At 41.3% G+C, this 56,479-nt stretch carries 55 protein-coding genes and 1 riboswitch; of the genes, 22 read left to right on the forward strand and 33 right to left on the reverse strand.

Annotation, left to right across the window (positions count from 1 at the left end; translation table 11 throughout):
- Positions 1–317 precede the first annotated feature (317 nt).
- On the reverse strand, positions 318–1,193 hold the full coding sequence (locus N9I19_RS13815; protein WP_061461755.1) for a nucleotidyltransferase-like protein: 876 nt from the start codon (positions 1,191–1,193) through the stop codon (positions 318–320).
- 176 nt (positions 1,194–1,369) lie between these two features.
- Here N9I19_RS13815 and N9I19_RS13820 point away from each other — a divergent pair, with 176 nt between their 5' ends.
- Positions 1,370–1,723 (forward strand): YgzB family protein, encoded by a 354-nt coding sequence (locus N9I19_RS13820; RefSeq protein WP_061461754.1) that lies wholly within the window; start codon positions 1,370–1,372, stop codon positions 1,721–1,723.
- Positions 1,724–1,816: 93 nt separating this feature from the next.
- Here the strand turns inward: N9I19_RS13820 and perR are convergent, their stop codons facing one another.
- From perR to N9I19_RS13845, 5 genes are all read right to left on the reverse strand, one after another.
- Positions 1,817–2,260: a peroxide-responsive transcriptional repressor PerR gene (gene perR, locus N9I19_RS13825; RefSeq protein ID WP_411730445.1), complete on the reverse strand. Its 444-nt coding sequence runs from the start codon at positions 2,258–2,260 to the stop codon at positions 1,817–1,819.
- Between the two features lie 155 nt (positions 2,261–2,415).
- Positions 2,416–3,360, reverse strand: coding sequence for a D-2-hydroxyacid dehydrogenase (locus tag N9I19_RS13830; protein ID WP_317778114.1), 945 nt, complete (start codon positions 3,358–3,360; stop codon positions 2,416–2,418).
- Between the two features lie 148 nt (positions 3,361–3,508).
- Entirely contained in the window at positions 3,509–4,618 is a 1,110-nt protein-coding gene (locus N9I19_RS13835; RefSeq protein ID WP_317778115.1) for an aminopeptidase, read from the reverse strand.
- A 12-nt stretch (positions 4,619–4,630) separates the two neighbouring features.
- Entirely contained in the window at positions 4,631–5,101 is a 471-nt protein-coding gene (gene bcp / locus N9I19_RS13840; protein WP_317778116.1) for a thioredoxin-dependent thiol peroxidase, read from the reverse strand.
- A gap of 62 nt (positions 5,102–5,163) precedes the next feature.
- Positions 5,164–5,580: a potassium channel family protein gene (locus tag N9I19_RS13845; RefSeq protein ID WP_089362909.1), complete on the reverse strand. Its 417-nt coding sequence runs from the start codon at positions 5,578–5,580 to the stop codon at positions 5,164–5,166.
- Between the two features lie 259 nt (positions 5,581–5,839).
- Positions 5,840–6,031, forward strand: a riboswitch (cobalamin riboswitch).
- A gap of 145 nt (positions 6,032–6,176) precedes the next feature.
- Here N9I19_RS13845 and metE point away from each other — a divergent pair.
- Both metE and N9I19_RS13855 read left to right on the forward strand, forming a co-directional pair.
- Complete coding sequence (gene metE, locus N9I19_RS13850; RefSeq protein WP_176431923.1) at positions 6,177–8,486, forward strand: 5-methyltetrahydropteroyltriglutamate--homocysteine S-methyltransferase; 2,310 nt, start codon at positions 6,177–6,179, stop codon at positions 8,484–8,486.
- Entirely contained in the window at positions 8,479–8,955 is a 477-nt protein-coding gene (locus N9I19_RS13855; protein ID WP_089362907.1) for an acyl-CoA thioesterase, read from the forward strand. Before metE ends, N9I19_RS13855 begins: the two co-directional genes overlap by 8 nt.
- 42 nt (positions 8,956–8,997) lie before the next feature.
- Here the strand turns inward: N9I19_RS13855 and N9I19_RS13860 are convergent, their stop codons facing one another.
- Genes N9I19_RS13860 through N9I19_RS13870 form a run of 3 tightly spaced genes read right to left on the reverse strand, consistent with a single transcriptional unit; the run spans position 8,998 to position 11,635 of the window.
- Positions 8,998–9,783, reverse strand: a complete 786-nt coding sequence (locus N9I19_RS13860) for an ABC transporter permease (RefSeq protein ID WP_317778117.1) — start codon at positions 9,781–9,783, stop codon at positions 8,998–9,000.
- A 4-nt stretch (positions 9,784–9,787) separates the two neighbouring features.
- Positions 9,788–10,579 carry an ABC transporter permease gene (locus N9I19_RS13865; RefSeq protein WP_317778118.1) on the reverse strand — a complete coding sequence of 264 codons (792 nt, stop codon included), beginning with the start codon at positions 10,577–10,579 and terminating at the stop codon, positions 9,788–9,790.
- Positions 10,580–10,627: 48 nt separating this feature from the next.
- Complete coding sequence (locus N9I19_RS13870) at positions 10,628–11,635, reverse strand: ABC transporter ATP-binding protein (protein WP_061461747.1); 1,008 nt, start codon at positions 11,633–11,635, stop codon at positions 10,628–10,630.
- Positions 11,636–11,786: 151 nt separating this feature from the next.
- Here N9I19_RS13870 and N9I19_RS13875 point away from each other — a divergent pair, with 151 nt between their 5' ends.
- From N9I19_RS13875 to N9I19_RS13890, 4 genes are all read left to right on the forward strand, one after another.
- Positions 11,787–12,107: a hypothetical protein gene (locus tag N9I19_RS13875; RefSeq protein ID WP_061461746.1), complete on the forward strand. Its 321-nt coding sequence runs from the start codon at positions 11,787–11,789 to the stop codon at positions 12,105–12,107.
- A 139-nt stretch (positions 12,108–12,246) separates the two neighbouring features.
- Complete coding sequence (locus tag N9I19_RS13880) at positions 12,247–13,536, forward strand: glutamate-1-semialdehyde 2,1-aminomutase (RefSeq protein ID WP_089362905.1); 1,290 nt, start codon at positions 12,247–12,249, stop codon at positions 13,534–13,536.
- 338 nt (positions 13,537–13,874) lie between these two features.
- A complete protein-coding gene (locus N9I19_RS13885; RefSeq protein ID WP_317778119.1) occupies positions 13,875–18,347 on the forward strand; it encodes a glutamate synthase-related protein in 4,473 nt (1,490 codons plus the stop codon).
- Between the two features lie 345 nt (positions 18,348–18,692).
- Positions 18,693–19,784, forward strand: coding sequence for an FUSC family protein (locus N9I19_RS13890; RefSeq protein WP_284471723.1), 1,092 nt, complete (start codon positions 18,693–18,695; stop codon positions 19,782–19,784).
- A 58-nt stretch (positions 19,785–19,842) separates the two neighbouring features.
- Here the strand turns inward: N9I19_RS13890 and N9I19_RS13895 are convergent, their stop codons facing one another.
- Positions 19,843–20,301, reverse strand: coding sequence for a MarR family winged helix-turn-helix transcriptional regulator (locus N9I19_RS13895; protein ID WP_317778120.1), 459 nt, complete (start codon positions 20,299–20,301; stop codon positions 19,843–19,845).
- A gap of 344 nt (positions 20,302–20,645) precedes the next feature.
- On the opposite strand from N9I19_RS13895, the gene N9I19_RS13900 reads away from it, so the two are divergent.
- From N9I19_RS13900 to N9I19_RS13920, 5 genes are all read left to right on the forward strand, one after another.
- The gene (locus N9I19_RS13900; RefSeq protein ID WP_061461741.1) at positions 20,646–21,284 is read left to right on the forward strand and encodes a biotin/lipoyl-containing protein; all 639 of its coding nucleotides are present in this window, start codon (positions 20,646–20,648) and stop codon (positions 21,282–21,284) included.
- A gap of 55 nt (positions 21,285–21,339) precedes the next feature.
- Positions 21,340–22,944, forward strand: a complete 1,605-nt coding sequence (locus tag N9I19_RS13905; protein ID WP_411730446.1) for a DHA2 family efflux MFS transporter permease subunit — start codon at positions 21,340–21,342, stop codon at positions 22,942–22,944.
- A gap of 18 nt (positions 22,945–22,962) precedes the next feature.
- Complete coding sequence (locus tag N9I19_RS13910; protein WP_061461739.1) at positions 22,963–23,493, forward strand: NAD(P)H-dependent oxidoreductase; 531 nt, start codon at positions 22,963–22,965, stop codon at positions 23,491–23,493.
- A 13-nt stretch (positions 23,494–23,506) separates the two neighbouring features.
- Positions 23,507–23,848, forward strand: a complete 342-nt coding sequence (locus N9I19_RS13915) for a hypothetical protein (RefSeq protein ID WP_061461738.1) — start codon at positions 23,507–23,509, stop codon at positions 23,846–23,848.
- 294 nt (positions 23,849–24,142) lie between these two features.
- Positions 24,143–25,063, forward strand: a complete 921-nt coding sequence (locus N9I19_RS13920) for an EamA family transporter (RefSeq protein ID WP_317778122.1) — start codon at positions 24,143–24,145, stop codon at positions 25,061–25,063.
- A 119-nt stretch (positions 25,064–25,182) separates the two neighbouring features.
- On the opposite strand, the gene N9I19_RS13925 is transcribed toward N9I19_RS13920, so the two are convergent.
- The 5 genes from N9I19_RS13925 to fabL all read right to left on the reverse strand — a co-directional run bounded on the left by N9I19_RS13925 (position 25,183) and on the right by fabL (position 29,513).
- Positions 25,183–26,931: an ABC transporter ATP-binding protein gene (locus N9I19_RS13925; protein WP_317778123.1), complete on the reverse strand. Its 1,749-nt coding sequence runs from the start codon at positions 26,929–26,931 to the stop codon at positions 25,183–25,185.
- 284 nt (positions 26,932–27,215) lie between these two features.
- Positions 27,216–27,746, reverse strand: a complete 531-nt coding sequence (gene ntdP / locus N9I19_RS13930; RefSeq protein ID WP_048685440.1) for a nucleoside tri-diphosphate phosphatase — start codon at positions 27,744–27,746, stop codon at positions 27,216–27,218.
- Between the two features lie 233 nt (positions 27,747–27,979).
- Positions 27,980–28,234, reverse strand: coding sequence for a YgaB family protein (locus N9I19_RS13935; protein ID WP_089362897.1), 255 nt, complete (start codon positions 28,232–28,234; stop codon positions 27,980–27,982).
- Positions 28,235–28,405: 171 nt separating this feature from the next.
- Positions 28,406–28,681: a gamma-type small acid-soluble spore protein gene (locus N9I19_RS13940; protein WP_061461734.1), complete on the reverse strand. Its 276-nt coding sequence runs from the start codon at positions 28,679–28,681 to the stop codon at positions 28,406–28,408.
- A gap of 82 nt (positions 28,682–28,763) precedes the next feature.
- Positions 28,764–29,513 carry an enoyl-[acyl-carrier-protein] reductase FabL gene (gene fabL / locus N9I19_RS13945; RefSeq protein ID WP_061461733.1) on the reverse strand — a complete coding sequence of 250 codons (750 nt, stop codon included), beginning with the start codon at positions 29,511–29,513 and terminating at the stop codon, positions 28,764–28,766.
- 68 nt (positions 29,514–29,581) lie between these two features.
- On the opposite strand from fabL, the gene N9I19_RS13950 reads away from it, so the two are divergent.
- Positions 29,582–29,806, forward strand: a complete 225-nt coding sequence (locus tag N9I19_RS13950) for a hypothetical protein (protein WP_061461732.1) — start codon at positions 29,582–29,584, stop codon at positions 29,804–29,806.
- A 105-nt stretch (positions 29,807–29,911) separates the two neighbouring features.
- Here N9I19_RS13950 and mutY read toward each other — a convergent pair whose 3' ends face one another.
- Positions 29,912–31,030, reverse strand: a complete 1,119-nt coding sequence (gene mutY, locus N9I19_RS13955; protein WP_317778124.1) for an A/G-specific adenine glycosylase — start codon at positions 31,028–31,030, stop codon at positions 29,912–29,914.
- Between the two features lie 205 nt (positions 31,031–31,235).
- On the opposite strand from mutY, the gene N9I19_RS13960 reads away from it, so the two are divergent.
- A complete protein-coding gene (locus N9I19_RS13960; RefSeq protein WP_317778125.1) occupies positions 31,236–32,213 on the forward strand; it encodes a metal-dependent hydrolase in 978 nt (325 codons plus the stop codon).
- 56 nt (positions 32,214–32,269) lie between these two features.
- Here N9I19_RS13960 and N9I19_RS13965 read toward each other — a convergent pair whose 3' ends face one another.
- Entirely contained in the window at positions 32,270–32,536 is a 267-nt protein-coding gene (locus N9I19_RS13965) for a YfhJ family protein (protein WP_061461729.1), read from the reverse strand.
- A gap of 113 nt (positions 32,537–32,649) precedes the next feature.
- Between N9I19_RS13965 and N9I19_RS13970 the strand changes: the two genes are divergently transcribed.
- On the forward strand, positions 32,650–32,805 hold the full coding sequence (locus N9I19_RS13970) for a small, acid-soluble spore protein K (RefSeq protein ID WP_034305387.1): 156 nt from the start codon (positions 32,650–32,652) through the stop codon (positions 32,803–32,805).
- Positions 32,806–32,843: 38 nt separating this feature from the next.
- On the opposite strand, the gene N9I19_RS13975 is transcribed toward N9I19_RS13970, so the two are convergent.
- Positions 32,844–33,155, reverse strand: coding sequence for a YfhH family protein (locus tag N9I19_RS13975; protein WP_061461728.1), 312 nt, complete (start codon positions 33,153–33,155; stop codon positions 32,844–32,846).
- A 75-nt stretch (positions 33,156–33,230) separates the two neighbouring features.
- A complete protein-coding gene (recX, locus tag N9I19_RS13980) occupies positions 33,231–34,028 on the reverse strand; it encodes a recombination regulator RecX (RefSeq protein WP_061461727.1) in 798 nt (265 codons plus the stop codon).
- Positions 34,029–34,155: 127 nt separating this feature from the next.
- Here recX and N9I19_RS13985 point away from each other — a divergent pair, with 127 nt between their 5' ends.
- The 3 genes from N9I19_RS13985 to N9I19_RS13995 all read left to right on the forward strand — a co-directional run bounded on the left by N9I19_RS13985 (position 34,156) and on the right by N9I19_RS13995 (position 35,548).
- A complete protein-coding gene (locus N9I19_RS13985) occupies positions 34,156–35,076 on the forward strand; it encodes a TIGR01777 family oxidoreductase (protein ID WP_317778126.1) in 921 nt (306 codons plus the stop codon).
- 53 nt (positions 35,077–35,129) lie between these two features.
- Entirely contained in the window at positions 35,130–35,252 is a 123-nt protein-coding gene (locus tag N9I19_RS13990; RefSeq protein WP_081088510.1) for a YfhE family protein, read from the forward strand.
- A gap of 110 nt (positions 35,253–35,362) precedes the next feature.
- Positions 35,363–35,548: a YfhD family protein gene (locus tag N9I19_RS13995; protein WP_061461725.1), complete on the forward strand. Its 186-nt coding sequence runs from the start codon at positions 35,363–35,365 to the stop codon at positions 35,546–35,548.
- Between the two features lie 380 nt (positions 35,549–35,928).
- Here the strand turns inward: N9I19_RS13995 and N9I19_RS14000 are convergent, their stop codons facing one another.
- The 5 genes from N9I19_RS14000 to N9I19_RS14020 all read right to left on the reverse strand — a co-directional run bounded on the left by N9I19_RS14000 (position 35,929) and on the right by N9I19_RS14020 (position 41,309).
- Complete coding sequence (locus N9I19_RS14000) at positions 35,929–37,509, reverse strand: fatty acid--CoA ligase (protein ID WP_061461724.1); 1,581 nt, start codon at positions 37,507–37,509, stop codon at positions 35,929–35,931.
- Between the two features lie 131 nt (positions 37,510–37,640).
- Positions 37,641–38,792, reverse strand: coding sequence for a thiolase family protein (locus N9I19_RS14005; RefSeq protein ID WP_317778127.1), 1,152 nt, complete (start codon positions 38,790–38,792; stop codon positions 37,641–37,643).
- Positions 38,793–38,819: 27 nt separating this feature from the next.
- Positions 38,820–39,968, reverse strand: coding sequence for an acyl-CoA dehydrogenase family protein (locus N9I19_RS14010; protein ID WP_317778128.1), 1,149 nt, complete (start codon positions 39,966–39,968; stop codon positions 38,820–38,822).
- A 109-nt stretch (positions 39,969–40,077) separates the two neighbouring features.
- Complete coding sequence (locus tag N9I19_RS14015) at positions 40,078–40,845, reverse strand: 3-hydroxyacyl-CoA dehydrogenase (RefSeq protein ID WP_317778129.1); 768 nt, start codon at positions 40,843–40,845, stop codon at positions 40,078–40,080.
- A gap of 35 nt (positions 40,846–40,880) precedes the next feature.
- Positions 40,881–41,309, reverse strand: coding sequence for a MerR family transcriptional regulator (locus N9I19_RS14020; protein WP_089362888.1), 429 nt, complete (start codon positions 41,307–41,309; stop codon positions 40,881–40,883).
- Positions 41,310–41,473: 164 nt separating this feature from the next.
- On the opposite strand from N9I19_RS14020, the gene N9I19_RS14025 reads away from it, so the two are divergent.
- From N9I19_RS14025 to N9I19_RS14035, 3 genes are all read left to right on the forward strand, one after another.
- On the forward strand, positions 41,474–41,899 hold the full coding sequence (locus N9I19_RS14025; RefSeq protein ID WP_317778130.1) for a universal stress protein: 426 nt from the start codon (positions 41,474–41,476) through the stop codon (positions 41,897–41,899).
- Between the two features lie 173 nt (positions 41,900–42,072).
- Positions 42,073–42,957, forward strand: coding sequence for a cidABC operon transcriptional activator CidR (gene cidR / locus N9I19_RS14030; protein WP_317778131.1), 885 nt, complete (start codon positions 42,073–42,075; stop codon positions 42,955–42,957).
- Positions 42,958–43,107: 150 nt separating this feature from the next.
- On the forward strand, positions 43,108–43,479 hold the full coding sequence (locus N9I19_RS14035; RefSeq protein ID WP_317778132.1) for a hypothetical protein: 372 nt from the start codon (positions 43,108–43,110) through the stop codon (positions 43,477–43,479).
- A gap of 63 nt (positions 43,480–43,542) precedes the next feature.
- On the opposite strand, the gene N9I19_RS14040 is transcribed toward N9I19_RS14035, so the two are convergent.
- The 5 genes from N9I19_RS14040 to N9I19_RS14060 all read right to left on the reverse strand — a co-directional run bounded on the left by N9I19_RS14040 (position 43,543) and on the right by N9I19_RS14060 (position 47,628).
- A complete protein-coding gene (locus tag N9I19_RS14040; RefSeq protein ID WP_317778133.1) occupies positions 43,543–44,265 on the reverse strand; it encodes an amino acid ABC transporter ATP-binding protein in 723 nt (240 codons plus the stop codon).
- Positions 44,262–44,918 (reverse strand): amino acid ABC transporter permease, encoded by a 657-nt coding sequence (locus N9I19_RS14045; protein WP_061461716.1) that lies wholly within the window; start codon positions 44,916–44,918, stop codon positions 44,262–44,264. The genes N9I19_RS14040 and N9I19_RS14045 overlap by 4 nt, the downstream gene beginning before the upstream one ends.
- A 79-nt stretch (positions 44,919–44,997) precedes the next feature.
- A complete protein-coding gene (locus N9I19_RS14050; protein WP_089362885.1) occupies positions 44,998–45,819 on the reverse strand; it encodes a basic amino acid ABC transporter substrate-binding protein in 822 nt (273 codons plus the stop codon).
- Between the two features lie 344 nt (positions 45,820–46,163).
- Positions 46,164–47,183 carry an AI-2E family transporter gene (locus N9I19_RS14055; RefSeq protein WP_317778134.1) on the reverse strand — a complete coding sequence of 340 codons (1,020 nt, stop codon included), beginning with the start codon at positions 47,181–47,183 and terminating at the stop codon, positions 46,164–46,166.
- A gap of 214 nt (positions 47,184–47,397) precedes the next feature.
- Positions 47,398–47,628 carry an excisionase family DNA-binding protein gene (locus tag N9I19_RS14060; RefSeq protein WP_144478943.1) on the reverse strand — a complete coding sequence of 77 codons (231 nt, stop codon included), beginning with the start codon at positions 47,626–47,628 and terminating at the stop codon, positions 47,398–47,400.
- 208 nt (positions 47,629–47,836) lie between these two features.
- On the opposite strand from N9I19_RS14060, the gene N9I19_RS14065 reads away from it, so the two are divergent.
- On the forward strand, positions 47,837–48,766 hold the full coding sequence (locus N9I19_RS14065; protein WP_317778135.1) for a glycine-rich domain-containing protein: 930 nt from the start codon (positions 47,837–47,839) through the stop codon (positions 48,764–48,766).
- A 112-nt stretch (positions 48,767–48,878) separates the two neighbouring features.
- On the opposite strand, the gene N9I19_RS14070 is transcribed toward N9I19_RS14065, so the two are convergent.
- The 4 genes from N9I19_RS14070 to N9I19_RS14085 form a co-directional block, all read right to left on the reverse strand.
- Positions 48,879–53,543, reverse strand: coding sequence for a hypothetical protein (locus N9I19_RS14070; protein ID WP_317778136.1), 4,665 nt, complete (start codon positions 53,541–53,543; stop codon positions 48,879–48,881).
- A 193-nt stretch (positions 53,544–53,736) separates the two neighbouring features.
- Positions 53,737–54,921 (reverse strand): MFS transporter, encoded by a 1,185-nt coding sequence (locus N9I19_RS14075; protein ID WP_317778137.1) that lies wholly within the window; start codon positions 54,919–54,921, stop codon positions 53,737–53,739.
- Between the two features lie 575 nt (positions 54,922–55,496).
- Complete coding sequence (locus tag N9I19_RS14080; protein ID WP_317778139.1) at positions 55,497–55,934, reverse strand: GGDEF domain-containing protein; 438 nt, start codon at positions 55,932–55,934, stop codon at positions 55,497–55,499.
- A gap of 93 nt (positions 55,935–56,027) precedes the next feature.
- A complete protein-coding gene (locus tag N9I19_RS14085; RefSeq protein ID WP_317778138.1) occupies positions 56,028–56,234 on the reverse strand; it encodes a hypothetical protein in 207 nt (68 codons plus the stop codon).
- Between the last annotated feature and the right edge of the window lie 245 nt (positions 56,235–56,479).

A 56,479-nucleotide genomic window follows, 5' to 3' on the forward strand; every position in this document is an offset into this window, starting at 1 on the left:
GGCACGCCGCCAGCGTTCGTCCTGAGCCAGGATCAAACTCTCCGAAGAAATGTTTGACTTGCTCATTTTGCTTTTTTAATAGTGTGTGCTCACTTAAAATTTAACGTTGGCGCTTTGTTTTGTTCAGTTTTCAAAGAGCAATTTCGTTGTCGTTACTTCGTAAGCGACTTTTACATCTTATCATGTTATCAACCATGTTGTCAACATGTTTTTTTATTTTTTTTGTTTTAATGAAGCTGCGAAAGCTGATGTCCCGCAGCGACATGTATTAATATAACACCTATATTATTATTGGTCAACAATAAAAACACATTTTTTTAAAAGTTTTTTGACACTCGATAAAACCGATGATAAACCTCGTGTCCTTTGGTCTCCGATTTGATGACATCGATTACCTTCTTCTCTATCAAATATTCCAGTAGAACACCTAGATCGACTGAATAAAACTTAACTTCCGGATGCTCCATAAGCTCCGCAATCGTCCACGGATCTTCTTTCGTCCCCATTATTTCAACCAAATGCTGTGAACCAGCATTCGTCCTCGAATAAATAAGAAATTCACTCGCAAGGAATAGAAGCTCCAATCTTTTTTCGAGAGTTTCCTCACTGCTGATCAATTCCTTATACAACTTGTAGATTTCAGGCTCCATATGCTTCACTTGGTTCCATACCGTAACCTCTGGATAAAAGCCTTGTTCTATTATTTCCAAACGGGCCAAGTGATGCAGGGAATGAACGATATGGTTGTATGCCTCAAGATAATGGCCTTTTTCAAAGAAGCTTTTCCCATCCATGTACCTGCGAATTAACTTCGCGAACTCCATCCCCATCTTTAACTTCCTTCCATAGAAGGGGAACTCTCGAATTTCGGTTTTCAAACGGTCCAAATATTCATTCCGGTCAAAAAGGACCTTCCCGTTATAAATCCAGTCAACCACTTTGCGGTTCGTCCCTAATAGGAGCCATTCTTTTAACTGGTCTTCCTTAACGATATGCAAGGCCGCTTTTTTATCCTGGTAAGTGTAATGTTTTAAAAACACGGCCTCTTGGGCATCGTCTGCAATCACAAAAAGGATGTAGTCAAACGTATCGGTATTCGGGCTATTATCATCTCTTTTTTCAATTAACAAGATTCCAAGTGTAGATTTTAAACTTGCTCGCTCTTGATAAATCGGGCGAAGGATATCTTCCATCATAAATTCCTCCAAAACCTTTTTTTTTATAACTTTCGACAAAACTCTTCATATTCCTGCTTAAGTCCATTACCCTAAACCATTTCAATTCAAAAGTAATATGTATCCTTTATTTCTTTTTTGTTCCATCCTTAGTTTATGTTATAGTTAAAGTTATATTTTAGGAGGGACAATCCATGGCTAAACATTCTAGCAAAATCAATAAAATACGTACATTTGCCTTGAGTTTGATTTTCATCGGCTTTATCGTAATGTATATTGGACTTTTCTTCAAAACACATCCTGTTATCATGACACTTTTCATGGGACTTGGCCTTTTATTCATAATCGCAAGCACCGGGGTTTATTTTTGGATTGGAATGCTTTCTACAAAAACGATCCAGGTTGTCTGTCCTAACTGCGGCAAACCCACAAAAATATTAGGGCGTGTAGATATTTGCATGCATTGTGAAGAACCCTTGACCCTTGACAAAAAGTTGGAAGGCGAAGAATTCAACGAAAAATATAATCGCAAAAGCCTGCATGACTAGAAGAATTCCAGCTAGCTGAACTTCTTAACATAAAGACCTTTTGATTTCTTCATAACCATGAAAAAAAGTTCCAACCAAGTGGAGGAACTTTTTTTAATGCGTTTCTTTTTCTGCACAATCCGTGCAGTCGCCGTAGATTTCCATCCGATGGTGACTAACATTGAAACCAGTGACTTGTGCTGCGAAATGCTCGACTTCATCCAATGCAGGATAATCGAAATCCACAATTTTCCCGCAGATTTGGCAGATTACATGATAATGATTCGTCGTCACGAAATCAAACCTTGCAGAAGAATCACCATACGTAAGTTCTTTTACCAAACCTACCTCACGAAAAACACGCAGGTTGTTATAAACTGTCGCCACGCTCATATTCGGAAACTTGCCTTCCAGCGCTTTATATATATCATCAGCGGTAGGGTGGGACATGGAGCTAATCAAATACTCTAGTATCGCATGGCGTTGAGGAGTTATTCTCACACCGGTATCTTTTAGGGAATCCAACGCTTCTTTTAACTGAACTTCAGACACCGTCATCCACCCCTTTTTCTTATTAAGTATGAATTCTTAAATTATAATATTTATAAATAGTGTACCTTTTATACGTTGAATTTGTCAATAATTCAATGGTTTTACCGTCCTTTTTTAGTTTATTCACAAAGCTTTGAATCTTTCACATTTTCGTATTGTGTTTAGTATCCCCTCGATAAGTCGATTACGTTGATGAAATCTTTTCCAGACTTCAGGTATTCACGCATATTTTTCTCGAATATCGCAAAGGTCCTTGGTAAATATTCTCCGCTTTTACTTGAAAGATGCGGCGTGACCGTAACATTCTCCATCCTCCAAAAAGGATGCCCTTTTTCTAAAGGTTCCGGATCAAATACATCCAAGATGGCATGAGCCAATTCGCCGGCTTCCAGGGCTTCTATCAACACTTCCTCGTCAATAAGATCGCCGCGGCCAATATTCACGAATACTGCAGATTCTTTCATTGCTTTAAAGTGTTCTTTTTGCAGAAGATCCTTCGTTTCATCCGTACTAGGCAAGACAGATACGATGTAATCAGCTCCAGGTATGGCTTCCAGTAAATTATCCAGGGTATAAAGGCGATCAATGGACTCCACCGGCTTCCCGCTCCGGTTCACCCCCAGTGTCGTCATCCTAAAGGCTTTCCCGAGACGAGCCACTTCTCCTCCTATTGCACCGGCACCAAGGACGAGCATCGTTTTGCCATTCAATTCCCCTACTTCGATCTTTCTATCCCACATTTCTTCCCTTTCATTCTTCATAAGCAGCTTCAATTTCTTTTCATATTGCAAAAGCATCCCTATCGTATACTCGGCCATTGGAATTTTATGAATGCCTTTTGCGTTCGTAACCAAAATGCCGCGTTCCTCAATGGCTTTAAAAGGCATTAATTCCATTCCTGCACTCATGACCATTATCCATTTCAAGTTCGCCGCTTTCCCAATGATTTTTTCAGTTAAGTCCTCACCGTATGTAATTAAGATTTCCGCTTCACTAAGTCGCTCATCCATCCATCCTTCTTGATAAATGAAGTTCAATTCAGGAAAAGCATCCTTCATCTTCGTTTGGATTCCTTCATCAGGAATGATCGTTGAAAGTATTAACATGTTTGTCTCTCCCTTATAATTAACATAAAAAAACACGGGCTCTGTATGTCCCGCGCAACTTTCTCTGAGGAGGTATTCCCTTAATAAAGCATATTCAGGTGTCCCCTTTTTGAGTTGGACAAAAGCCTTACCCTTATTAAAAAAGGCTTTATTTTAATGAATTTGGGTTTAATGCATATAATTCCGGCAATATGAAAACGCCATCCCTTCTGATCGGCACATCGTCAAAGTAGATGTCACCACCGCCATATTCGGGACGCTGGATCAAGACCATATCCCAATGTATGGATGAACGGTTTCCATTATCAGCTTCTTCATAGGCAAGTCCAAGAGCCAAGTGCAGACTCCCGCTTATTTTCTCATCAAACAATATATCGTCCATAGGTTCCAATATGTATGGATTGATTCCAATTGCGAACTCCCCGATAAAACGGGACCCCTCATCAATATCCAGAATTCGGTTCATTTTAGAAGATTGATTGGAAATGGCTTTACTGATTTTCCCCTTTTTCAAGTTTAATTCTATGTCACTAAAAGTGATTCCTTCATAGGTTGTGGGTGTGTTGAAGGCTATCCTTCCATTGACGCTCTCTTTTATAGGTGCAGTAAATACTTCCCCGTCCGGTAAATTCTTTTTTCCGGCACATATGATAGCCGGCATACCTTTAATGGAAAAGGTCAAATCTGTCCCTGGTGAAACGATCCTGACTTTGTCAGTTCGTTCCATCAATAGTTTTAACGGTTTTAATGCCGCCTCCATTTTCCCATAATCCATTGTGCATACGTTCAAAAGGAAGTCTTGATACCTGTCGAAAGTCATGCCGGCTTTTTGCGCTGATGTGTTGGTGGGATAATTAAGCAAGACCCAACGTCGGTTGTTCACATAGAAAAGAGTTGGAGAATTCATAGCCTCCCCTTGAAGACGGTGCCTTTCGAGGAGAACATCAGTCATTTCCACATCGTTTTCTTCACCGGTGATGATGATGACCGCATCGATATCCGTATATTTCTTCAGAGCCCATTGCGATGATGTGTCAAGTTGTTCCTTCACATTCCCTTGTAATAGGTGCCGGCTTATCTCATCGTCTTCAAGTTCTACATATGGATAAGCACCCACTCTGTATGTTTCATCAATCAGCTCTTTCAATAATGGTTTCGTGTTGATATGGCCCCGAATAAGGATTCTCTCTTTTGGCTTTAATTGTATCGAATGATGAATCAGCCTGGCAGCAAGCTTCGTTATTCGCTCATCCTTCATTTGCCTGTCCCCTTATTTTTTGAGGTCGCGAAGAGTTTCAAGAGCTTCTTCGACGTGGCCTTTTACTTTTACCTTACGCCATTCTTTGACTATCTTACCTGCCTTATCAATCAGGAATGTTGAACGTTCAATGCCCATATACTCCTTGCCGAAGTTCTTTTTCAATTGCCACACATCAAATGATTCAGCAGCTTCATGATTTTCGTCAGCTAGCAGCAGAAAAGGCAATCCATGTTTTTCGATGAATTTTTCATGTCGTGCCGCTGGGTCTGGGCTGATACCAATGATGACAGCGTCCAATTCCTCAAATTGCTCATTGTGGTCCCGGAAATCACAGGCCTCCGTCGTGCATCCTGACGTCATGTCTTTTGGATAAAAATATAAAACAATGTATTTCCCCTTAAAATCCGATAGGGAAACCATTTCACCATTGTTTGCTGGGAGTTGAAAATCAGGTGCTTTTTCTCCAATTTTAACAGTCATATTGAACCCTCCATTTCTTTCATTATGGTAAGAGTACCCAATAATCGAAAGAAATACAACTTTCATTTATTCCTTCTTTCCTGATCTAAATCAATCACCGTCCGAATTACAAACGCGGCCGGGAGCGTATAGCCGATGAATGCCTGGATTGTCGCAATCATCCTGCCTACGCCTATCGGGGATATATCCCCATACCCTACAGAAAACATCGTCATCGCACTAAAATAAAAAGAAGTCTTCAGTTGCTCGTAAAAACTGCCGTCCAAACGATTGCCCATATCAAGAATCACTGAATGATTCTGAAGCTCGTATAATAAATAAATCAGTGCAAATCCAACTAATATCGTCGCATATAAATTGCCAAGCCACAGCATATCCTCCAGAGAGAACTTCTTTCCTCCCGACTCAACAAGAAATAAGGTACGAATGCTCATCACCATGCAAAAAATGATTCCTGCAATCAAGATGTAGAAAGTCATCCCCCACGCCCCATTTCAAAACGCCACTCCCTCTATACATACTCCCTGTCCAAACAATATATTCTTTCTTAGGGACAGACTTTATCCTTATCACTAACACATCCTAAACGCATTTGTCAGGAATTCGGGACCTTATCCCGAATCTTTTTCATGTTGACCCTTTTAGTCGGATATGTTAAGGTTGTCTAAATATTTATAATAATTTTTATTTTATAAATATTAGCCACCTGCAATCAGTTTATCCAGCAGGTTTTGTGAAATTTCATATGTGGAAATAGGTTCCTAATTTTCATTAGGATTAAAAGGGAAGCCCGGTGTAATTCCGGCACGGTCCCGCCACTGTAATGGGAATGTTAGCGCCATCCAATATGCCACTGATCAACGGATCGGGAAGGCCCGTCGCTAATGATATTCCCTAAGTCAGGAGACCTGCCTATTTCGACAACACTGTTTTAACCTACGGGAGATAGGGAGGTGTTAGGGACCTTATAATTGTAAGGGGCATTCTGCATGCCTCTTTATTTTAAGCATTTCTAACTTTCTCTTTTGACGGTTAGGGATGCTTTTTTATTGTTAAATCAAATGAATGTAGGAGGATGGGAATTTTGAAAAGCAGCAGTTTGGGTTACCCGCGAATCGGGGAAGATCGTGAATGGAAACGTACATTAGAAGCTTACTGGTCCGGTAAAATCGATGAAGCAGAATTTACGGCACAACTAAAAGCCATCCGTTTAGGCAACTTACAAAAACAGAAGAAACGAGGCATTGATATCATTCCTGCCAACGACTTCACTTTATATGATCAAATGCTGGATATGTCCGTCATGTTCGGTCTTGTTCCTGAACGTTATTCAGCCTATGAAGGCGGATGCGTTCCCCTTTCCGTTTATTATTCAATGGCCCGCGGAAACAATGACGAAGTCGCTTCCGAAATGACGAAATGGTTCAATACGAACTATCACTATATTGTCCCTGAATTAAACCTGTCACAGCTGACTTTAACAGAAAATAAACCACTTGCAGCATATCGGGAGGCCAAGGAAAAGCTAGGGATTGAAACCAAACCCGTGTTGATCGGACCTTATACTTTCATCTCCCTTTCCAAAGGCTTCAATAAAAAAGATATCCCTGGCATCATCCTGAGCCTGCTTCCCCTATACACGCAAATCCTGCAAGAGTTGGAGCAAGAAGGCGTGAAGTGGGTTCAAATGGACGAACCTTCTCTTGTTTCATCCATTTCCAAAGATGATATGCAAACTGTTACTTACCTCTATGAAAAACTGAATGAAGCAGCACCAAACCTGAACATCATGCTACAAACATACTTTGATGCCGTGGAGCATTACCAAGAAGTCATCGAATTACAAGTCCAAGGAATCGGTCTTGATTTTGTACATGATAAAGGGAGGAATCTAAGTAATCTTGAAGCATTCGGTTTCCCGAAGGACAAAGTGCTTGCTGCAGGTGTGATTGACGGAAAAAACATTTGGCTATCTGATTTATCGAAAAAAATCCAATTGATCGAGACTCTTAAGAAAAAGGTAGCCGAAGACCAAATCTGGCTTCAGCCCTCTTGTTCCCTGCTTCATGTCCCAGTGACCGTTCGTAATGAAACCGCCCTTTCAAAAGAAGTGAAAGAGGCCCTCGCTTTCGCTGATGAGAAACTTGAGGAAATCATACTCTTGGTCAAAGGGAATAATCAAGGCTTTGAAGCAATCGCCGAAAAAGTCGATGCTAATAAATTTACGGTTCAAACGTTAGCAAGTTCAAATGCACGGAATCATGGGAATGTACAATCCAATGTCGAAAAGGTTAAAACCAGGAACGTCGGCCGTCAGCTTCCATTTAAAGAACGTTACCAAAAACAACAGGAATTTTTCAAATTGCCTTTTCTTCCTTCGACTACGATCGGCAGCTTTCCACAGACATTTGAAGTTAAACAAGCACGTGGGAAGTTCAAAAGAGGAGAATGGACCGCTTCGCAATATGAAACATTCGTTAACGAAGAAATCGGCAGGTGGATTGATATCCAAGAAGAAATCGGCTTGGATGTTCTTGTACACGGGGAATTCGAACGGACGGATATGGTTGAATACTTCGGCCATAAGTTAGGCGGATTCGTCTTTCTAGAAAAGGGCTGGGTACAATCCTATGGGTCTCGCTGCGTGAAACCACCAGTCATCTACGGTGACATCGATTTCATCGAACCGATGACAGTCAGGGAAAGTGTATACGCACAATCACTGACGAACAAGACGGTAAAGGGAATGCTAACAGGTCCTGTCACGATTTTGAACTGGTCATTTGTCCGTGATGATATTTCCAGGGAGAATGTTTGCTACCAACTGGCACTTGCTTTGGAAAAAGAAGTCATTGCATTGGAATCGGCTGGAATCAAAATGATCCAAGTTGATGAGCCTGCACTTAGGGAAGGTCTGCCATTGAAAAAAACCGATCGCGATGAGTATTTGAACTGGGCTGTTAATTCGTTCTTGATATCCACATCAAGCGTGGAGGATACAACCCAAATTCACACGCATATGTGCTATTGCGACTTCAACAGTTTCATGGATGTCATCTCCTCCCTTGATGCCGATGTAATTTCCATCGAAACATCCCGTAGCCATGGAGAGCTTGCTTCCGCATTCGAGGAAAGGACATACGAAAAAGGTATTGGCCTTGGTGTGTATGATATTCACAGCCCGCGTGTGCCGGCAGTGGACGAAATGGTCGATATGATTGAACGGGGCATCAAGGTACTGGATAAAGACCAGTTTTGGATCAATCCCGACTGCGGCCTGAAAACAAGGGGTATCCCGGAAACCGTCGCTTCCCTGAAAAACATGGTTGAAGCAGCAAAAATCGTCCGTGAAAACCTTTTAGCTAAACCAAAAGCTTATGATTGAAAAGAACGTTGCCCATCCAACACAGCAGTCACGGACATTTTTAACCGACCTTGTTTTTCCACCGGATACAAATCATCACAATACCATCTTTGGCGGAAAGGTAATGGCCTATGTTGATAAAATAGCCTGCATTTCAGCTATGCGTCATTGTCGAAAACCCGTTGTGACCGCTTCAAGCGACTCTTTTGATTTTTTGGCCCCCATCAAGACAGGAGATGCGATCAACCTTGAAGCTTATGTCACCTGTGCTCATCGCACATCAATGGAGGTATTCGTGAAAGTGGAGCGTGAGAACCTATTAACAGGTGAAAAACAGCTTACGGCACGCGCTTTTTTAACGATGCTGGCCATTGATGAAGACGGTAAGCCGACAAACGTACCTCAGGTCATTCCGGAAACGGAAGAGGAAAAGCAGCAATATGTTCAAGCACAAGCAAGATATATTGAAAGAAAGAATAAACGCAAATAAACATAAAACCCCTTCAACATGAATGCTGTTGAAGGGGCTCTTTTAGTTTCCTGCCCCGCGGTACCTCTTCACTCCCTGATTCCATATGAAAACGGATATCACGAAAAAGGCAACCCCAATTACAGGTGTGGCAAATGCATATGCATACCACTCTTCTTTTCTAAGGAAATAAGATGCAGGATAAACACCAACAAACGCGAATGGCAATACCCATGTAAGGACAAAACGAATGACCTTATTATAAATATCAACAGGATAGCGCCCGTAGTTCCCGATATTGTACATCATTGGCATGATGGATGTTTTCGCATCCGACCAGAACCCAATGCTTGCTATCGCAACGAATATGGCTGCATAAGCAAGGGCCCCGCCTATTGCAAAAATGATGAAAAGAACCGGGTCATACCACGCAAGCTGCAGATCCAATGAAATCCCCGAATAAAATATAATGATCAAACCGGTCACAACACCAAATAACGCTTCTAGCTCGATTCTTTCTAAAATGACTTGAAATAGGCTATGTATCGGTCTTGTTAATATCCGGTCCATTTCACCTTTGACGATATAGCGGTCATTAAAATCCCAGATGTTGAAAAAGGCAGAAAAAAGGGCGAATGGGATAAGGAAGAATCCATAAATGAATATGATTTCTTCACGGCTCCAGCCGCTTAAAAACTGGGTATGTCCAAAAACGACTAATATAAATACCAGGTTCACGACCTGATTCAGCAGATCGGATAGGATTTCCATGAAGAAATCTGCTCTATATTGCAATCTTGTTTTCATATATTGACTCACATATTGAAAAAACATCGATACATAAAACATCCCGTCAACCTCCTTGAATAATCAGCTGTTTTTTTGCGACTATCCATAAAAGCTGAATCGGTATTATGAGAATCATGCACCAAATTAACTGCTGTAAAAGCGCCATGCCAATTTCGCCTGAACTGTACCCGTTCGTAAAAATCATGCTTGGTACATAGCTGATCCCTTGAAATGGCAAATATTTCATCACTCCCTGCGCCCATATCGGATAAAAACTGATGGGCAGCAGCAGACCGGAAAACAAATCAATGATAACCCTTTTAGCCCGGATCAATCCGGCATTATTATATAAGAAAAAGGTAGTGATTCCTGTCAATAAGTTAATTTGTGTATTGATGATGAAACTGAACAGCAAGGAAATGCCGAATATCCCCCACGTAGCCGGTTCGTGCGGCAATTCGATAGGAAAAATGAAAGCTACCAGCAGCATTCCGGGAATCGAGAAGAAGAAGAATCGGAATATCCCTTCCCCAAGCCCTTGCATCGTTTTCATGCCTAAATAGTTATAAGGCCGGATCATTTCAATGGCGACCTTGCCGTCCTTGATCTCAGTGGCGATTTCGCGGTCAATATTATTGAAATAAAAGGCGCGCGCCATCCATGCAACCGCGACATATGTTGTCATCTGTATACTTGAAAGTCCTTCGATGGAGCTTTTTTCTCCATATATTGCATTCCATAAGAAATAATAAGCACCGATATTAATGCTATAAATTAAAATGCCGGTATAATAATCCGTTCGATACGCAAGCATCATCAAAAAACGCATGCGGATCATTGCAAGATACTTCCCCATTGCCCTCCCCCTTCTTGATAGACACGTTGTTTCTTAATGATAAGAGAGTCAGACAGTGCCTTCTTCGTAAATATTGCGAACAATCTCTTCAATGGACGTTTCATGGATTTTGATGTCCTTTATTTTAAAATGTGATACGACAGCTGAAACAAGCTGTGAAATATGATCACTTTCTTCTTTCAACAGAGCAATGTATGTTTGATTTTTCTCATCATAAACCCAGTTTGCGGTAAATGGGAGCGCTAATGATTGCAATTCCTTCAATGCAATCGGCTCGATGAATTGAAAATGGATTTGTTTTTCCTCAGCCCAGTTATCTTTCAAACTCTGCAATTCCCCATCATAAATGATCTGTCCTTCATCAAGCATGATTACGCGTTCACATAATGCCTCAATGTCTCCTAAATCATGGGTAGTCAAAAGGATTGTCGTATTATATTTCTCATTGATTTCTTTCAGGAACTCGCGAATCTTCATCTTCACGAGTACGTCAAGGCCTATTGTCGGCTCATCCAGGAACAGCAAAGGCGGATTGTGGATCAATGCCGCCGCAAGCTCACAGCGCATTCGCTGACCAAGTGAGAGTTTACGCACTGGTTTGTCGAGCAAGGGACCGATATCGAGCGTCTTGATGACATGTTCCATATGATCGTTATATTGTTCATCCGTTACTTTATAGACCTTTTTTAGCAGCCTAAAGGATTCTTGAACCGCAATATCCCACCAAAGCTGTGAGCGCTGACCAAATACAACTCCTATTGTTTGTGTGAACTTTTCCCTTTCCTTATGAGGATTCATGCCATTGACTGTGATTTCACCTGCTGTCGGTTCCAAAATACCTGTCAGCATTTTGATCGTGGTCGATTTTCCTGCACCATTTTCCCCGATATAAGCTACCATCTCACCCTTTTTTACAGTAAAATTGATATCATTGACGGCAGGGACGATTTTATAATTTCTTGTAAGTAAATCCCGGAAGGCTCCCTTTAACCCCGAACGGCTTGATGCCGACTTAAATTCCTTCCGAAGCTGTTTCACTTGAATTGCATCACTCATCCTGTTACATCCTCCGTAATCTCTTGTCCTAATGAATTAGTTTATCCAACCTTACCTTTTTAGACAATAAAAATGCCTGGATGCCATGGATCATTTTCAGGGCGAGTCCGGCCGTTGTACGAGATACATATATAAAGGAGACAAGTATGCTATGAATATTAAAAAATTATTACTATCCCAAATCGAAAAGGTCGTTATCGACCTTCGATATGATTTTCTTTATGAGGATGAATACGGTGAATTATTATGCCAGGTCATCCAAAGGGATTCCAGCGGATCGATCGAAAGCACCCCCATAAGTTTCCACATTCATATTAATGAAGAAAAAGGAACCGGCCATCTTATCTATTACCAAGCCCAGGGCGAAATGAACCGCCAATCCTTCAACATCGAAAACCCTGCCACTATCTTGGACATTCTGACTTTCATAACCGGAGTTTTGGGGCCCGGCCCTATTTCCCAAACAAAATGAAGGCCCACGAATCCTGCTGTTTCTAAGGCTGCAGCATTTCATCAGTGGACGGATCACATTTCCTAGCCTTCCATCCCAGATTTACGGGCGGAAAAATGCTATGATTAAGGCAGGTTTATATTTTTAGGAGGTTTTAAGATTGGATTTTAGTAATTCGAAGCTTCTACATAAAGAGGCACTGGAACATATCGTTGGTGGGGTTAACAGCCCATCCCGTTCTTACAAAGCTGTAGGCGGCGGTTCACCAGTTGCCATGGATCATGCCAAAGGGGCTTATTTCTGGGATGTTGATGGCAATAAATATATCGATTATTTAGCTGCATATGGCCCGATCATCACTGGACATGCACATCCACATATTACGGAGGCAATCGTTAAAGCAGCAGAAACGGGCGTTTTATACGGTACACCGACAAAACATGAAGTCAAATTCGCCAAAATGTTGAAAGAGGCAATACCTTCCATGGATAAAGTTCGCTTCACCAATTCAGGCACTGAGTCTGTCATGTCCACCATCCGTGTGGCCCGTGCTTACACTGGACGTGATAAGATCATCAAGTTTGCAGGCTGTTACCATGGACACTCCGACCTTGTTCTCGTCGCTGCAGGTTCCGGCCCGTCCACGCTAGGAACACCGGACTCTGCGGGCGTTCCAAAAAGCATCGCACAAGAAGTCATCACGGTACCTTTCAATGATATCGAGCCATTTAAGGAAGCACTGAATAAATGGGGACATGAAATTGCAGGCGTGCTGGTTGAACCGATCGTCGGCAACTTTGGAATCGTGGAACCGAGCCCTGGCTTTTTGGAAGAAGTCATTTCATTGTCACACGAAGCAGGAGCACTGGTCATTTTCGACGAGGTCATCACAGCGTTCCGCTTCATGTACGGAGGGGCACAGGACTTCTTGGGAATTCAACCCGATTTGACCGCGCTTGGAAAAATAATCGGCGGCGGACTTCCGATTGGTGCCTATGGCGGTAAAAAAGAGATCATGGAAACTGTAGCCCCCCTAGGACCAGCCTATCAAGCAGGTACGATGGCAGGAAATCCGGCATCCATGCTTTCCGGGATAGCTTGTTTGGAAGTACTTAAAGAAGAGGGTCTGTACGACGAGCTTGACCGGTTGGGAAAAATTCTTGAAGAAGGTATCCTGATAGCAGCTCGCCAATATAATGTCCCTATTACCATCAATCGCCTTAAAGGGGCATTGACGATCTATTTCACGACAGAAACAATTGAAAACTATGAGCAGGCGGAAAATACTGATGGCGAAATGTTCGCTAAGTTTTTCAAACTCATGCTCAACCAGGGCATCAATTTGGCACCTTCAAAATACGAAGCCTGGTTCTTGACAATAGCTCACACGGATGATGATATCGCTTATACTCTAAAAGCGGTTGAACATGCATTCAAAAACCTAATATAATAAATCAAAACAGCATAATTATACATTTTTTATACACCCCCAGGATGCACATCAATCTTGGGGGTTTCTTATTCCCGGGTAATAAATCTTTAAAGTTAGCCTTTTTAGCCATTCCCCACAAAAACGCCATCAATCACAGCATCCAATCCATTGTATAAAAAATTGATTTCTGAATATTTAAATGATATGATATGGATACATTTATATACATTTATACATTTTCTTTCAATCTATCAGAACTTGGACAATTGTTCGGGTTTACTAATATCCCCCCATAAAACAAATGCTACAGGAGGTGAAAGGCCGAAAATAAGGGTAACCTTATTCAAGCCACACATATGACCCAAAAATGGACACCTGCTACATTCAAAGAATTTTACAGGGAAGAACATGATGCTTGCGGAATCGTTTCCTGTATCGAAAAAAAGAAGATCCCTACTAACGAAAACATCTTTGCCTGTATCGACGCCCTGGTTAAAATGAACCATCGCTGCGGCTTCATCAATGGTGAGGGCGATGGCGCCGGCATCCATATCGATATTCCCCGGGCTCTTTGGAAAAAGAAGCTTGAAGCTGTAAATATCGATTCAAGCATCGTCGATAAAGATTCCTTCATAGTCGGTCACTTATTTTTAAGCAAAAAAACGGATGCGAACGACTTAAAAATCGAAGTCAAGGAGAAACTGCTTCAGCATGGTCTCTCCTTGATATTCGAAACGGATAAAGCTTACCGTTCTGAGGCATTGGGACCGATTGCCATTCAAGAAGACCCAGTGTTCTGGCAATTTGCCTGTTCCTCCGCCATCGAAAACAACCAGGAGCTTTCAAATGTTCTTTTTGAGCTGACTTCCGACATCGAAAAAAGTGATTTTATCCATGTTGCATCGCTAAGCCAGCATCATGCGGTCTACAAAGTGATGGGTGCGGGGGATACGCTTCCTTCCTATTATCTTGATCTTGCGGACCCTTTAGCTGCCTCCACCATGACACTGGGTCATAATCGTTTTTCAACCAATACACTATCAAGCTTCTTCCGGGTTCAGCCTTTCAGTGTACTTGGCCATAATGGCGAAATCAATACGATTGCCAAATTGCGTGATGAAGCGAAAATGATTGGTGTTCCAATCGCTAAAGACGGAAGCGACTCACAGGATTTAAACAAGACGATCGAAACTTTCATCTGCCGTCATGGCTACTCTTTATTTGAAGCTGTCGACCTTATGTTTCCCCCAATCATTAATGAAATCAAGGAATACCCCGATCACTTACAAGACTTATATACGTATTTACGGGAGGCATGGGGTCATTTTGCACAAGGTCCAGCCGGAATCATCTCCCGTTTCGGCGATGAAGCCGTGTTCTCTGTCGATTCTTTAGGCCTGCGCCCATTATGGAATATTGAAACGGAATCATCCTATATGTTCACTTCCGAACCAGGAATCATCCCTTCCAGTGAATATACCGGAAATCCGAAACCGATGGGCCCTGGGGAAAAAGTGGGTTTGAAATGGAACGGCGACAGTATTGAACTGTACACATACAAGGATTACCAGGATAAAGTATTTGAACTCTTCAATAATCGTTTCGTTCTTTCCAATGATCGGGTCCGCCTGCAGCCGCAAGTCTTTGAAAAGGTTGTCTCCATGACAAACGCGCAAGCCATTCATAATGGACAGTATAAAGCCTTTGGATGGGAAAGGGAGCATGTTCAATTAGTGGAACAGATGGCCGAAAAAGGGGCCGAACCCATTCGTTCACTTGGTCACGATGCGCCACTGGCAGCACTTAATCCCCAACGGACCAACATTGCGGATTTCATTAAGGAAAGCGTGGCCGTTGTAACAAACCCAGCAATCGACCGGGACCGGGAAACCGAGCACTTCTCAACACGAACCATCATCGGAAAACGGCCTTCCCTATTCGAAGCAAATAAGGCCGGAAAGGTTACAGAGCTGCTGACTCCCTTATTGATTGAAGGATTAATGGGTTATGATTGCTCATCTATCGTATCGCAGCCAAGCTATGACCAGTTCATTAAATATTACCAAGATCAAAAACTCGTGCATTTCATTTCAAGCACGTTCAAAGAGGATGAAAGCATCACGGATGCTTTGACGAGGATTACTGATGAAAGTGTCAATGCAGTGGATGAAGGAAAGACGCTTATCGTATTGGATGATGCACTTGCACATCAAAACGGCAACTTTTGGCTTGATCCACACCTTGTCACTTCTTCCGTCGATCAAGCATTGGTCCGCACTGGCAAGCGGAGGGATTGTTCCATCCTGTTACGTTCCGCATCGCTAAGGTCACTGCATGATATCATCGTTTCTTATGGTCTTGGGGCCAACTTAATCAGCCCTTATTATATGTTCCTTTCCTTATCTTCAGATGACCTTAAGGGGGTTACCAATCTTTATAACTCCTTGACGAAAGGTCTTGAAAAAGTTATCTCAACCATCGGCATTCATGAGTTGCGAGGCTACGGAAGACTTTTCTCAAGCATCGGTTTACATGAGGAAATCGCGAAATATTTAAATGTGGCTAACTTCTTCGGCTCCAATGATCTGGACTACAATTTTGATAAAATCAAGGCCGACGCCATCCAGCGTGCGGAAGATTACGGAAATGAAAAAGAACGGATGGGAAAAACCTTCCACTTATTCCCAAGGATTTGGAAGTCAATCGGGGAAGTTGCTTCTACTGGGGACTATGACGCTTATCGCGAAAAGATCACCGAACAGGAAGAGTCCAATCCTACGACGATCCGCCATTTGACATCATTAAAACCTTCAGATGCTTCCATACCTTCTGAAGAAGTCAGCCTTTCTGTCGGAGAACAGGAATTGCCGTTCGTCATAGCCTCCATGTCCTTTGGATCACAAAATGAGATTGCTTTCCGGGCATATGCAGAAGCTGCCGAGCGATTAGGCATGATCAGCATGAATGGTGAGGGCGGGGAAATCAAGGATATGCTGGGCAAGTACCCGAAATCCCGCGGACAGCAAATCGCTTCCGGCCGTTTCGGTGTCAATGCAGAACTCTTGAACTCTTCAAATCTATTGGAAATTAAAATTGGGCAAGGGGCAAAACCTGGTGAAGGCGGTCACCTTCCCGGGTCCAAGGTCACAGCGAAAATCGCGGAAGCCCGGAATGCAACAATCGGTTCCGACTTGATCTCCCCTTCCAATAACCATGATATATACTCAATTGAAGATTTGGCCCAAATGATCTATGAGTTAAAAACGGCAAACGACAAAGCAAAAGTTGCCGTCAAAGTACCGGTCGTTCCAAACATTGGTACGATTGCGGTCGGCGTCGCCAAAGCAGGGGCCGATATCATTACGCTTTCTGGTTTTGATGGCGGAACAGGCGCTGCCAGGATTCATGCACTCGCACATGTCGGTCTACCCGTTGAGATTGGTGTAAAAGCTGCCCATAACGCACTGCTTGAGTCAGGCATTCGTCAGACCGTTGAAATTTGGGCTGATGGCGGGTTAAAAAGCTCGATGGATGTATTGAAATTAATGCTGCTTGGGGCAAACCGCGTAGGGTTTGGGACCCTTTCGATGATCGCCGTCGGCTGTACAACGTGCCGCGGATGTCACCTTGATACCTGCCATGTGGGCATCGCCACTCAAATCGAATCGGAAGCACAAGCTAAAGAACATGGGCTGCGGCGTTTTGTTCCACGAAAATTTGATTTAGCCGTTCAAGGTTTAACGAATATGTTCAGTGCATTTGCCAAAGAACTCCAATCGTTGACTGGATCCCTTGGGGTGAAGAATCTGCAGGATATCGTCGGACGTTCTGATTTGCTTCAGCAAGTTAAGGGTCAACAATCACTGGATTTAACCTATTTATTAAAAAAATTGGATATAACACCATTCTCACATAAAGAAACCGCGGCATATTTGAATGAAGGCTCCATGCAGGTTGCCGTTGGCGCTGAATATCTGGATTCTCATGTAGATGATCTGCAGCAATCTCGCAACTATAGCTCGATCACTTCCGAACAGCGCGTACTCGGCAGCAGGGTGTCCTGTCACCGCGTCAGGGGAAGACTTGACGGATCATACAAAAAACTTCCTCCCGTTCACCTATCCTACCAGGATGGTTCCATCCCAGGTAATGGACTTGGGGCATACAATACGGAGGGGATTTCAATCAGCGTGAATGGCGGCGCCCAGGATGGAATTGGCAAAACATCAATTGGCGGTAATATTGCCATCTTTAAATCTCCCGGAAAAGATGGGAAGTTCTACAATGGCTCTGTCGGTAAGGGCTTTGGATACGGTGCACAGCACGGTCTCCTCATTGCCCAAGGTGATGCCGATGCCAGGGCGGGAATCCGGCTATCCGGAGCTGATATGATCATTGGAGGATTATTGAAACAACCACTTCCTGAAAAGGAAACCGGTAATATTGCGGTGACTTCCAATATTAAGGGATTCGCTTTTGAATATATGACAAATGGAAGAGGTTTGGTTCTAGGTGACCCAGGTCCATGGATTTGCGCAGGGATGACTGGCGGTGTCGTTTATTTACGGCAACAGCCTGAATCTGGATTAACCAAGGAGGTCATTAAGAAGCGGGTTGCAAAAGGAGCAAAGATTTCCATTGAGCCCCTATCTGCTAAAGGCCTGCAGGACGTGGCCGAACTTCTTGGCAAATACACGGACCTCTTGAAAGATCATGGCCAAACGGAAGAAGCAGCCTCCTTAGAGGCCCTGCTTCAAAACCCTGGAGAGCACTTCCTTCAAGTCGTACCAGTTAAAGAACAAGCAGATCCCGCTGTATCCACGGAGTGATGCCGATATATTTAAATTGATATTCGTTTATAAAAAAAGCTGATGCTCTTCAATTCGAGAGCATCAGCTTTTTCAGTCATATACCATGTGATAATCTATAAACGAAGAAAAACACAGTTGAAAACAATCAAGAAATTGCCTATATTTTCTTTATATATTAAACTTGAGTTTACCTATTGTAACTTCAAGGAAAATCCTGTATATTACTTTTTGTTTACATCCTCTCATTTTAGTGTAAAGTACTAACAAATAAGTTAGAATACATTTTTAAGCAAAAGCCTATAAATAAATAGAGCCTTTTCTTACCATGATCAATTACATCACAAAGAAAGGATTAACCTATATATGAAGTTTGGTGCCCGCATTCTCAAAACAGGAATAGCAATTGTTTTAGCGCTTTATATATCGGAACTGCTTAACCTTCCTGCTCCTGTCCTTTCTGGGATTGCTGCAATTTTTGCAATACAGCCGACCATTTACCGTTCATACCAAACAGTGCTGGAGCAAATTCAAGGAAATATCATTGGAGCGTTGGTTGCTGTCTCCTTCGTTTTGTTGTTCGGAAATGATATTTTTATTATCGGTCTTGCCGTGATGGTTGTCATAACCATCAATCTAAAATTAAAAATGGATAAAACGATCGTCCTTTCCATCGTGACAGCAATTGCCATCATGGAAAACCAGGAAGGGGATTTCCTGAATTTTGCCTTTATACGTCTCTCATCAGTTTTGCTTGGAATCGTTTCGTCTTTTATCGTGAATCTGGTTTTCATTCCTCCAAAATATGAAGCTAAACTTTATACACGCATCACAGATGTAACGGAAGACATCTTAAAATGGATCAGAATCAGCACAAGACATGCTACAGAACACACTTTACTGAAAAAAGACATCAGCCGACTAAAGGCCGAGTTACTCGATTTGGAACAAGTCTATTCCATGTACAAAGAGGAACGGGAATATTTCAAGAAGAACAGTATAGCCAAAGCAAGAAAGCTTGTCGTTTATCGGCAGATGATCATTACAACAAAAAAAGCGTTTGAAACCTTGAAGAGAGTCCATAAATTCGAGAATGAAGTATATCAAATGCCTGAAGATTTCCAACGGAGTATCCTACAACAGATTGATTCCTTGATTCGAAAGCATGAACAACTGATATTGCTGCATATCGAAAAAATCAAATCCATCGAGGAGATTGAAGATTGGGACCAGGATTGTTTAAGTCGTAAAGAGCTGCTCGCCCACTTTTTCGAACAGCAGAATCAAGTGGACGAAATGCATGATGATCTGGGCCACCTATCTGCCCGCCTTGTTCCATTGATTTCTGCAGTCATTGAATATGACGAACAATTGGAACATCTTGAAAAGCTGATTGTCAGCTTCCAGTCCTTCCATAAGGAAGATAACGAAATATCTGTCCAGTATGAAGAGGATTAAAAAAGACGGTTCCTAGGAACCGTCTTTTTTTCGTCTCTATTTAGAGGATGCGCCTTTTTCAATCATCCAAAAGGTTTTGATCAGCCGCCCTTTCAATCGTATCCAATTTCTGCAAGAGATCCTGCAGCTCTTCTTCTGAGAATGAATTGAAGTTCTTGCCCATCAATTGGTTATGCTCAGCAAGGACTCTCCCCAAAATTTCTTGCCCTGCCTCTTTCAATTCAAGGTTTATGACCCTGCGATCCTTTTCGGAGGGCTGTCGTTTCACATAATCCATTTCGACCAACTTATCTACAAATACGGTAATCGCACTTGGCTTTACCGTTAAGAAGTCAGCCAGCTGGGTCGACTTAATGACCCCCTCTTTTTTCAATATTAATAATATGAAAAACTGTGGCGACGTTAATCCATAAGGCTGAAGATTTTTTGCTACGATGGCCCCAAGCTTCTTCCTAATCCGGAAAATCTGCATTTCTATACTATTGGTTACTTCCCATTTAAAATCCAGCCTTCTCACTCCTTATATAGGACAATCCTACTTCTTAAATTTAATTAAATGACATTCCATTGTCAAATTTACTTTCCATATATCCTTAAAACTAAAAGAAATTCAAATTTTAACCATTTTTATGTATTTATTTCCCACCACTTTTCCGAATAAATTACATGACAAAAATAAATTAAACTGGTAAACTCTTTACTTAATAATATTAATATTTATGAAAATTAATATTTATTAAAGTTAAATAATATACATTGGATATAGGAGGCTGCAATCAAATAGGTGAAGTCATTTAATGAAAGTGAATCAACAATGGATTACAAGAATCAATCATCAATATTTTTTTGGAGGCGAAATAAGTGAATAGAGGACGTTTAGTTTTAATCAATGTCATTGGTTTGGTTATTATATTAGCGGTAGTAGCCGGTGGGGCTTATTACTATTATGAAAGCACGAATTTCATTAAAACGGATGAAGCGAAAGTGTCAGGAGATCTATATACAATCGTTGCCCCCGCTTCCGGTAAATTAGCAGATTGGGACTTACACGAAGGAGACAGCGTCAGTAAGAATGACAAAGTTGCCTATGTAACCACCTTAGACGGAAAAGAAGCAGTAAAAACAGCAGCACAAGGTACAATCGTTAAATCACAAGTGCATGATGAGCAGCTAGTTCAAGCTGGTCAAACTCTTGCTCAGACTATCAATATGGATGATTTATCTATAACAGCTAATATTGAAGAAAATAAATTGAAGGATATTGAAAAAGGTGACAGCGTCGATATTATCATCGATGGAGATCCCGATACTGTTTTCGAAGGTACATTGGAACAGATCGGTTATGCTACAACGTCCGTCTTTTCAGTGATGGGCAATCAAAACAACAGCGGAAACTATACGAAAGTCACTCAAAAAGTACCTGTTAAAATTTCCATTAAAGCACCCTCCGATAAAGTTCTGCCTGGTATGAACGCAGAAGTGAAAATTTCAACAAAATAAACCGGCACACACAGTTATATAGAAAGGAGGCTTTCCTTAAATGGCTTCTCAAACAATATCAGTAAATGAAAACAAGGGAATGAAACAGTTTGCCCCCATGTTAATTATCTTAATGCTAGGTTTGTTCATGGTCATTTTGAATCAAACCCTGCTTAGTGTCGCCATGCCGAGGATGATGGCCGAATTTAATGTAGCTGCGACTACAATTCAATGGTTATCAACTGGATTCATGCTCGTGAATGGGGCTTTGATTCCACTGTCCGCTTTTTTAATAGAACGGTTTGGCACGCGGATTTTATTCCTCGCAGCCATGTTTCTTTTCACCGTCGGGACATTCATCTGCGGCATCGCACCAAATTTCCCCGTCATCCTTACAGGTCGGCTGATTCAGGCGGCGGGCGGCGGGATTCTACAGCCATTGGTCATGACGATCATTCTTTTCATCTTCCCTCCTGAAATGCGCGGGAAAGGAATGGGAATCTTTGGACTGGCCATTATGTTTGCCCCTGCCATCGGACCAACCTTATCAGGTTGGGTCATTCAGGAATATAGCTGGCGGGTCATGTTCTACGCAATGGTGCCATTAGGCATGATTATCATGACACTTGCCTTTTTAAGTATGCGTAATGTAGCAGAACCCAAGAAAATCAAATTGGATTTGATGGGCGCCTCACTATCCTTGATAGGTGTTGCATCGTTACTATACGGTGTCAGTGAAGCAGGATCCAAAGGCTGGACGGATTCCATCGTTCTGGGAACCATCATCATTGGTCTTATCCTTCTGACCCTATTTGTGGTTCAACAGTTAAAATCGGAAACGCCTATGCTCGACTTCCGTGTATTTAAGTATGACATGTTCGTATTATCGAATATCATTTCCGCCATCGTTACAGTGGCCATGTTTACCGGGATATTCTTATTGCCTATATATTTACAGACTCTACGAGGATTCACACCAGTTCAATCCGGTCTATTGATGTTACCCGGGGCCCTTGTGATGATGGTGATGTCACCCATTTCAGGAGTGTTATTTGACAAGGTCGGGCCTCGTCCATTAGCACTTGTTGGTTTAGCGATTACTGCCATTACAACCTTCGAGTTCGCAAAATTGACTACGGAAACTACCTATTCTACTTTGGTCATCATCTATGCCATCCGCTCACTTGGAATGTCTTTACTGATGATGCCAATCATGACAGCTGGGATGAATCAGCTTCCTAAGCATTTGAATACACATGGTACGGCAATGAGCAATACGCTGAAACAAGTTACCGGAGCCATTGGTACGAGCTTCGTGACGACCATTTATACAACCCGTGCTTCTTTCCATGGCACTGCTTTAGGATCTGAAATGAGTACAAGTGATCCTGGTTTTGTTCAGAATTTCCAAACAATCGTTCAATCCATCATGAGTTCGATGAATCAAACTAGTGAGCAGGCACAGGAGACTGCTATGTCGCTGATTTCTTCAAAAATCCAGGGTCAAGCAAATGTAATGGGAATCAATGATGCATTCTTTTGGGCAACAGGTTTTGCTATTGCCGGTATAGTTCTCTCACTGTTTTTGCGTGACGTTCGGAAGGACAAAGCAATCAAACAAGCTAAACAAGAAAAATTGGATGTACCTTTGCTGCCTTCGCCAGTAAAAAAATCGGTTTAATTAAATGGGGGGATTAGGATGAAGATCTATGTTGTATATGACAGTGAAGGAAACCATACGAAGGCACTTGCCGAATCAATAGCTCAAGGTGCCGCTGCGGTTCCTGGGGCTGAGGTACTCATTGACCATGTAAACGAGGCGGATGTCTATAAGCTTCCGGAAATGGACGCCATCATTTGGGGCTGTCCGGGTCATTTCGGCACCATCAGTTCGAGCTTGAAAACGTGGATTGATAAACTTGGATATCTATGGGCAGAAGGTGCGCTGATCAATAAAGTGGGTGCTGTGTTCTGTACGACTGCCACCATACATGGCGGGCTTGAGGCTACCATGCTGAACTTAATCACCCCTATGCTTCATCAAGGCATGATCATTGTCGGTTTACCCGGTACGGTCCCGGAAAACGCCTTATATGGCTCCTACTATGGTGTAGGGATAAGCTGCCCTCCCGGTGTGGATGACAACATAACCAAAAATGACTTACAGCTTGGAGAAGCATTAGGAAAACGGGTAGCCCATGTCACCCGTTCATTCACAAACGAGCTCTAGGAGGCTTGATTCAATGGGCATAATTCTAATTATCATCGTTGCCATTTTAGCGATTACGGGTTTGATCACATTCAATATCAAAGCATTAACACCTGAAGATAAGCCAGTGGAGGAAGAGAACTCCTTGGAAGAGTCCGCTTCTTCTTCGGATGATGATCCCATTACCGAAATCATCACCCCAACAGACAATGATGAATTGAAAATGAAAGACCAGGATTATCGTTCGGCACTTTCCAAGCTTCACAATCAAAAGCCTAACGATGAGCCACCTATAGAAAAAAAGTCTAACCTTCGCAAAATGAAAGACGAAGAGTACCGTGGTACATTGGAAGATTTCCAGCAAAATGGCGACTGAAACACGCCCCCCTATCCGGCATATTTGCCTTTGGGGGTTTTTGTTTTATATGCCATGAAAGGATCCTCTCCGCCCTCTGACACGCCTTCAGCTTAAAGATCGAGTTGCAGGCTTTACTTATTTTTCTGGTTGACAAATATTCACAAAGAATTTAAGCTAAGTTAATGCAACACCAAACATTTTTTTAAACTCAGCTTTTGTTGAGAGACGGAATTTTAAAAGGATTTCCTTTTTTCGTTCGTCACTTGCCTTTTTGGCAGGTGGCGATTTTTATTTTTATAGGGGTGAAAAAACATGCAACTTTTGAAATATATCATAATGGTCTTAATTGGTTCGATCTCATATGGCACATTATCCACCATGATCAAGTTTGGATTTATGGATGGCCATTCTTCTGGAGAGCTGGTCGGCAGTCAATACCTCGTAGGTTGGCTGATTGTCTCCGTTTTATTTCTTTTTTCGTTTAAATATAAAGTTTCATGGAAGAGTGCCGGATTACTATTATTCACGGGCATGATGTCCACTTTCGTCGGAAAGGCATATGCCGTTTCCGTATCAGAGCTTCCCGCATCGATTGCCGTTGTCTTTTTATTTCAATTTACCTGGATAGGCGTCCTTATTGAAAGCTTCTTAAATAAAAGGCGCCCTGATAAAAATAAACTCATAGCCATATTCGTTCTCTTCATCGGTACCTTATTGGCGGGGGCAATCTTTGGTCAGCCTCTATCTGCCTTAAGCCTAAAAGGAGTATTGTTCGGACTATTGTCTGCGTTGCTTTTTGCGCTATACATGTACTGCAACTCTCAATTCGCAGTTGGGGAATCTTCAATGAAACGGTTGTTTTTCATTGCAACGGGTGCCATGCTGACTGCTGTATTCACGACTAACCCGGTCACGCTTGTTACGAACCTTGTCCAAACGAATCTATGGTACTACGGTTTGTTACTCGGCACTTTGGGTGTTCTTGTTCCTTTCTTTTTCTTTGCTGTCAGTTTGCCAAAAGTGGGGGTTGGGCTTGGAACGATCCTTTGTGCAGCGGAATTGCCTTCAGCGATGGTCGTTTCAGTCATCTTCTTGAATGAACAGGTTACGTCACTGCAATGGTTCGGTATGTGCTTGATCATCGTCGGCATCGCCTTGCCTGAGGGAATTAAGCATCTTCCGCAATTTCTTCCTGGCAGGAAAAAATTGCCGAATAAAAAAAGAATTTCATAAAGGGTACGTCCCGGTTAGTAAAGTTCATCATTATAATAAGAAAGACCATTCCCGTTAGTGGAATGGTCTTTCTTGTGGATTTTTCATCGGCTGAAAATAATCTGGTCGTCCCTTTTCCCTTAAGAATCCAATTGTTGCACTTGAAATAGGCTGTAGTAATGCCCTTGCTTTTTCATCAGTTCTTCGTGTGTTCCCGTTTCGGTAATTTCCCCATTATCGATATGGACGATCCGATTGGCATGTGTGATGGTCGATAAGCGATGGGCCACGATGATGGTGGTCCGGTTTTTCGCTAAAATATCAAGCGCCTCCTGGATATAGTGTTCACTCTCCAAGTCCAATGCGGATGTGGCTTCATCCAGCACAAGGATAGGCGGGTTTTTCAAAAATACCCTCGCAATGGCAACCCGTTGCTTTTGGCCTCCGGATAATTTGACTCCCCGCTCTCCGACTTTGGTTTCATACCCATCTTTTAGACCAATAATGAAGTCATGGGCATTCGCAGCCTTTGCGGCTTCGAATACTTCTTCATCACTTGCATCGGGCCGACCCATAAGGATGTTGGCCTTAACCGATTCACTAAATAGGATATTATCCTGTAGCACCATCCCGATTTTATCTCTTAGGCTGCGGACTTGATATTTACGGATATCCGTCCCATCCAATAATACTCTTCCCTCAGTCACATCATAGAAACGGGAAATTAAACTGACGATCGAGGATTTCCCTCCGCCGCTCATCCCAACAAGTGCAATGGTTTCTCCTGGTTTAACATCCAAATTTATATGTTTTAAAACGGATGCCTCTTTCTCGTCATAAGCAAACGAAACATCCTGAAAGGTAATTCTGCCGTCTACATGCTCCAGCTCTTTCGCCCCTGGTTCATCATCAATATCATACTTCTCATCCACAAACTCAAAAACCCTGTCCATGGATGCCAATGTCTGGGTCATTGTCGTCGAAGAGTTAACTAATCGTCTTAGGGGATTATAAAGTCGGTCTATGAAACCAACGAAAGCAACCATGGTACCAAGCGATAATTGTTCATGAATAACCTGATAACCGGCAAAACCTATCACTAGTAGGGGGGCAATGTCCGTAATCGTATTCACGACAGCAAATGATTTAGCATTCCAACTCGTATGCTTTAGGGCCTTATCCAGGAAGTTCTTGTTTTGCTTCGCAAACAACTCCTGTTCCCTGTCTTCTATCGCAAAGCTTTTGATGACTGACATCCCTGAGACCCTTTCATGAAGGTGACTCTGTACATCCGCTAACGCTTGTGACCGGATCCTTGTATAGGTTCTTAGCTTGCCAAAGAAATGCTTAATTGAAAATGCATAAAATGGAAGCATGATGATGGAAACAATGGTTAACTTCACGTCCATCTTAAACATGATGGCTATCACTATGATAATCGTTGCTATATCCAGCCAAAGGTTCATCAAACCCGTGATGACAAAATTCTTCGTTTGTTCCACATCCGTGATCATCCTTGAGATGACCTCGCCCACTCTCGTATTGGAGTAATATTTAAAGCTCAGTTTCTGTATATGAGTAAATAAATCATTTCGAATATCATATAAGATTTTCGTTCCAGTCCATTGAGCGAAATACTGCCGGTAATACTCAATCGGCGGTCTAACCGCAACAAAAATGAACAGCATGATGCCCATTGCCCATAAAAGGCGTTCGGACTTCACAGCTTTGGACAGGTCGCCATTTCCGATGATGTCATCCACTATATACTTACTGAGCAATGGAAGCAAAAGCGGAATCGCGAACTTTAACAGTCCAATCAATACCGTCCCGGTTATCTGCCATTTATACGGTTTAACGAATTGCAAATATCTCTTAATGCTCTCCACGGAATTCCTCCATTTCTCTGATTCATTACATCAAAATATTAAAAAAATTCCATAACAGCCTACTTGGAATCTTACATGCGCTTTTCAATTATATTTTCCTTTTCGAAGATTAACTATCAAAAGGATTTCATTCAATATCTTTCATACACATTTATAGGAGGCAAGGGTTTTAAGATATCCTGGGTATTTTAAAAAATCATTCCTGCTTTCTAGGATGGTCCGATCAGTGGGTAGGTATGGTACACAATAGAAAAAGCCTGCTATTTAAGCAGCAGGCTTTTCTTTCATCGGTAGGTCAAAAAGCGTTCATACCAACTATCAATAAACTCTGCGGAGAATGGTCCTTTTCGCTGGCGTATCATATAAATTAAATAGTCTACGTTTTGTTTCAATATTGAATCGATGGCATCTGGGTAATTCATTTCTTTCCGATGCCTTTCATATTCATCCTCATCCAGCAAATTAAACGTCATATCTGGGAATACTTTAATGTCCAGGTCATAATCAATGTATTTCAATGCTCCCGAATCGTATGTGAACGGAGAACTGATGTTGCAATAATAATAAACCCCGTCCTCTCTCAACATACCAATAACATTAAACCAATACTTTGAATGAAAATAGCAAATCGCCGGCTCTCTCGTAATCCAGGTCCTTCCATCTGATTCCGTTACCATAGTACGATCATTCGCCGCTATCACCAGATTTTGGGTCCCTTTTAAAACGGTTGTCTCTTCCCAGATACGATGGATATGTCCATTATGTTTATAGCTATGGATTTGGATTTTTCCTCCTTCGGCAGGAACAATCCCCATTTATCTCTCCCTACTTTCTATAGACACCCTGACAGCGTACTGTGCCCTATTCCGTTTGCAGTTATTGTGTGTATTTAAAATATATACTTTTTTCCATTTACCCTATATTCCTATATTATAGCGATTTATTCATAAATTTAAAACAAAAGTGGCTAATCTCCCTGTGAAAATGTGTAAATAAGTCAAAAAAGCCTGACCATCCACCCATTTTAACTTAGAAATTAGCCAGTTATTTATTGTATTGCAGCCTGTCCTTGTTGAAAATAACGGATGACTTCCTCCGTTTGCCTCTCGAACATATCATGGATACTTTTCAATTCCTGCTTTTTAAGTTGAATCTCTTCCTGAATGTTGACTGCTTCACTCTCCTCTTGCTGGTCAAGGAGCTGCTTCTCTATATCTTGGCATCTTTCGATTTCGGATTGTAAAAGTAAAAGCTTATCCATCGTTTTCAACTGATTGTTTATAAGCCGGTTAAATTCCTCCATGAATGCACCTTCCTAATCTGTATTTTTTCTATAGTATGTATATTCTATTTTTATCCGGCTTTTCCTTTGACATAAAATGTAAACCCAACGAAACATTTGTCGAATCCAATGGAGGCAAAAAAAGAAAGGCATCCTTCAAAAGAAGGATGCCTTTCTTTTTTAAAACCGCAATTAGCCTTGGTTTTTATTGCTTTGAGATTTTTGGTTTTGTTGTTTCACTTCTTGAACGTTAGTTTCAGAAGCAAACTCCGTACCAAATTGACCTTGAGCTTGACCTTGACCTTTTTTTTGCTGAGATTGCGCGTTTTGTTGTCTTACTTGTTGAACGTTTGTTTCACTTGCAAACTCAGTACCGAATTGGCCTTGACCTTGCTGAGATTGCGCGTTTTGCTTTCTCACTTGTTGAACGTCAGTACCAGCTTGTGATTTATTATTGTTATTAGCCATTGATAATCACCTCCACGATAATAAGATAACCATTAAGATGGAGTGTTATCCAACTAAAAACATTTAAATTTTTCCAATTATTTTAAACAAGCAACGAAATGCCTCCATCAACTATAACGGTTTGTCCACGAATCATACTCGCTCCATCCGAAATTAAAAACAAGATGGTATTCACCATATCTTCAACCTCGACCATCCGTCCAGCAGGAGTCTGTTCTGCCGCCTCAGCAAGCATTTCATCCCGATTCGGAAAGGATTTCAGGGCATCCGTATCGATCACACCGCCAGAAACGGCATTGACACAAATGTTCATTGAAGCCAGTTCAACAGCTAAATATCTTGTCAATGCTTCAAGCGCCGCTTTCGATACTCCGACGGCTGTATAATTTTTCAAATAGCGAATGGACCCTAGTGAACTGATGCTGACGATTTTCCCTCCGCCGTTCCTCTCCATTAATTTCGCCGCTTCCTGTGCACAGAAAAGGAGGGCTTTTGTATTGATGTCCATGGTCCAGTTCCAATGTGATTCTTCAAGCTCCATCAATGGCCGCTGTACTCCTGATGCCGCATTATTAATGAAGATGTCCAAACGTCCATAATAAGCATCGATTTCCTCGAACATGCTCTTCACTTTCGCAACGTCGCCTACATTTGCCTTGACTACAAGAGCTTTACGCCCCAACGCTTCAATTTCAGCTGCCACTTCTAATGCTTTCGACTTGCTCCGGGCATAATTAATAACGAGGTCGTAACCTTCCTCTGCAAGCCTTATTGCCGTGCTTCTACCTAAACCTTTACTGCTACCTGTAACGAGTGCCACTTTTTGTTCCATTCGTTTATTCATCCTTTCTGAGTAAACACAGAGTAATAAAAATCATTTTTAAAAGGAGTGTTACTGTTATGTATGTTGGACGTGATATGACAGAGTTGTCGATGATGAAAAAATCGGATTGGGAAAATAGTGAACTAGCCTATTTTCATCACTCCCTTCAACAAATGGTACCTTATTTAAACCAAGAAGGACAGAGTATCCATAGCGAAATCGTCAAAGAAATTGAAAATAGGGGCGGACTTAATAGGCAGGAAGCCGATTATACTCATGGAACGAAAACCATTTACGATTGATTTTATACGGATATGACATTGGAAATCAACAAAAGAAGAGGATATCTTAGCGGATATCCTCTTTGATTATACCAAATTTCACTAGCACCTTTATTTAAATAGCCTTTATTCAATACGCTCTTTTTCTTTATAGGCCTTTATCATTTTTTGGTGGGAAACCGGAAATGCGAACTCCTCCATCTCAGCTTCACTCACCCACTTGAGTTGGTGTTCTTTTAATGTCTCTTCACTGATGGCTTCTTTGATCATTCCCGTATACGTGTCCACTTTCCAAACAAGATGCGAGAAAACATGTTCAATTCTCACAAGTGATTCTGTAATTTCCGGTTTGACACCATACATTTCCTGAAACCGATTCTCGAAGAATTCCCTTTTATGCTGTAGGGATGAATGGTTCTCGAAATTCAGATATTCCCAAAGATTCGCTAGCAATCCTTCAGAAGCCCGCTTGTGAATCAAAAATTCACCTTTTTCATTCGTCAATACGGCAGCCACAATTGGTACATCCCGCGTTTTTTTCTTTTGGATTTTTACCGGCAGTTCCGACTGAACCCCTGCTTCAAATGCAAGACAATGACTTTGAACGGGACATAATAGACAGGCAGGCTTACCTGGTGTGCAGATTAATGCCCCCAGTTCCATCAATGCTTGATTGAAGGCAGAAGTATGATCATGATCGATCAGCTTTCTGACGGCAGCCTCGAAAGTTTTTCTAGTCTTTGGCTTTGCTATATCTTCATATATCATCAATATCCTTGATAAAACACGCATAACGTTTCCATCGACGGCTGGCTCCGGTTTGCCATAGGCGATACTCAGAATCGCACCAGCTGTATAAGGGCCGACACCTTTCAATTTGGAAATTTCCTCGGGATCGTCCGGTACAATCCCATTATAGGAAGACTTCACTTCCTGAACGGCACTATGCAGATTCCTTACACGTGAGTAATATCCGAGACCCTCCCAAGCTTTTAAGACTTTCTCCTCATCTGCAATGGCAAAATCCTCTAGTGTGGGAAACCATTCAACAAACCGGTTGAAATATGGAATCACCGTGTCCACTCTCGTTTGCTGCAGCATTATTTCAGAAACCCAAACACGGTAAGGGTCCTTATTTTCCCTCCATGGTAATTCTCTTTGTTCTTCAAGAAACCAGCTAACTAAATCTTTCTGAAAATCATCAATTTTTATTTTTTCTATTGTCGGGATCGTTATTTCTTTCACATCAGTTCCTCCAAAGATGTTACACTCTTATCAAAAATGGGAATACCAATAGTAGGTCATTCTTTTTTTAATATCATGTTCATATCCATTTATTTGTATTGGGGCACGAAAATAAGATAATTATATTCATTTGATGGTTAATATATAAATACGGTATGATGAGAGAAGACCATTTTTTTCAAATTGTGGCAGGGAGGTTAGTTTTTTGGATACAGGTACTCACTTTGTCATGGGAATTGCTCTTGGAGGTCTTGCCACATTAGATCCTGTCATTGCGCAGAGCCCAGTAACTGCAAGTGCAGTCATTGCAGGTACGATATTGGGATCACAAGCTCCAGACATTGACACTGTTTTAAAATTAAGGAATAACGCTGTATATATACGAAATCACCGTGGAATCACGCATTCCATTCCCGCTGTTTTACTTTGGCCCTTGATTATCAGCGGAGCACTTTTCGCCATCATACCTGAAGCAAATTACCTTCACCTTTGGCTTTGGACCTTTTTAGCCGTATTCCTTCATGTATTCGTGGATATATTCAATGCTTATGGGACCCAGGCTCTTAGGCCAATTTCTTCAAAATGGGTAGCTTTAGGGGTCATCAATACATTCGACCCGTTCATTTTTGGAATACATGTTGCCGGCCTGATATTATGGGGCTTTGGATTTCCTCCAGGCTATTTATTTCTCTCGATTTACGGAATACTTGTTCTTTATTACATTTCCAGATTCAGGGAGCAGGCTTTCATTAAAAGAGCCGTAAAGCAACAAATTCCTGGAGCAAGGAAAATTCTTTTATCACCGACCATGCGTTTTCACCGCTGGAAAATTGCGGTAATCACCGAAAAGAATTATTATGTGGCACGAGCCGATAATGGGTATGTGAAGATTCTTGATACGTTTGATCGAGTGCCATTACCTGAAAGTGAAATTCTTGAAGTCGCCAAGAAGGATATCAACTTGGCTGCCTTTCTGTCCTTTTCTCCGGTTTACCGCTTTGAAATCGAGCAGAAAAAAGAATATTATGAAGTCCGTTTTATCGATTTAAGATACCGCAGCAATGGTTATTACCCGTTTGTGGCAGTAGTCCATTTAGACCGCGATTTGAATATCTTGAATTCGTATACCGGTTGGATCTTTAGCGAAGCGAAGTTGCAGAAGAAATTGAATATTATTTTGTAGTCGCTGCCTACCTGAAAAAAGGCTGGTTCCAGAGAATCCCTCTGGAATCAGCTTTTTTAATGCAATCGATTCTGTTGATTTAATAAATGTTGATATTTAGGATTTTTTGCAATGAATTCGTGGAAATGCTCACCGTAGTTATCGATCCAGGTCCTAACAACACGTGATGTCATTTCTTCTCCGGCATATTCATGTCCAGCCTTTGCATAGGTCGCTTCGAAATCTTCCCATAATAATTCCACCCAAGTCAAAGCTTGCTCATACGTGATGTGATCATTTTTCTCAAGCAGTTTCTTGGTTAATCTTTCATGGTAATCATTCATTAGAACCACCTCATTGCCAATATTTTTACAGAATGAACTATACAGTCCCTTACCCATACTAGTGGTAAGCGGAAACGCTTCTTTCATAAATCTGATGCCTGGAGGAGAAAAACTTGCGAAATAAACAAAAAGGATTCCCCAACCAAAACAATAATAAATTCCAAGGCGAGCCTCGTGCAAAGGCAAGATATGCTTCAAAGCGTGCAGATGGAAGTATTAATACACACCCTCAAGAACGAATGAAAGCTTCAAACGAGCGATCGAATTAAGGCAATTCAAAAGGAATCGGGGTCTTCCCGGTTCCTTTTTATTTCAACATTGAAATTGGCAGTGCCTCTTCCTTACCGCTTCCACCCAAGCGGTAACCCCAGGCGAATACACCGTTCATATAATCAATTTTGAAATAGACACCGGGATCGCCTTCAATTTGATATATTTCACCTTTTTTGAAATCATCGGGATTTAATAAATAGGCCTTGGCCATCGTCACTTTCCGTTCCAATACAGAAAATTCATTAACCATTCCCAATTGCTCTGCTTTTCTCGCTTTTTCAGTCAATGCTGCAATTTCCTGCTGCAGTTCATAGACCGACAACTTGCTGTATCTTACGTCGCTCATATATATGGCTCCTTAAATGAAATATTAATTTACTTCTATATTAAACAAAATTTTGTGATTTGGCTATCGATGCACTTAATCCATTTCAGGATTGGAAAGATAACGCTCAATCAATTCTATTGGAAAACCTTTTCGGTATAATGCCTGCTTCATTTTTTGTTCATATTCGAAGCCTTCATGGTTTTTATATCTGCGTTTCATTTTTTCGGCATGGTGGCATAGAGAATCCCATTGTTCATCTTCATCCTTTTCAACCGCCACATCTTCAAGTGCTTCAAGGATGACATCTCTCGGGAAACCTTTCCGTAACAAGGTTTGTTCAACTTTTAGCTTTAATGCCCGTTCCGAAATGTTTTTTTCCTTTTTGACCGATTTTCCAGCAAGTTTCCTTGCATGCTCAATCTGAATATCATAGGGGTATTCCTTCAATGCCTCGACAACCAACTTTTCTTGTACCCCTTTTTCCTTAAGCTCGAGCTTAAGGGTAGTGGGCCCTTTATTGCCTCCGTTCACATGGGTCCGTACGTAAGCCTTGGCAAATTCAAGGTCGTCTAAATAGTTAAAGCTGTATAGCTTATGTATCGCTTCCTTTATAATCGGCTCTTCTGTTTCCTTCTTTTTCAAATAAAGGCGAATTTCCGATTCCGAACGCATCCGGTATGATAAATAATTAAGTGCATCAGTAAATGCTTTTTGGATTTCATCATGAAATTGTATTTCAGCCAGGAGCAGGCCATCGAGTGCCATACCCTTTTTCAAATGAAATTTCAATAGCACTTCTTCGTCCACACTGAAAGCATATTTTTCATCAACGAAAATGTTATAACGATCTTTACGTTTTTTTTGGGTTGTTATTTTTGTTATGTTTGGCATAAAATCCACCCCCATTCCTACTTTACCCGTTTACGTGTACCATTTCTAGATATAGCATGTCTAAAAATGAAAAAAGCAAATGGGCATGTTAAAGTGAAGAAAAGAAAAGGGAAAGGAAGTGGTTTTCATGAAAATAGCCATTGCTGGTGGAAGCGGTTTTGTCGGCACAGCCCTTATTGATGAATTATCAAAAGAAAATCATGATATATATATTTTGACCCGGCATCCCGAAAAGTTCAAAAAACGGTCAAATTCTACATATATCGGCTGGTTGACCAAGGACGCAAAGCCGGAAAAGCATTTGGAGGGGCTCGATGTTTTCATTAACCTTGCTGGTGAATCTTTAAACAGCGGGCGTTGGAATCCTGAAAGAAAACGCCGGATTGTCGAAAGCAGGGTCGAAGCTTCCAAAGAGATGAACCGGATCCTTTCCATGCTGCCCGAAAAAGTGTCTGTCATCATCAACGCAAGTGCAATCGGATATTATGGGATTTCGGACCATGACACATTTACCGAAACCTCTGAATCCATCGGTGATGATTTCTTGGTCCGTACTGTTAAGCTTTGGGAAAAGGAAGCCGCTAAATCCCGCTCTTACTGTAAAAGGTTCGTCCTAACAAGATTCGGTGTGATCCTGGGAGAAAAAGAAGGCGCATTGCCAATGATGGTCCTACCTTATAAACTTTTCGGCGGAGGAAAGATGGGTAAAGGGAATCAGTGGCTTTCCTGGATTCATATTCATGACGCTGTCCGTGCAATCACCTTCTGCATGAACGATTCAAGGATAGAAGGTCCAGTCAATTTTACGGCACCGAACCCCGTTCAGATGGATACATTCGGGGAAACGATAGGAGCTGTCCTTCACAGGCCCCATTGGTTACCTGTACCTCCCTTTTTCCTCAAGAAACTGCTGGGGGAAATGAGCATACTTGTGCTTGAAGGACAAAATGTCCTTCCCATCAAACTTAAAGAGGAAGGATTCATTTTCTCCTTTCCAACCCTTAAAGAAGCTTTACAAAATATCTTAAAAGAAGATTCTCACGTATGAAAGGGTCATTTTAGGAAAAAATAGGGATATTAAGTGAAATGGAGATGATCTAATTGCTCAAAAAACACGATAAAGAGAAAAGTAACTTAACTAGTACCCAAGCAATTCTTTATGCTCGCGAATTTAAAAAAGCAGATCGAGCTGGTGGATATACCGAGAAGAAATCCCGTCGTTAAGTTTGGAGTTTTTTCCCTTACATTTTGAACAGCCACTCAACACAAAATAAGCTGGAGATGATAATTGTGAATTCATCTCCAGCTTATTTTTTATTCTAGGGGGCGCTAACATGGGACGAAATAACATACACCATAATCGAGATAAGAACAAACAAAAACTTCCTCAGGTTCCTAAAAACCTGAAAAGTGACGGACTTGACGTTGAATATTCTTCCGAACTGGCTGACCAGGAAGACGTCAAGGCACAAGCCCGGGCAAATGCGGCTGACCGCCGTGCACATAATCGCCGCTCATAAGCAGGAGAAACTAATCAAGGGGCTGTAAATCAGCCCCTTATATTTTCTTTATTTACATAGCTTATCCACAACCTTGTGTATATTGTGGATATATTCTGAAAATACCGACAATCTACAAGTGCAATAACTCACCTTATTAACATGAAAATAATGTTATTTCTGGATAACCCTGTGGATTATGTGGATAAAGGGGATGTTATACTAAGTACTCTGCATTTTTGTTGTGGATAACTATTCTCTCTCTTTGATTTGTTCCACAGGATTATTATGCATTTATTAATTCAACTAAAGAATCAATTCATACCAGCTGCTGCCTAAGCTGATTTTCATGGGTTAAATTTATATGCTGTATCTTGGCCTTTTGACTACTGCCCCCGGCATTAAAGAAGGTTCCCCAAACTTTTTCCATCAACATTTTCTTCCAACTGTTTACGAAGCAAGAATTTTTGTATCTTCCCACTTGCGTTTCGAGGCAGATCATTACAGAATATATATCTTCTTGGACGTTTATAGTTCGCAAGTGTATCACTGTTCCTACACCACGTTTCTAAATCGGTTTCCGCAAGCGTTGGGTCTTTGGCTACAATGAAGGCCGTTACAATTTCCCCCCATTTATCATCAGGCTGACCAAGTACTGCACAGTCGAGGACTCCATGATGCTCATAAAGTGTGTCTTCCACTTCACGTGGATATATATTTTCCCCACCAGAGATAATCATGTCGTCCACTCTGTCCTTGACCCACAGATATCCATCTTCATCTAGGAAACCGATGTCACCGGAATGGTACCAACCTTTGTATAGCGCTTTTTCTGTCTCTCCACCTTTTTGAAAGTACCCCTGCATAATACATGGACCTTTCACAAGGATTTCACCTGTTTCCCCAGGTTCCAAAATATCATCGGGATCTGATGGCCCTTCGTCATTCGGACGGGCAATGATGATTTCATGATCGAAACATGCTTTGCCGGCAGAACCCGCTTTCCTAATTTGATCATCTTCCAATAGGAGAGTGATGGCCGGACCCATTTCAGTCATTCCATAAGCTTGGATGAACTGGATGCCAAGTTTCTCCTGACAGGCACGTACAAGTGATGGGGCCATCGGGGCTGCTCCATAAAGCCCCAGCTTCAAGCTCTGGAATTTATACTCATCCAAGTTTTCCTGAATGAGCATGTTCCACATCGTTGGTGCAGCAAATAACTTGGTGATCCCCTCGGATTCAATCATTTCCATAACCTTTTTGGGATTAAACTGATGTAATATGACATTTGTGGCACCAACCTGTACGCGAGGTAAAAAGGAACAATGCAATTCAGCACAATGAAACATCGGTGCAGTAATCAAACCGATATCAGAGCGTTCATACTTCATGGCCTCTATTAAAATTGCTGCTTGTTTGATCATATCTTTATGAAGGTGAATGACCCCTTTTGGACATCCGGTTGTCCCGCTCGTATACATGATGGCATAAACATCATCCTCGTGAACGTCCACTTCGTCTGGCTTTGATGAGATACTGGCCATTTTTTGGCGGTAACCTTTGGCATATCCAGGCACTTCATCATCAATAAACCAGAAAGCCGTTTCCGGAAATCGCTTCTCAACGGCGGCAACGGTCGATTCCAATTCTTGTTCGAATATAACGACCTTTGGAGAAGCGTCACTTAAAATGAAGGCCAGCTCCTCTGGCATTAAGCGGAAGTTGATTGGATTAAAGATTGCACCGATTTTTGCACAGGCAAAGAATGCGGTGGCAAGCTCTTCATTGTTGTAAAGGTATGTAGAGACCCTGTCCCCTTTTCGCACTCCTTCCGCTTGAAGGACCGCCGCCAATCTATTCACCTGCTCATTCCACTGAATGTACGTATAACGGATATTTCTTCTCACGTCGTAGATAGCCTCTTTTATGGGGAAATTCTGAACCGTCTGATCAAAGATATTTTTAATCGTTACTGACATATCATTTTCCTCCTCAAGTAAACCCACCATCAACAGGAAGAGTTCAGGCCATCCTGCCGAAGGTCGGTTTCATCCCTATTTCAGCTTTACTTTCGTGCGAATTACAATGTTCATAACCGGTTGGTCCCGTTTCAGTCCAATCTTTCAATTATGGTGGCATTCGCCATGCCTTGGCCCTCACACATTGTTTGCAGCCCATAACGGCCGCCTGTTCTTTCTAACTCATGGATCATCGACACCATCAATCGGGCACCGCTTCCGCCAAGAGGATGACCTAAGGCGATCGCCCCGCCATTTGGATTCAGCTTCATGGGGTCTGCCCCCGTTTCTTTTAGCCAGGCAATCGGGACAGGAGCGAAAGCCTCATTCACTTCAAAGACATCGATATCATCAATGGAAAGGAATGCTTTTTCCAAAGCCTTTTGAGTGGCAGGTATCGGGCCCGTAAGCATCAGGGTTGGATCTGACCCGACAACAACCCGTGTATGCACTTTAAAGCGCGGTTTCAATCCAAGTTCTTCCGCTTTACTGCGTTCCATCAATAATAAAGCGGCAGCACCGTCACTGATCTGGCTTGAATTACCGGCATGGATTAAACCATCTTTTTGAAAAACCGTTTTTAATCCAGCAAGTACTTCCAGCGTAGTTTCGGCCCTTGGACCTTGATCTTCCTTAACCTCCATATAATTCCCTTCCTTATCAGTACCAATTACTGATATCATTTCACGGTCAAAATAGCCTTCTTTTTGAGCGCGTATTGCTTTGCCATGACTCTCAACGGAAAACTGATCACATTCTTCACGTGTTATTCCCCACTTATCGGCAATTCTTTCAGCCGATAAACCTTGATTGATTACCTCATAGCTCTCTAAATACTTTGGACTCGTTACGGCTCCTTGATAATTAGACCCCATAGGGACTCGGGACATGTTTTCCACTCCTCCCGCCACTACCACATCCATATCTCCCGACAAAATGGCTTGGGAAGCGAAATGGACAGCCTGCTGACTTGATCCGCATTGACGATCAATCGTCGTTCCCGGAACTTCAATCGGAAAACCGGCAATCAGTGCAGCAACGCGTGCTATATCACCGGCCTGTTCGCCAGCCTGTGAAACACAACCTAAAATGACATCATCGACAATAGACGGATCAATGCCTGCCTTTTCAATCAGCTGCCTCAATACTTCCCCTGCCAGATCATCTGGGCGAACGTCTTTCAATACACCGTTCCTTCTGCCGACTGGCGTGCGAATCCCTTCGACGATAACCACTTCCCGCATATACTCTCTTCCCTTCTCATCCTGTCTTTAGTAAAGGCCAAGATTCTTAGCGATGATTTTCTTCATGATTTCATTTGTCCCGGCATAGATGCTTGCTACCGGGACATCCCGATACCTTCTGGCAATCTTGTATTCTTCCATATATCCATAGCCGCCATGGAGCTGCATGCATTCAATCGATATTTTTCTCGCAGTCTCCGTCAAGCGCCATTTTGCCATCGACACTTCCGTGACCACCTGTTCACCCGCCATATGATTGGCGATCAATTGATCCAGGAAAACACGCCCCATTTTGATTTCGGTTGCCATTTCAGCGATTTTGAATTGAGTATTTTGAAACTGGCTCACGGATTTTCCGAAAGCTTCCCTGCTTTTCACGTACTCGATCGTATCGGCCAGCATATCCTCAGATGCCGTTTGGGAACAAATGGCAACAACAAGACGTTCCTGCTGTAATTTCTCCATTAAGTAAGTAAAACCGTTGCCTTCTTCACCAAGCAGGTTTTCCTTTGGAACACGGCAATCCTCGAAGATGAGTTCTGCTGTATCCTGACTGTGCAAACCAAGTTTCTTCAGTTTGCGTCCCCTGGAAAATCCAGGTGTGTCCCTTTCGACCACAACTAAGCTAACCCCTTTATGCTTCGGAACGGCACTTGGTTCCGTTTTACAAGCAACGATGACCAAATCCGAATGAATGCCATTTGTGATGAATGTCTTTTGGCCATTTAATATGTAATGATCTCCATCCAAAATCGCAGTCGTTTTAATATTGGCTAAATCCGAACCTGTTCCAGGCTCTGTCATCGCGATGGCTGTAATGATTTCCCCTGTCGTGCATTTTGGAAGCCAGCGCTGTTTCTGCGACCCATTTCCGTATGCGGCAATATAAGGAACAGTGATGTCACTGTGTAGTCCGAAACCAATGAAACCAGAACCCACTCTTTCCAATTCCTCATTAATAATGACCGCAAAGCCCCAATCTACCCCGGAACCCCCATACTCTTCTCCAAGATCCGGACATAAAAAACCCTGTTTCCCCATTTTCACCCAAAATGATCTGGGAATGATTTTCTCTTCTTCCCATCGTTCATAGTGGGGAACTGCTTCTTTCTCCAAAAATTTTCGGAATGATTTGCGGAAAATCTCATGATCTTCACTTAGATATGGATGTTTCATCTGTTTTATCTCCTCATGTACGGCTTTGTCCAAGGCCTTTCCATTTAGGAAGGCCCTTTTTCAAATAATCACAATAAATGGCATTGTCTTTCCTGAAAGGAATTCACACTTACCTGGGTGACATTCGTATGGCCCCATCCAGTCTGATGGTTTCCCCATTCAGCATTGGATTCGTTATGATGCTTTCCGTTAGTTTAGCGTACTCTTCGGGATACCCGAGCCTTGAAGGGAATGGCACGGTTTTACCTAATGACGTCCTTGCTTCATCAGGCAATGAATCGAACATCGGAGTTTGGAATAGACCCGGTGCAATCGATACAACACGTATCCCCTTGGCTGCAAGCTCCCTTGCAACCGGCAGGGTCATCCCAACAATCCCTCCCTTGGAGGCACTATATGCAGCTTGTCCGATTTGTCCTTCAAAGGCAGCTACCGAAGCAGTATTGATAATGACCCCGCGCTCCCCCTCTTGGTTCGGCTCATTTTCGGCCATTTTTTCAGCTGCAAGCCGGATCACGTTAAATGTACCGACCAAATTGATTGTCACCACATTTGAGAACGCTTTCAATTCATGTGCACCTTTCCTGCCTATGACCTTCTCAGCAATTGCAATACCAGCACAGTTGACGACCGTGTTGATACTCTGGAATTTTTCAATTCCTTTTTCCAACGCTCCCAATACGCTTTCTTCACTTGTTACATCCGTTTTAACAAAAAGGACTGAATCTCCCAATTCTTGCACCAGTTTAGCGCCATTTTCTTCCGAGAGGTCACATATGACCGCTTTTCCTCCTTTTTTAATGATGTTTCTTACTGTCGCCGCTCCCAGACCTGATGCCCCGCCAGTCACCACTGCAATGCTTTCTTGAATTTCCAATTCCTCACCTCATTTGTTTCGTCTAGAATATATATTCATCTTTCACGATCATAAAACCTATTTTCAATATTAATTTCACCGCTTGCCTGTTTCACCTTCAATTCACAAAGGGTTTCGGTAAAGCCTTTGATTACCTGTTCAAAATCCTGCTTCAATCCATCCAGCTCTTTAATGCGTTCATTAATTTCGCTTAATTTCTGTCCTGCCGTTTCTATCGTTTTTTCCAATTGCTTAATACCCGTCCCATCCTTATCGAATAAAAGGACTATATCCTTAATTTCCACTAACGAAAACCCATACTTCTTACCGCGCATTATGATTTTGAGTTGTGCGTATTCTTTCTTTCCATAAACTCTTCTTCCCGTTTCAGTACGCTTTGGCCTGAGCATACCCAGTTCCTCATAATATCGGAGAGTCCTTGTCGTCAATTCGAATTCTTTTGCTAACTCAGAAATGGTGTACATGTTAAAACCACGCTTTGCAAAGGGATTGTTTACCTTTATTTTAACATTGACGTTAACGTAAACTTCAATAAATATTCACAAAATTTACAATATATGAAACTGTGCGAAAGATTTAGACTGATATACTATTAGTATATTCCTCAAAAGAAGGGAAGGACAAGATCATGCTATGTTCAAAAATATTAGTTGCTTATGATGAATCTGAATTGGCGCTTAAATCTTTAGAAAAAGCGATTGAATTAACGAAGCTGGATCCCTCTATCGAAATCCAGGTGCTTCACGCTGTTACACTTCCAATCAAACCATATATATATGGCAATGCTTTTCAGGAAATTGAAGAATCCATGCTCAAGTATGGCAATGAAGTAATAAAAAAAGCGGAAGTGCTATTATCCGAAATCCCGAATCCATCCCAAACATTTGTCGTAGAAGGTTCAGCCATCACGGCTTTATTGGAACATGCACAATCCCAGAATTGTGACCTTATCATCATGGGCAGCCGCGGATTGAGTGGTTTCAAGGAATTCCTGGGCAGCGTGAGTCACTACATCGTCCAGCATTCCCCTGTGCCTGTCTTATTGGTCAAATAAAATGTGCTGCAAACTTTTCTTATGGCCTGTCCTAGAGAAGCTGGGTTCCCTTTGGAATCCAGCTTCTTTATGCGAGCATGAACATTAGGTAACTCAATACTTATCATGTTTTACAAACACTTCCGTTTACAGGTAAAATGAAAGTAATTTTAATGAGGATAACAGGTGAAGCAATGGATATTAAACATTTGCAATACTTTATAGAGGTAACCAATTTCAATAGCTTTACTCGGGCTGCCGATCATTTATTCATTACCCAGCCGACTATAAGCAAGATGATTAAAAACCTGGAAACCGAGCTAGGCGTTGAACTTTTTGATCGTTCCCGTAAGCAAATGATCTTGACCGATGCTGGCAGGGTCGTCTTAGAGCAGGCAAAATTGATTGATAAGGCCTTTCACAATTTAGAAACGGAAATGGACAATTTATTAGGTTTAAAAAAGGGGCATATACGCATCGGTTTGCCGCCGATCATCGACGCCTCTTTCTTCCCCCGAATTCTTAGCCGTTTCCATGAGGACTATCCCAATATTACCTTTCAATTAGTAGAGGATGGTTCAAAGAAAATTGAAGAATCAGTCCAAAATGACTTAATTGATATAGGCGTAATAGTCCTGCCAACCAACACCGCACTTTTTCATCATTTTGCTTTTTTAGAAGAAGACATCAACTTGATTGTTCATCCCTCCCATCAATATGCTTGTCGGGAAGAAATCGATTTGGCCGACCTGGAAAACGAGTCTTTCATCTTATTCAATAAAGATTACGTCCTTCGTGATCTCGTCATTTCATCCTGTAATGAAGCCGGCTTCTCTCCACATATCGTCACGGAAAGCTCACGCTGGGATTTTATTGAGGAAATGGTTTACTGTAGACTTGGCGTTTCTCTATTGCCTGAAAGTTTATGTCGTAATGATGAACGCGTAAAGTCCATCAAGGTTAAAAACCCCTCCATTAGTTGGAATTTGGGATTCATTTGGAGTAAGGACCATTACCTTTCATGCGCTGCAAAAGAATGGCTGAAATATACGAGGGAAGCGTTGTCACATAAAGAGTGAATTAAAAGGCATGATCGATGTAAGCACTATCATAGATTTTGGTTATGCACATGATAACATCTAACCATTTTACAATACGTAAGGGCGGGGTTAGACTTGGTAAGCACGTTAAATGCCGATGGATTCCATAGTTTCGGAAAGGAGATATTCATGATCACTTTATCTAATGTCGATGAGTTACATGCAGCAGAAGCAACTCTGGAGAAAATTAAGAGTTCACACCCCGAACTATTTAATAAACTGCTCCATGTCGTTGCCTTAACACGGGCGTTTCAATTTAAATATCAATTTATGGGGACATTAATCATGGATGTAACCCCTAACGAATGTACCCCTGAATTCGTTATGCCCTCCGTTATTAGATTATATATAGAGGAAGTTCAAAAGTTAAAGGATGATCCGAATTTCCAGGTATTACATCAGACCTTGTCCCAATATAAAAATATTGGATATGCCAAAATCAGTATGCTTGTGCTCGGTAAAAGCCCTGAATCGCTTTTAGGCGCTTCATGCATCAAATGAAGCCAATGATATGTTCCTAAAAAAAACCTCCATTAACGGAAGGTTTTTTTCTTAAAAGCTTAATTATAGCACTTTACTCAAAAAGGCTCTGGTTCTTCCCTGCTGGGGATTATCAAAAATCTCACTGGGGATATTTTCTTCGATAATATAACCTTCATCCATGAAAATCACGCGATCGCCAACTTCTTTTGCGAACCCCATCTCATGGGTCACCACCACCATGGTCATGCCCTCCTTGGCCAGTTGCTTCATGACCTCAAGGACTTCACCGACCATTTCCGGATCAAGAGCGGAAGTCGGCTCATCGAATAACATGATTTTGGGTTCCATCGCCAACGCCCTGGCGATTGCCACACGTTGCTTTTGTCCCCCCGATAATGAATCCGGGTATGCGTTTGCTTTCTCGGCAAGCCCCACTTTCTTAAGCAGTTCAATGCCTCTTTGGGAAGCCTGTTCTTTGGAAATCTTGCGGACCTTTAAAGGCGCGAGCATAATATTCTCAAGAACAGTCTTATGAGGGAATAAGTTAAAATGCTGAAATACCATGCCAACTTCCGTTCGAACTTTATTGATATTGACCTTCTTGTCTGTCGTATCAAGTCCCTCGATGAAAATATGGCCTCCCGTTATCGTTTCAAGTTGATTGATACACCTGAGGAAAGTGGATTTACCCGATCCAGAAGGCCCAATTACCACCACTACTTCCTGAGGTGCAACGATTGCATTGATATTTTTCAATACTTCATTTTCCCCAAATGACTTCTTTAGATTCTCGACCTTGATCATTCTGTTTTCAACCTTCTTTCGAGTCTATTTAATACGAAACTTAAAATGAGGGTCAGGAATAAATAAATGAAGGCACATGCCAAATATGGCTCCCAAACTTTAAAATACTGACTCCCCATCGCTTTCCCCCAATACATTAATTCTGGTGCTGCAATGACACAAAGCAGGGATGAATCCTTCAATAATACGATGAATTCATTTCCCAACGGAGGGATCATTCGTTTAAAAGCTTGAGGTAATACAACATGAATCATTGTTTGGGTATGGGTCATTCCCAATGAACGTGCCCCTTCCATTTGCCCTTTATCGATGGATTGAATGCCCGCACGGAAAATTTCCGCAATATATGCGGCTGCATTTAAAGATAAAGCAATGACCCCAGCAGTTACTGCATTCGTTTCCCCGGTAAAAAAGGGCACAATGCCAAAATGGATTAAAAAGATTTGAACTAATAGCGGTGTTCCGCGAAAAACCGTGACATAACAGTAAAATGGAAAGGCAAGCACTTTGTTTCTCATGATTTTCCCTAAACCGATCAATAACCCCAAAAAGGTTCCGATGAGGATGGAGGAAACCGACAGCCCTATAGTAAGTAATGTTCCTTTTAATAAGAAAGGAGCATATTCAAAAATAATATCCCAGCGAAAACTCATTCCGTTCCCCTCCTAAAGACCAAAAAAACTGCGTAACTTCACACGTAAAGTTACGCAATCTTCTACTATCCACTTGTTTTTATTGTTGTGCTTTCAATGTTTCGATATCTGGATCAGTACCAAACCACTCTTTATAAATTTCTGCGTATTTACCATTTTCATAAATGGCATTCACTGCTTTATCGAACTCCGATTTCAATTCACTGCCTTTTGGGAACATAAGACCATAGAATTCCTTATTGAAACTATTGCTATCTTCAACGACTTTCAATTTTTGATCCGGGTTATTTTTCACATATTCTTCAACAACCGTATTATCAGCTACGACAGCCGAAGCTCCCCCTTTTAGTAATTCCTGAATGGCCAGGTTATTATTTTCGAATTTCTTGATGTCCTTGTGATTTTTTCCAAGGAGTTTCTCTACCGCTTCCTGTCCGGTTGTACCAGTCTGAACGGCAATGACCTTTCCTTTCAATTCATTTCCTGATTTTATATCACTTTTCTCTGGAACGAGAATCTTGTTTGTGGATAAAAAGTACGGAACCGAAAAATCATAAGATTGTTTTCTTTCGTCATTCACTGTAATCGCAGAAATTGCGACATCCGCTCTCTTAGATTCAATTTCAACAAAAATCGGATCCCAACCAACGGTTTCCAATTTAACTTCATAACCCGCTTCTTTAGCGACAGCATTGATGAAATCAACATCGAATCCTACAATCTTATCACCTTCAAGAAATTCAAATGGAGCATAATTGGCGTCCGTCACGATCCTGAGTGTTTTTCCACTGGACTCTTCTTCTTTACTGGTTGTCGAGACTTCCTTATCCTTCCCGCATCCTGTCATGACTAATAACAAAGAAGTTACCATGGCAAAAACTAAAAAAGAAACCTTTTTCAAAATAATCCCCTCTTCTCTCTCGTAAACTCTATTTTTTTTAAAAAAACAGATAAATCTAACTTTATAGAAGATTCAGTTTATTCCTTCAAGAATATTATACGTTTATTTGTTTTTTTATGCAATAAAAAGTCGGACAAATAACTTTAGTAAAATAAATTTTTAATCAATTAACTCAGTAAATTAGAAACGTAATTATGCTTTAATGGGTAAACGCACAGACTTTTTCCACCTCCATTCCAATTAATGGTTATTATATTGAAAACAGATAGTGCCAACTTTCAAAAGGTTTAATCGAACAAAAATAAGCAGCGGCCAAATTAGCGTGGCCGCTGCTTAAATGATTATCAGGGGACTTCCTTAGTCCCCTCTTCAATATCTAACATATCCAACAGGAAGATGAAGATCGGTATCCCGATGATCAATCCCCATATCCCAAGGAAATGCTCGGAAAACAATAGGATGATAAAGGTGAAAAATGTTGGAAGATTTGTTTTTGCCGACATGAATTTCGGATTTAAAATATAGCTTTCAAGTGCATGGATCACAACAATCATGATAAACACAGCAATCACTTTTGGCATACCGCCGATACTGTAGGCAATCATGCTAAGTGGAACTAGGGAGATAATAACTCCTGCAACTGGAATCAACCCTAGGAAGAAAATCATAATTCCTAGACCGATCAACTGTGGAAATCCAAGAATCCATAAGAAAAATACTGAAAGGACTGCATTCGTAATGGCTATTAAGAACTGGACCTCAATTACCTTTCCGAAAGAATTGATGAATTTAACTCCAAAGTGACCAAGATTTATAAAGAAGGATTTGAATTTACCCCGCTTAAATTTAGAAGTAAAACGAATAATTTTATCTTTTTCCAATAAGAAAAATAGACTAAGCAGTATAGAAAGGAAAATCTGTAATGCCAGTTTGCCGAAATCAGATACATAAAGATAAAGCGTATTCATCTGTTTTTGAAGATCGAGCGGCGATTCAGTCTCGTTCATTAAACTAATGGCGTATTGAATGACCCGACTATCGGGAGGATGTTGAAAGAAGAAAACGATCTGTGTAACTAATTCCGTAAATTGCAACGTTATGACCGGTAGATATTTATAAAGAACGATGGCTAAACAAGAAATAACGACTGCATATAAAAAGCTAATAACAACCTTAGAGTTGATATGCATCACTTTATTTAGCCGAATCATGATAAATTGCTCCAGCCTTCCCATCAAGAAAGTGAAAACAAATGTGAATAACACGATATTAACCATACTTCCGATGCTTATTAAAAAGAGGACTAACACAATTAATGTAATTAACCTTGAAAAACCTTCGCTTTGCAAATACTCTTTTACCACTTACCTATCTCCTAACTACCATTCTGCTGTGATAATTCCTATTTTACACGGAATTGAGGGATTCTACTACAAATACCTTACATTGACAACAAAATTATTTGAATCATCAGTAAGCCCCATTATGCGGACGTTAGATAAGACCTTTTTAGAACATCCGGTTCCTTAATTCCACTGCCATTCATGCATGAAAAAACATCTACCAAATGGGCAGATGCTAATCCTCATCCTTCACATCGATATCTTCGGGGATGGGCTCGTTATAATAATCCGCTAATTGCTTCTTATATTTCTCCATCTGTTCAAGATGCATATTAAACTGCTCTTTAAAAATCAAATGCTGCTCCCCGTCATGAACGGTGCGAATTTTATTTTGAACGATCAAACTTTCTATATAAGATTCCGGCATCGATAAATATTCCGCAGTCTCTTTTACTGTCAAGTACATGCCTTCACCCCTTTTCCTTACTAACTATACTAGATTGGAGGCATTATTTGAAGTGCTTGATCTTTGCAATTAAATAGCCCTTCCATACCAAAAAAAAGACGCATCCCGTTTCAGGATTAAAAATCACAGTAATGACTTACAATCCCTTCCAATAACATGTAAGATAATGTTAAAGTAATATACCCATAGATTAAGAGGAGTGAACAAAATGACCTTCTTTTATGTCATTCTCGCGGCAATTTTTGCTGTTTTCCTGGTCAATTTCATGAAAAGAAAAAGTGAGCCGGCAAAATTGGAACGCTATCAATATGAATTCCGTAAATACCATGCGGAAACTTTAGATCTGCATGCAACGGAAATCGTTTCAGAAGCATTGATAGAAAAACTTAACAAAGCACTGGATATCGATTATATGGAAAAGGTCAATACTGAATTCCGACTGAAGCATCCAAGGGATTCACAGATAAGGGTCAATCAGGCATGGCGTGAATTGAAACGCTACTTGATTATGACTGCTGTGTTTGGAAAAGTTGAAATGTTTAATTCAGTCATCGATGAGTTGTGGCATATCATGCTGGATTATGGACAGGAATATAATGAGTTTTGCCAGACTTTCATCGGTAGGACCATTCAGCACCATCCTCATTCACAACCCGTTTTCAAACCTGAAGAACGCACTCTTTTTGACTTTTACTATATACAGCTATTTACGGTTGACTTCCCTTCCATCCAAAAATGGGGCAAGTTTTTCAAACATGATAAAGGGCTAACGTTTCTCCGCGATTTTGAAACGATGGAACTGGAGCAGTTAAAAGAGAAATATATGCGAAAACCGACAAGTGCCCAAGCGGAACGGACCTTTGAATGTTTCACTTCCCAATTTAAAGAAAATCGTCCCTTGAAAGAATTGAATTGGCAGAAAAATTACAACCAGACGGACTACGCAGCTCCTGCCTATTTCACTTATGCCAGCACCGATGATTTTGACAGTGAATTTAAAGATATTTTTGGGAAAGAACCGACTGCGGTTTCCTCTAAATCCGGTCATGCCGTTCATGGTGGTGATCATAACAGTTCCCATGACAGCAGTTCTGATTCCTCTTCTAGCTGTTCTTCATGCAGCTCTTGTTCGTCTTGAGCATCAAAAAAACGCTTGGAAAATCCAAGCGTTTTTTTGATGCTCTATTATTCGTAACGCCGCTCAGCGCTTCTTCTTCATTAACCTTACAGTGGTTTAACGATACGATTAATTAATTCCAACGATTGAACCAATTCTTGATCCTTTGTTTATTTTTCTCAAGAACCTCCTTCGATGTCCGGTTGTCTTTTTGTTTTTTCCATTCAAAGAGAGATGCAATTCCGATAAGGAGCCCTCCACCGATGATTAAATACAGCCACCAGGGCATCTCGCCCCACATCGAGTTGGTATTCATATAGACATTGAATAAAATGGTGCCAGTTCCAGCGATGAAATAGGATTTGTATTTCATCATGAATCCAAAGAGCATAGCAGCCAATGACACTGTTCCGATAATCAGCGCATCATATAAGGTGTTGCCCGCCATTGCATCAATGATCAAAACTGAAAACAGGATGAAAACAATACCAGTCTCAATATATTGTGTGATTTTTCCTTTAACAAAGATTTTCCTCAGCAGAATGGTGCTGATAATGAAAAGCGGCAGAATATTTACCTCCACCTCAAGTACCGCTGGTATCGTAAATTGATCGGTGATGGCCCAATAAGGATATAGACTGAACAATATCGCTGCAGCCAATTGGATTTTTCTTTCCATCGTTCCTGTCGTTGTGCTTCTCATTAAAATGAAATAGGCCGGAATCAGAAGTGCCACGATGATTTCGAGAATGAATTGTGGTTCCCCAGTCAAAACATCCATGTTCATGGCAAGAAGGAACAGCAGACCATAGACTCTGTAAAAATCCAATTGAAGTCCTGCCCCGCCTTTATTCAGCATGCCTTTAAAGAATTTCCTGCTTAATAGTACCATCATGGCCGTACACCCAAAAAGGATTGTCGTTTCAACGAAAGGCCGTAACGTGTCCGCATACATGATGATGGTCCAATACGGATACAAACTGAGAATTCCCGTCAGCCAAACATAGATGCCCTTTTCTTTTACATCCTTTGTGAAACTGCCAATCAGGATGAAGTAAACCGTGATCAAGAGTGATGCAAAAACCTGGAGTAACTGGCTTGGTGTTTCAGTTACTGCAACTCCCCTATTCATGGCAAGTAAAAATAGCAGGCCATATACTCTGTATGCATCGATGGTTATACCTGTTTCTTCCCTTTTGATTAATCCAGTGAAATAACGTCGGCTTAAAAACAGCATTCCTAACATACAGCTGAAAAGGACCATCAATCCCATTACAACCGAGAGACTGTCGGCATAGATGACGATGATTAGGAAAGGATACAGACTGACTATAGCAGCAATATTGGAATAGATTTTCCGTTCTTGATTTTCCTTTGTGAAGCTTCTCAGGAAAATGAAATAAGCGGTTAAAAAGAGCGATACAAAGACTTTGAGTAACAGTTGATCAGTTTTATTAAAAACCTCTACATTCAAATCGATCATAAAGAATAAACCATAGATTCTGAAGGGATCAAAGCTGGTGATGCCTGATCCGTTTTTCTTGAGTAACCCGCTGGAATACAGCCTGCTCAACAACAACATTCCTGCCATACAGCCAATAAGAACAGCCAAACTTGTGAAGATTGGGAGTGTATGTGCATAGTCTTTGATAATGATAAACGGAAAAATTCCGATGATGGCCGCTATCCCTGAGTAAATGCTTCTTTCATCCTTATAGATCGTGAGCCTTCTCATCAGGATGAAGTAGCTAGGCAACAGCAGGGAAACAAAAATCCCCAAAATCGCAGTACCTGTATCACTCGTAAACACTTCCAGATTCAGAGTACACAGATATAACAAGCCATAAATCCTATAATAATCAATGGATCTCTTCGATTCCTCTTTGTTGACCAATCCTTTGAAATGGCGACTGCTGGCAAACACCATCACAGCCGTGCATAAAAATAATACGATAATCGTCATAATCAGGGGTAATGTATTTACATACATATTGTAGAAAATGAACGCCAGGCTTAGAAGAACCACTACATAGTTCCGCCAATTCCTTTTCATGAGCAGATACCAGGTAAACAAGAACTGTACTGTCATCACCCCGACCCAGACCAATTCCCAGTCAAGCGGAAAATCCCGGATTGCCGTTTCCAATATGGATATGCTTATGCCTAAATGAATGAATGGAATAAGGTAATACTCCATGATGCCTTTCCAATTCTTATTGGAAACCGCCCACAGAATGGTTATGATTCCTGTTGTTATCATCAAGCATATTGATGTAATGAATACCATTTGCCCCATGTTTGCCAAAAATAAGTGGACCTGTAGGAAAAGAACTGAAAACCCTAGGTACGTAAAAACGTATTTTTCCCATTTCACATGTGCCCGCCAGACACTCAAAATATAGATCAACAGCTGTGCAGTATAAAGGAACGGTGAACTTTCCGTATTGACAATGAGCAAATATCCAACAGGAATCGCCAGTATATTGGCAAGGTGACTTGCGTAAATGAAGTACTGTTTCCCATTTTTTGAATATTTCCCAAGCCATTCCCCTAAAAGGAAAAAGATAATAGGGCCGGTCAGCACGAACGCAATCTTCAACACCATTGAACCAAAATCAAAAACATCGTAGAGCGAAGCATATAGGCCGGCACTTGAAATCACGACAGGCACCCAGAATATGTGCTTCCGATGTATATGGACGGACCAACCATTTATTGCAGCAGCTACGGCAATCACTCCGCTTGCCTCTAAAGGATTCAGTGAATTGAATGGAATCCATAAAAAGGAAAGGAAGGAAAGAATCTGACCACTATATGCAAAAACAGGAAAGAATTTATGATATCCCTTTTTTAATGTGTAAGCCCCACCGATGGAAATCAGGGAAACCCCCATTAAATAGAGGCTGACCGGGATATTTGAACGGGCCCACTCTAAACTTTCCAACAAATATGGATAGAAAGCAACCAAAGCCAGAACGAAAGTGATTGGAAATCCGTAAATGGCGTTTTCCTTCATATGCTTTGTATCGTCTTTTATATATGTGATGAAGAAAAGTCCAGAGATCATGGCGAGGGCGGCGCTAACTGCAAGCCAATCCATCTCGCTGAATTTACTGGTCAGTATCATTAACATGATCATTGGGGAGATAAGTAAGATACTCCTCTTAAACAGGCTGTACCTTGGGTGGTTATATAAATATAATCCAAGATATTGAATGACCTGAAGGATAAAAATCAGATTTAACACGGTAGAAAAAGAGACTGGCAAGGCAAAGAAAAGATATACGAACGCTAAGTTGAAAACAACAACCGCCGGGTACGTGAAGCTTGAATTTCTCGATTGAAGGGAAACATAGACAAGCTGTGCGGATACTATCATGAGCGCGATGAATATTTGCGCATAGTTTTCCTGGTACACCATTGCGTTTATATATAGGAAGACAATCCCGCTCTCAATCAAACTGGTAAACATGAAATTCTTGGAAAGCTTATTCATTTTGAATTTGGCCAGATATTTTGAAAGAGCTGTAAAAATGATTGGTACAAGTGCAAAAGCAATGACCATGTACTCACTTAAAAATGAATTAAAAACAAAATGGATATATCCATAAGTGAAAACGGCACTAAAAGCCATTTCATAATGTTTCTTTTGGAATTTAACGAAAAAAACTAAAAACAAAACAGAAAAGACCATCAACGTTAGCGAATAGACAAAGTTACTTGAAAATAACGTCAAGATCGCAAAGGCTTCCACAATGATCTTAAACTGGATGAATTGAAAAATGAATGGTTTGAATATCTTTAAGGCTTTTTGACTTTTCAATTGTTCAATATTCCATAAAAGTATTAAGTTAAGAATGCCAATCGTCAAAAACATCCACTCGATAGTCGGCGTCACAAAAGCTAAACCGAAATAGCAGGTAATGCCGAACGTGAATATGGAAATGAATATGAATATTTTCGACTTAAAATAGTCAGCGATCTTAAAATAAATGGCTAAGCAGAGTAATCCTCCAAGAAACCCCAGAAGCCCCCGCCCCCCACCATTAAGTGAAAGGTACTCTCCAAAAATCCGATAATATGAAGCTGATAAAATCGTAATCGGAATAAATAAACCCGCTAGCGTCAGGAATGCAAAAGCGGTCTGTTTAATTTTCAGCTTTGAAGCGATGAAGGCCATTCCCGCAAAAATGCCGGATACCATTCCAATGAAGAAAACTTTCAGGACCGCATTCAAATCCCCCCATGAAGAGGTTGCCAAAATCACCCCGCCGAACAGAAGCAATATGACCCCCGTGAGCAGGATGACAGAGATATTCCGTTCCCTGATCTGCTCAGGTGTTTTCTTCGGTTTTACTGGTTTTGCTGGTTTCTCCCGCTTGATTGCCTGCTTTTGAATAACCGGTATCCTTTCAGGGATTCCCTTGATAGGTTCAAGACTATCCTCCAAAACTGATTCATTAGGCTCAAATCCGGTCTTCTCCTCTTTCATTATCGATTTTTTCAATCCACCAGATTTCAGTAATTCCAATGAAGATTCTTCAATCAGGCTATCTTGAACCTTCTTGTCGGGACTTTCACCGATAATCGTCTCAGGTCCTTGAATGGATTTCCTTTTTTCATGCTCTAAGCACTTTTGTTTATAGAGGGCTAATTGGAAATGCCTTTCGTAGGCCTTGCTAATCCGGATATATTCTGATTTAGGGATGAGCCGCCTTTCCCATAAAACACCCAGCTCTTCTTGGAAAATGCGCTTCCTTCTTTCTAATGTCATTTCTTCGTTTGAAGAATCATTCATCCCCAGATTCCCCTTCCTTCTATTAGGCCTTATATCATCGTATGTATATTCTCTTTTTGATAATAACAAAGTTTTTCCTTTTTTTGAATATTAAGGATGATACCCTGATAAAACAACGGAAACCAGTGTCTTCCTCCCGACTCAAAAAAAGAATGACTTCAACTGAAGTCATCCAAAGTCCTTATATTGATTTTTACTTTTCCTCGCTCCTGATAATGCATAAATAAACGATCATTGATATGAAAATCGAGACTGCTGCCGTGATATAGATGCTTCTATAGCCTAAGAGATAGCCTATCTGTCCGAACACAATAGCACCTATGCCCACTCCAAGATCGAAAAAGGAAAAGTATGTTGCATTCGCCATCGCCTTTCGATTGGCTGCCGTCTTTTCAATCGACCATGCCTGAAGCGCCGGCTGAACGGAGCCGAACCCAAATCCATAAAGCACTGCCGCGATGTAAAGGACCGCTTCACCCGGCATCCACGCAAGCAGCAGCATCCCAGCCATGATGAGCACTGTTGAAGGAATGAATATTGCCCGATGTCCCCTTCGGTCATATAATCGACCCGAGAATAATCTCGTGACCATGAGGGCCATTGCATATACTAAAAAGTACCACTGAATTCCATCTACCCCTTTTTCCGCTGTATAAAGAGGAAGGAAGGTTGCAATTCCACCAAATGTGACGGAAATGAAGAAAATGAGCAAAGATGGCTGAAGGGCACTTTTTTCATATATATCGAACCTTTTGGCTGCCACTGCCGTCGAAGGATCACTATCCACTTTTTGATATCGAATAAGTGATGCTGAAATGATGGCAAACAATCCTAATAATGAACAGATCAAGAACAACTCTTGAAACGGAAGGACCGTAACTAGAAATAGACCCAATGATGGACCGAATGCCAATGCTAAGTTACCCGACAAACCGTAGTAACCCATCCCCTCACCACGCCGTTTCGCGGGGATTATATCGGAAGCTATTGTTCCTGAAGCCGTTGAAGAAAATCCCCAGCCGACGCCCTGTACAATCCGCATCATGAATAACAAGCCGATGCTGCCCATAAAACCGAAGGAACCCACGGACAATGCGAAAATGGCTAACCCGATAATAAAAACGATTCGCCTTCCCTTCGTTTCCAATAATCTGCCGGCAATTGGCCGAACAAGCAAGGCCGAAAAAGTAAAAATTCCAAGGACAGCCCCCACCAGGCGGTCATCACCACCAAGCTGCTCAACAAACAGCGGGAGGGTCGGCATCGTCATTTGAAATCCCATGAAGATGCACAGATTTGCCAAACAGATCATGATAAAGTCACGTGTCCAGATTTTGTCATTCCCTCTTACCCGTTCATTCACTAAGGTTTCCCTCATATCCCTTCACCTTCTAATTAAAATAGTCACTGCCAGTTTACTAAAAATGGTTAAAATAAGCGAATGATTTATTTCGTGTACCTAAATATATATCAAAAGAAAAGCCCAGTATGACACTGGGCCTCTTTCAACCCTTCATAATTAAAGGCTGATATAATCATTTCCATCCCCTGAATAAGATATGGTCCACTTACCGTACGTATGCTAACTAACGATTTCTTCACTCGTTCGCCATACTGCAATACCAATTTCAAATCCATCAAGGAAGAGATTTATGCATTACTTGCCGATCATGTTAATGAAAGGCTGTTTTCACATACTTTGTTGCTATTTACCAGGTAGTGAGTTGTGGTTGATTTCCCCTCCAGATGCTCGGTTTCCGCGGGGCGGGCGGTGAGCCTCCTCGGCGTAAACGCCTATGGGGTCTCACCTGTCCCGCTGCTCCCGCAGGAGTCTCGCACTTCCGCTCCAATCAACCTTAAAAGTTTCGTTTTAAAAACAACAATCTTTACGAAAAGAGCCTAATGAAAAGAGAGATAACAGTCGAAAGCTATATTATTGTATCCCCATATCTTTCACCTACCCGCCCGAACGAGTTTCAGTTCTTTTCTTCGCCGTTTATCTTGATACATTTTTTGATCCCATGAATAAGCTATCCATATTCCCTTTGGAATGTAAACGGTAAGCATACCCGAATGACAAACTGATGTGGGGCCCATTTCATGGGAATTATGCAAAATGATTTCTTCCTTTAATAATTCACAAAGTGACTCCACTTCTCCCTTACCTCTATCAATCAGCAGAATGGCAAACTCATCTCCCCCCACTCTTGAAACAACAGCAATATCCGAGAAAACCCTTAGATTGGCTGCTTCTTTAATCAATTCATCCCCTTTCTTATGGCCATACATATCATTCATAAATTTCAACTCATCTAAATCACATAAAATCATGGCAACCGGAGTATCAAAATCCTCATTGGATTTCGCGAATATATTATCGAAAAACTGTATATTTTTTCATTCAGGATTTCATAGTCATCAGGGATGAATCCTTTCAAAAGGCGAGGAAGGATCATTGTATGCTTCTTCCAAGACCCCTTGACCTTAAAAGGCATTGATGGATGGACTTAGATAACTGAACTTAGAACTAGGATTGGATTCATAGCGGTAGATAATATCCTTCGTGCTTTCCACTATTTTAAAAACCTTTTTTTGCTCTTCGAACCCTATCTTTAAATAGTCCTTTTCCCTTTTCTTACGGGTGAAGAACGTTCGTTTAAATATATCTAATGATAATTTATTGAATTTCATTCTACAGCCCCCGTATATTTGAAGTCATTTAAAAATCTTCCCTTAAATTAGATGGCAGACTTACACGTTTCATTCATTCCTATTAACATGATTATTCCTTTCTATATTATAATTCCAAAACCATGTAAAAGGAAAAGCATCAAAAGTTTAAGTTTTCCCTATTTCCTTAGAAATGGGCCCGCTGAAAATAGAAACATATCCCCAGTAAACTCTCCTCTAGCAAAGTACCTCTATGATAAAATGAA

It is taken from the genome of Peribacillus sp. CSMR9 (assembly GCF_033141925.1).
In the GTDB taxonomy this organism is placed as follows: Bacteria; Bacillota; Bacilli; order Bacillales; family DSM-1321; genus Peribacillus; species Peribacillus simplex_A.

Coding starts and splice junctions, on each gene's coding strand:
- N9I19_RS13845 (WP_089362909.1), bottom strand. CDS start 5,580: ATGACTTTCTACATCTTGATTGCAGGAATCATTTTTTGCATGGTGATG.
- N9I19_RS13975 (WP_061461728.1), bottom strand. CDS start 33,155: ATGAGCGACGTAAGATACAGCAAGTTGTCGGTCTATGAACTGCAGCAG.
- N9I19_RS14020 (WP_089362888.1), bottom strand. CDS start 41,309: ATGTACACCATTTCTGAGTTAGCAAAAGAATTCGAATTGACGACAAGG.
- N9I19_RS13885 (WP_317778119.1), top strand. CDS start 13,875: ATGACCCAAAAATGGACACCTGCTACATTCAAAGAATTTTACAGGGAA.
- N9I19_RS13950 (WP_061461732.1), top strand. CDS start 29,582: ATGTATGTTGGACGTGATATGACAGAGTTGTCGATGATGAAAAAATCG.
- N9I19_RS13830 (WP_317778114.1), bottom strand. CDS start 3,360: ATGTTAATACTTTCAACGATCATTCCTGATGAAGGAATCCAAACGAAG.
- perR (WP_411730445.1), bottom strand. CDS start 2,260: ATGACGGTGTCTGAAGTTCAGTTAAAAGAAGCGTTGGATTCCCTAAAA.
- N9I19_RS13875 (WP_061461746.1), top strand. CDS start 11,787: ATGAATATTAAAAAATTATTACTATCCCAAATCGAAAAGGTCGTTATC.
- N9I19_RS14065 (WP_317778135.1), top strand. CDS start 47,837: ATGACCTTCTTTTATGTCATTCTCGCGGCAATTTTTGCTGTTTTCCTG.
- N9I19_RS14085 (WP_317778138.1), bottom strand. CDS start 56,234: ATGAAATTCAATAAATTATCATTAGATATATTTAAACGAACGTTCTTC.
- N9I19_RS14040 (WP_317778133.1), bottom strand. CDS start 44,265: ATGATCAAGGTCGAGAATCTAAAGAAGTCATTTGGGGAAAATGAAGTA.
- N9I19_RS14060 (WP_144478943.1), bottom strand. CDS start 47,628: ATGTACTTGACAGTAAAAGAGACTGCGGAATATTTATCGATGCCGGAA.
- N9I19_RS14045 (WP_061461716.1), bottom strand. CDS start 44,918: ATGAGTTTTCGCTGGGATATTATTTTTGAATATGCTCCTTTCTTATTA.
- N9I19_RS13890 (WP_284471723.1), top strand. CDS start 18,693: ATGAAGTTTGGTGCCCGCATTCTCAAAACAGGAATAGCAATTGTTTTA.
- N9I19_RS13920 (WP_317778122.1), top strand. CDS start 24,143: ATGCAACTTTTGAAATATATCATAATGGTCTTAATTGGTTCGATCTCA.
- N9I19_RS14025 (WP_317778130.1), top strand. CDS start 41,474: ATGCTATGTTCAAAAATATTAGTTGCTTATGATGAATCTGAATTGGCG.
- N9I19_RS14005 (WP_317778127.1), bottom strand. CDS start 38,792: ATGCGGGAAGTGGTTATCGTCGAAGGGATTCGCACGCCAGTCGGCAGA.
- N9I19_RS14070 (WP_317778136.1), bottom strand. CDS start 53,543: ATGAATGATTCTTCAAACGAAGAAATGACATTAGAAAGAAGGAAGCGC.
- N9I19_RS13815 (WP_061461755.1), bottom strand. CDS start 1,193: ATGGAAGATATCCTTCGCCCGATTTATCAAGAGCGAGCAAGTTTAAAA.
- N9I19_RS13870 (WP_061461747.1), bottom strand. CDS start 11,635: ATGAGTGATGCAATTCAAGTGAAACAGCTTCGGAAGGAATTTAAGTCG.
- bcp (WP_317778116.1), bottom strand. CDS start 5,101: ATGACTGTTAAAATTGGAGAAAAAGCACCTGATTTTCAACTCCCAGCA.
- fabL (WP_061461733.1), bottom strand. CDS start 29,513: ATGGAACAAAAAGTGGCACTCGTTACAGGTAGCAGTAAAGGTTTAGGT.
- N9I19_RS14075 (WP_317778137.1), bottom strand. CDS start 54,921: ATGAGGGAAACCTTAGTGAATGAACGGGTAAGAGGGAATGACAAAATC.
- N9I19_RS13855 (WP_089362907.1), top strand. CDS start 8,479: ATGATTGAAAAGAACGTTGCCCATCCAACACAGCAGTCACGGACATTT.
- N9I19_RS13865 (WP_317778118.1), bottom strand. CDS start 10,579: ATGGGGAAGTATCTTGCAATGATCCGCATGCGTTTTTTGATGATGCTT.
- N9I19_RS13820 (WP_061461754.1), top strand. CDS start 1,370: ATGGCTAAACATTCTAGCAAAATCAATAAAATACGTACATTTGCCTTG.
- N9I19_RS14000 (WP_061461724.1), bottom strand. CDS start 37,509: ATGTCAGTAACGATTAAAAATATCTTTGATCAGACGGTTCAGAATTTC.
- N9I19_RS13835 (WP_317778115.1), bottom strand. CDS start 4,618: ATGAAGGATGAGCGAATAACGAAGCTTGCTGCCAGGCTGATTCATCAT.
- N9I19_RS13860 (WP_317778117.1), bottom strand. CDS start 9,783: ATGTTTTATGTATCGATGTTTTTTCAATATGTGAGTCAATATATGAAA.
- N9I19_RS13935 (WP_089362897.1), bottom strand. CDS start 28,234: ATGGAGGAATTTAACCGGCTTATAAACAATCAGTTGAAAACGATGGAT.
- N9I19_RS13995 (WP_061461725.1), top strand. CDS start 35,363: ATGGGACGAAATAACATACACCATAATCGAGATAAGAACAAACAAAAA.
- recX (WP_061461727.1), bottom strand. CDS start 34,028: ATGCCAAACATAACAAAAATAACAACCCAAAAAAAACGTAAAGATCGT.
- cidR (WP_317778131.1), top strand. CDS start 42,073: ATGGATATTAAACATTTGCAATACTTTATAGAGGTAACCAATTTCAAT.
- N9I19_RS13915 (WP_061461738.1), top strand. CDS start 23,507: ATGGGCATAATTCTAATTATCATCGTTGCCATTTTAGCGATTACGGGT.
- N9I19_RS13910 (WP_061461739.1), top strand. CDS start 22,963: ATGAAGATCTATGTTGTATATGACAGTGAAGGAAACCATACGAAGGCA.
- ntdP (WP_048685440.1), bottom strand. CDS start 27,746: ATGGGGATTGTTCCTGCCGAAGGAGGAAAAATCCAAATCCATAGCTAT.
- N9I19_RS13985 (WP_317778126.1), top strand. CDS start 34,156: ATGAAAATAGCCATTGCTGGTGGAAGCGGTTTTGTCGGCACAGCCCTT.
- N9I19_RS13940 (WP_061461734.1), bottom strand. CDS start 28,681: ATGGCTAATAACAATAATAAATCACAAGCTGGTACTGACGTTCAACAA.
- N9I19_RS14010 (WP_317778128.1), bottom strand. CDS start 39,968: ATGAAACATCCATATCTAAGTGAAGATCATGAGATTTTCCGCAAATCA.
- N9I19_RS14035 (WP_317778132.1), top strand. CDS start 43,108: ATGATCACTTTATCTAATGTCGATGAGTTACATGCAGCAGAAGCAACT.
- N9I19_RS13965 (WP_061461729.1), bottom strand. CDS start 32,536: ATGAATGATTACCATGAAAGATTAACCAAGAAACTGCTTGAGAAAAAT.
- metE (WP_176431923.1), top strand. CDS start 6,177: ATGGGAATTTTGAAAAGCAGCAGTTTGGGTTACCCGCGAATCGGGGAA.